This window comes from Dickeya undicola (assembly GCF_000784735.1).
Lineage (GTDB): Bacteria > Pseudomonadota > Gammaproteobacteria > Enterobacterales > Enterobacteriaceae > Dickeya > Dickeya undicola.
In genome coordinates, this window is sequence record NZ_JSYG01000022.1 from 57,009 (window position 1) to 114,679 (window position 57,671).

Here is a 57,671-nt window from a genome sequence, read left to right on the forward strand (position 1 = left end):
AGCGTGTAGTGCAACCCCCGGCTTTCTTTGCGCGCCAGTGCGCAGCGTACAATCAATTCGGCTACCTGAACCAGGTTGCGTAATTCCAGTAGATTATTGGAAAGGCGGAAGTGGGCATAATACTCACTGATTTCCTGCTGCAGCAGCATGATACGCCGTTGCGCGCGCTCCAGCCTTTTTGTCGTGCGCACGATACCGACGTAATCCCACATCAATAACCGCAGCTCGTGCCAGTTGTGTTGAATCACGACTCTTTCGTCCGAGTTTTCCACCTGGCTTTCGTCCCAATTGGGCAGCGACTCGACCAGCGTTTTCTCCGGCAAATGTTGCAGAATGTCTTCCGCGGCGGACCATCCGTACACCAGGCACTCCAACAGCGAGTTGGACGCCATACGATTAGCGCCATGCAGGCCGGTATAACTGACCTCGCCAATCGCATACAGACCGTCCAGGTCGGTGCGTCCTTGCTGGTCAACCACCACGCCGCCGCAAGTGTAGTGCGCGGCGGGGACGATGGGGATCGGCTCGCGGGTCAGATCAAGACCCAACGACAACAGTTTTTCATGGATAGTGGGGAAATGCTGCGTAATGAAATCTGCCGGTTTGTGGCTGATGTCCAGATACATGCAGTCCGCGCCCAGTCGCTTCATTTCGTGGTCTATCGCCCTGGCGACAATATCCCGTGGAGCGAGTTCTGCGCGTTTATCGAAGGCTGGCATAAAGCGACTGCCGTCCGGGCGTATCAGCCAGGCGCCCTCACCACGCAGTGCTTCGGTCAGCAAAAAATTTCGGGCCTGTGGATGGTACAAACAGGTGGGGTGAAACTGGTTGAATTCCATGTTCGCCACCCGGCAACCTGCACGCCAGGCCATGGCGATGCCGTCGCCGGAAGAAATATCGGGGTTGGTGGTGTACTGGTAAACCTTGGACGCACCACCGGTGGCGAGCACGACGGCTTTGGCGCGGCACGATTCAACATGCTCTTTTTCCCTGTTCCACAGGTAAGCGCCGACCACCCGTTTGTGGCCGGGCAGGCCGAGCTTGCTAGAGGTGATCAAGTCCACCGCATTACAACGCTCCAACAATACGATATTGGGATGCTGTCTCACCTGGCTGACCAGGGTGGTTTCCACAGCTTTACCGGTGGCGTCTGCGGCGTGCAGGATACGGCGATGGCTGTGACCTCCTTCGCGCGTCAGATGATAACGTGCTTCGCCGTGCGGCGCGGTTTCGGTATCGAACCGAACGCCCTGATCGATCAGCCATTGCACGCAATGACGGGCGTTACGGGCAATAAATGATACGGCTTCCCGGTCACACAAACCGTCGCCAGCAATCAACGTATCGTCGATGTGGGCATCGATGCTATCGGTTTCATCAAACACCGCGGCAATCCCGCCTTGTGCATAAAAGGTGGCGCTTTCGCTCAGTGGCCCTTTGCTGAGCACCATCACGCGAGCATGAGACGCCAAACGCAGCGCCAGTGATAACCCGGCGGCACCGCTGCCGATGATCAGCACATCACAATGGTAGTTTTGGGGAGACGACATCATCGCTTTTCGTTTAATTTACAAAACACTATTTTTGAATTTAGCACGATAATTAGCTTTTATGCATTTTTTTTGTTTTATAAATTAAACGAAGATGGTGTGAAACCGTAGAACGGGTGCCAGCAGCGGGCTTTTGACGTATGATTTTTGCGGTTGTACGGGGCAGCGATGAGAATAAAACCCCGGAGGGCGGCACGGTGGTATGCAACGGGTATCCGGCAAGATGCAAAAAATGCGTCATGCAACGGAACTTTATGATGTAGAAAGACTCCAACCCGATGCTTGCTCGATTTCAGATATATGGCTGGCAGTACGTGACTTAGGCGTGGTGACACGGTTTTGGGGAGACATGATCTCGGATGAGCGAGCAGTTAGCGGATCAGGTGCTGGTTGAGCGGGTCCAGAAAGGCGACAGAAAGGCGTTTAATTTACTGGTCGTCCGTTATCAGCATAAAGTGGCGAGCCTGGTATCGCGTTACGTTCCCGCTGGGGACGTGCCCGATGTGGCGCAGGAATCGTTTATTAAAGCCTATCGCGCGCTGGAATCGTTTCGTGGCGAGAGTGCCTTTTACACCTGGCTGTACCGTATTGCCGTCAACACGGCGAAGAATTATCTGGTGGCTCAGGGGCGGCGTCCGCCGTCCAGCGATGTGGATGCCAACGACGCGGAAAATTACGAAAATGCCAGCGCGTTGAAAGAAATATCGAACCCTGAGAACTTAATGTTGTCTGAGGAGTTACGACGGATCGTTTTCCATACTATCGAGTCATTGCCAGAGGATTTGCGTTTGGCAATTACGCTGCGTGAACTGGATGGGCTGAGCTATGAGGAAATTGCCGCCATCATGGATTGCCCGGTCGGTACTGTCCGCTCGCGTATATTCCGCGCACGGGAAGCAATTGATAATAAAGTGCAACCGCTTATTCAGCGTTAGCTTGTTCTTAACGTTACTCATGACGGGTTTGACAAGGTAAGGTGAAGTTATGCAGAAAGAAAAACTTTCCGCTTTAATGGATGGTGAGGCAGTGGATAATGCACTGCTGGGTGCCTTGTCGAAAGACGACAAGTTGCAGCAAAGCTGGCAGCGTTATCACCTGGTGCGTGACACTTTGCGAGGTGATGTCAGCGAAACCCTGATGAATGTCGATTTCGCTGCTCGGGTTGCCGCCGCCCTCGAACAAGAACCGGTGCAGTTTAATCCACAAGCCGTACCGGAATCTCAGCCTCATCCCCAGACCTGGCAGGCGTTGTCGTTCTGGCGCAAGGTTCGTCCTCTGGCTAGTCATCTGACGCAGATTGGCGTGGCGGCTTGTGTTTCGCTGGCGGTGATTGTCGGTGTGCAGCATTACCAGCAAAACAATGCAGTGAGCGACAATATGGCGGATACAGCACCGGCGCTCAGTACATTGCCTGTGATGGGTGGGTCGGCGTCTCCGGTCAGCCTGAGCGTACCGGCTGAAAACAGTGTAGCGCATACCGGGCAGCGTCAGATGCAGGCTCAGCATGAGCGCATCAATGCGCTGTTGCAGGACTATGAATTGCAACGCCGTGTGCATTCCGAACAACTGCAATCGCAGGGGAATCAACAGCAAGCCGCCGTACAGGTGCCTGGTACTCAGTCATTAGGAATTCAGCCGCAGTAATGAAGCGCTCCTGGTTTGCCGTATGCATATTGTTAGGCAGCCTGTCTTACTCCTCCCTCGCCCCGGCAAGTGATTCCGGGGCGTTGTTGCAGCAGATGAGCAGCGCCAGCCGATCACTGAACTACGAAATTTACTACATCAGCGTTTCCCGGCAGGGCATTGAGTCATTACGCTACCGTCATTCGGTGCAAAATGGCGAGACGCTGGCTGAGCTGATCCATCTGGACGGGCCCAAGCGAGAAGTGATTCAACGCGGTAGTGACATTAGCTATTTTGAAGCGGATGCCGAACCGTTCACCCTGTCAGGTGACCATATTGTTGACTCATTGCCTGCTCTGATTTTTGCCAATATGGAGCGGTTGTCCGCTTATTACGATTTCATTCCTACCGGCCGTATTCGTCTGGCGGATCGCCAGGGGGACGTGGTGAGAATCGTTTCCCGTGATGGCACCCGTTTCAGCTATATCGTCTGTCTTGATGCCGAGTCGCGTTTACCGTTGCGGGTAGATTTGCTCGATCAGAACGGTGATTTGCTCGAACAGTACCGGGCGATTTCCGTAACAGTGGATAAAAATGTGCAGCTTGCGATGAAGCAGATGGACAAAATCAGCCAGCCACCGCTGCTCAGTATTCCCACCACGTCCACCGCGAATTTCAACTGGGTGACGGAGTGGCTACCGGTTGGCGTAGAAGAAGTGTCACGTAGCCAGCGACCGCTGCCGGGGGTTACGGGTCTGGTGGAATCGCGTCTTTACAGCGATGGATTGTTCAGTTTCTCCGTCAATGTCAGCCCGGTTGGGGACAATCATCCTGACCAGAATGCCTCGCTGGGTCGTAGAACTATTCATACCGAAGTACGTGACAACCGGGAGATCACCGTGATTGGTGAACTGCCGCTGGCGACAGCCAAACGCGTCGCGGACAACGTGATATTCAAGGCGCAGCCATGATCAAAGAGTGGGCCACGGTGGTTTCATGGCAGGCTGGTACTGCTGTGCTGAATTGCGAACAGCATTCCGGCTGCCAGAGCTGTCAGTCTCGCTCCTCTTGCGGCACTGGTGTATTGAACCAGATTGGTGCCGCGGCAACCCATCAACTGACCGTCTCATACTCGCAGCCACTATTTCCTGGTCAGCGGGTGGAGATTGGCCTGGCGGAGTCAAGCCTGCTGCGCTCGGCGATGTTGGTCTATTTGTTGCCATTGTTGGGGCTAATGCTGGGCGCTGTCTTGATGCAGTACTGGCTGGGCAGTGAACTGGCGACGGTAGCAGGGGCCTTTGTTGGCGTGGCGGTGAGTTTCGCTGCTGTAAAGCGTTTATCGGCGAAAATTGGCAATAACCAACATTATCAGCCAGTGATTTTGCAGGTTGCCTTGCCGGAGAATCTATTACGTACCGATATGACATCGGGGCGCTGAAACCCAGGCGGCTTGCAGGTCGGTCGGCCTGTTTGCCCCCCCATATTTCGCTTTTAACGACTTTTTACCTCTGCTTTCATCTTCTCATTCGCAACCTTGTCATAATCAAGGAATTGATTCGGTACACCATGACTAGGTTTTCCACCGTCTGGCATGTAGAATGCTGCGATTCAGGTATATGACAGTGGCTATGGCTGTCATCACATTGCGCGTGCCGTTCGGCAAGAATTTCAGAAATACCAAGGTAGAAAAACTTTTATAATGAAGCATATACGAAATTTCTCCATTATTGCTCACATCGACCACGGTAAGTCGACGCTCTCTGACCGCATTATTCAAATTTGTGGTGGTTTGTCCGAACGTGAAATGGAGGCGCAAGTGCTGGACTCCATGGATCTGGAGCGCGAGCGCGGTATTACCATCAAGGCTCAGAGCGTGACGTTGGACTACAAAGCCTCTGACGGTGAAACCTATCAACTGAACTTTATCGATACCCCCGGCCACGTTGACTTTTCCTATGAAGTTTCCCGCTCTCTGGCTGCCTGCGAAGGGGCTCTGCTGGTGGTGGACGCCGGGCAGGGGGTTGAAGCACAGACGCTGGCCAACTGCTACACCGCGATCGAAATGGATCTGGAAGTGGTGCCAGTATTGAACAAGATTGACCTGCCAGCGGCGGATCCAGATCGCGTTAGTCAGGAAATCGAAGATATCGTGGGCATTGATGCCACCGACGCGGTGCGCTGTTCTGCCAAGACCGGCGTAGGCGTTCCGGATGTGCTGGAGCGTCTGGTGCGTGATATCCCGCAGCCGGAAGGCGATCCTGATGCGCCATTGCAGGCTCTGATCATCGATTCCTGGTTCGACAATTACCTGGGCGTAGTGTCGCTGATCCGTATCAAGAACGGTACGTTGCGCAAAGGCGATAAGGTCAAGGTGATGAGCACCGGTCAGGTGTACAACGCTGAGCGTCTCGGGATCTTTACACCCAAGCAGGTGGACCGCGACGCGCTGCAATGCGGCGAAGTAGGCTGGCTGGTGTGCGCCATCAAAGACATCCTGGGTGCGCCAGTGGGCGATACCCTGACGCTGGCGCGTAAACCAGCTGAAAAGCCGCTGCCGGGCTTTAAAAAGGTTAAACCGCAGGTGTACGCCGGTCTGTTCCCGGTCAGTTCCGACGACTATGAAGCCTTCCGTGATGCGCTGGGCAAACTCAGCCTGAATGATGCGTCGCTGTTTTACGAACCGGAAAGCTCCACCGCGCTGGGCTTTGGTTTCCGCTGCGGTTTCCTTGGTCTGCTGCACATGGAGATCATTCAGGAGCGTCTGGAGCGTGAATACGATCTCGACCTGATCACGACTGCACCGACGGTAGTGTACGAGGTGAAAACCACCGGCAACGACGTGATCTATGTCGACAGCCCGTCTAAGCTGCCGCCGGTCAATAATATCGAAGAACTGCGCGAGCCGATTGCCGAGTGTCACATGCTGTTGCCACAGGAGTATCTGGGCAATGTGATTACGCTGTGCGTGGAAAAACGCGGTGTGCAGACCAACATGGTCTATCACGGTAATCAAGTGGCGCTGACTTATGACATTCCGATGGCAGAAGTTGTGCTCGACTTCTTCGATCGCCTCAAGTCCACTTCTCGTGGTTATGCCTCGTTGGATTACGGTTTCAAACGCTTCCAGGCGTCTGACATGGTGCGCGTGGACGTGCTGATCAACAGCGAACGCGTGGATGCGCTGGCGCTGATCACCCACCGTGATAATTCGATGTATCGCGGCCGTGAGCTGGTAGAAAAAATGAAAGACCTGATCCCGCGTCAGCAATTCGATATCGCGATTCAGGCGGCGATCGGCAACCATATTATTGCTCGTTCCACCGTGAAGCAGCTGCGCAAGAACGTTCTGGCGAAGTGCTACGGCGGTGACGTCAGCCGTAAGAAAAAACTGTTGCAGAAACAGAAGGAAGGGAAGAAACGCATGAAGCAGGTAGGGAACGTCGAGCTGCCGCAGGAAGCGTTTTTGGCCATTCTGCATGTTGGAAAAGAAAGCAAGTAAACCCTGAGGAGTTGGCATGGCCAATATGTTTGCCCTGATTTTGGCATTGGCAACGCTGGTGACCGGCATTGTCTGGTGTCTGGAACGGTTCAAATGGGCGCCGGCGCGGCGTGCCAAGATTTCCGCGCTGAGTCAGCAGGTTAATGGGGCTGTTGACGAGAAAACGCTGGTTAACAGCATCAAACAGCCGGGATGGATCGAGACGTTTGCGTCGGTTTTCCCAGTGCTGGCGCTGGTGTTTGTGGTGCGTTCATTTATTTTCGAACCGTTTCAGATCCCTTCCGGTTCGATGATGCCGACGCTGTTGATCGGGGATTTCATTCTGGTCGAAAAATTTGCTTACGGCATCAAGGACCCGATAACGCAGACCACCTTGATTGAAACCGGGCACCCTAAACGCGGTGATATCGCGGTATTCAAATACCCGGAAAATCCGCGTCTGGACTACATTAAGCGTGTTGTCGGTTTGCCGGGAGATCGCGTCAGTTACGACCCTATCGCCAAGCAAGTCACCATTCAGCCGGGATGCGGCGACAAGCCGAGCTGTGGCAACGCTCTGCCGGTGACCTACAGCAATGTGGAACCCAGTGATTTCGTACAGACATTCAGCGGAACCGGGCGCGAGATGACCAGCGGTTTCTACCAGATTCCGGTTGGTCAGAAGAGTGAAGGCATTCGCATGGCGGTTCGCAAGGAAACGTTGGGCGAAGTTACTCATAATATTCTCACCGTGCCAGGTGCTCAGGATCAGCTTGGGCTGTATTACCAACAGGTGCGTCAGTCGCTGGGGTCCTGGGTGGTGCCTGCCGGTCACTACTTCATGATGGGTGATAACCGTGATAACAGCGCGGACAGCCGTTATTGGGGATTTGTACCGGAACGGAATCTGGTGGGTAAGGCGACAGCTATCTGGATGAGTTTTGAAAAACAAGAAGGTGAATGGCCTACTGGTGTACGTTTAAGCCGCATCGGTGGAATTCATTAATTGAATGTAAATAAACTCGCAGCATATTTGCGACTTCCGTTGTAGAATATTTCTGAATAATAAATGCTGGCTCCCGGGCGGGAGCCACTGCAAACGAAACAGTTTTGACTTTTTTAGTGGCAAGGCAGGGCTGTTCCGTATGCTGTTGTTTAAAAAGGCATTATAGATCTATTGGTAGCACATGAATCCCATCCTGATAAATCGTTTACAAAAAAAACTGGGCTATACTTTCCAACAATATGACCTTTTATTGCAGGCGCTGACTCACCGTAGTGCCAGCAGTAAACATAACGAACGGCTGGAATTCCTGGGGGATTCTATCCTGAGTTTCGTTATCGCCAATGCGCTGTACCACCGGTTTCCGCGTGTTGACGAAGGCGATATGAGCCGGATGCGCGCTACGCTGGTGCGCGGGAATACGCTGGCGGAGATTGCCCGAGAGTTTGAACTGGGCGAGTGCCTGCGTCTTGGTCCTGGCGAATTGAAAAGCGGCGGTTTTCGCCGTGAGTCAATTCTGGCGGATACCGTGGAAGCGTTGATTGGCGGTGTGTTTCTGGACAGCAATATCCAGACCGTCGAACGGCTGATTCTGCAATGGTATCAGACGCGTCTGGATGAGATTAGCCCAGGCGACAAGCAAAAAGATCCGAAAACCCGCTTGCAGGAATTCCTGCAGGGACGCCACCTGCCATTGCCGACCTATCTGGTGGTGCAGGTGCGTGGCGAGGCGCACGATCAGGAGTTCACCATTCATTGCCAGGTCAGCGGGTTTAGCGAGCCGGTAGTGGGTACCGGGTCAAGCCGTCGTAAAGCTGAACAGGCGGCGGCGGAACAGGCCCTGAAAAAGCTGGAGCTTGAATGAGCGAAGAACAAACCTACTGCGGCTTTGTCGCGATTGTTGGCCGGCCAAACGTCGGTAAATCCACCTTGCTGAACCAACTGCTGGGGCAGAAGATATCCATTACCTCTCGTAAGCCGCAGACGACGCGTCACCGCATTATGGGTATTCATACCGAAGGGCCGTATCAGGCTATCTATGTGGATACACCTGGGTTGCACATTGAAGAAAAGCGCGCCATCAATCGCCTGATGAACCGTGCAGCCAGCAGTTCGATCGGTGATGTGGAATTGATCATCTTTGTGGTGGAAGGCACCCACTGGACCGATGATGACGAAATGGTGGTAAACAAGCTGCGTGACCAAAAAGCGCCGGTGCTGTTGGCCATCAATAAAGTGGATAATGTGGCGGACAAAACCAAATTGCTGCCGCATATCCAGATGTTGAGCGAAAAGATGAATTTCCTCGATGTGGTGCCGATATCTGCGGAAAAGGGGACCAATGTCGATACCGTCGCCGCAATTGTTCGCAAACATCTGCCACAGGCTATTCATCATTTCCCGGAAGACTATATTACCGACCGCTCGCAGCGTTTCATGGCGTCGGAAATTATCCGCGAAAAGCTGATGCGTTTTCTGGGCGAAGAGCTGCCGTATTCGGTTACGGTGGAAATCGAGCGTTTTGTTGCCAATGAACGCGGTGGTTACGACATCAACGGCTTGATTCTGGTGGAGCGTGAAGGCCAGAAGAAGATGGTGATCGGTAACAAAGGTGCCAAGATCAAAACCATCGGCATCGAAGCGCGTCAGGATATGGAACAGATGTTTGAGGCCAAAGTGCACCTGGAACTGTGGGTGAAGGTTAAATCTGGCTGGGCAGACGATGAACGTGCGCTGCGTAGCCTGGGTTATATCGACGATCTGTAAGGTGTGCGCCGATGGAAGGCTGGCAGCGCGCATTTGTCTTGCATGGGCGACCTTATAGCGAAACCAGCCTGCTGCTGGATCTGTTTTCTGAAAATGAAGGCCGCGTGCGGGTGCTGGCGAAAGGTGCTCGGGCGCGGCGCTCTAGTCTCAAGGGCGCTCTCCAGCCTTTTACGCCGCTGCTGGTACGGTGGGGTGGGCGTGGCGAGGTCAAAACCCTGCGCAATGCCGAACCGGTTTCTCTGGCGTTACCACTGAGTGGTCCACTGTTATACAGCGGCTTGTACGTGAACGAGTTGCTGACGCGGGTGTTGGAACTGGAAACCGATTATTCCGCCCTGTTTTTCGATTATCTCCATTGCCTGCAACAGTTGGCCGCCGCCAACGGTTCGCCTGAGTCTGCCTTGCGCCGTTTCGAACTGGCACTGCTGGAACATCTCGGTTATGGCGTGGATTTCCTGCATTGTGCCGGTAGCGGTGAGCCGGTTGCTGATACCATGACCTACCGTTATCGGGCGGAAAAAGGCTTCATTGCCAGTTTGGTGGTAGATAACGTCAGTTTCACCGGGCGCGAGTTGCAGGCGTTGGCGTCAAGGGAGTTTCCTGATATCGACACCTTGCGCGCCGCCAAGCGTTTCACACGTATGGCTCTCAAACCCTACCTTGGCGGTAAGCCACTGAAAAGCCGTGAATTATTTCGACAATTTATTCCTAAACCCTATAAGGCATCGCCAGACGGCAACAACTAGTCACGTCAGGGTATCGTCATGCGCAGCCGGGGTGTACACTGCGGCGGTCATTTACTGTTGAAGGATGGATCATGGCTGAGTTGTTGTTGGGCGTAAATATTGACCATATCGCCACCCTGCGTAATGCGCGTGGCACGGCATATCCCGATCCGGTACAGGCGGCATTTGTCGCGGAACAGGCGGGAGCGGACGGTATTACCGTACACTTGCGTGAAGATCGACGTCATATTACCGATCGCGATGTGCGCCTGCTGCGCCAGACCATCCAGACCCGTATGAATCTGGAGATGGCGGTAACGGATGAAATGCTGGCGATAGCCTGCGAACTGAAGCCGCATTTTTGTTGCCTGGTGCCGGAAAAACGGCAGGAAGTGACGACGGAAGGCGGACTCGACGTGGCCGGTCAGCTCGGTCGTATTACCGCGGCAGTAACGCAATTACGCCAGGCTGGTATTCAAGTCTCACTGTTTATCGACGCTGATCACGGCCAGATTGACGCCGCGGTAGCCAGCGGTGCACCTTATATTGAAATCCATACCGGCGCTTATGCTGATGCGGAAAATGACGCCGCCCGACAGCAGGAATTTGAGCGTATCCGTGAGGCGGCGACCTATGCGGCGGGCCGGGGCATCAAGGTTAATGCTGGTCATGGTTTGACCTATCATAACGTCCAGCCGATTGCGGCGCTGCCTGAAATGCACGAGCTGAACATTGGTCACGCCATTATCGGGCGTGCGGTGATGAGTGGTTTGCCGTCGGCAGTAGCAGAAATGAAGACCCTGATGCGGGAAGCCCGTCGCTGATGGCGATTCTGGGACTGGGTACGGATATCGTCGAAATCGCCCGCATTGAAGCGATCACCGGTCGTTCCGGTGATCGTCTCGCTCGCCGCGTGCTCAGTGAACAGGAGTGGTTGCAGTATCAGGCCCATTCGCAGCCGGTTCGGTTTCTGGCTAAGCGTTTTGCGGTCAAAGAGGCTGCCGCCAAGGCATTTGGCACTGGCATTCGGGATGGCCTGGCATTTGCGCAGTTTGAAGTTGTGAATGATCCGCTGGGTAAACCGTGCCTACGGTTTCTGGCGCGGGCTGCCGAACTGGCCGAGGATATGGGGGTCCGACATGTGCATGTTTCGCTGGCCGATGAGCGCCACTATGCTTGTGCGACGGTGATTATTGAAAATTAACCTTGAGCGGCATTAGTGGTTTGGCTGACATAACAATACTCGACACAACTACAGTTGGTCGGCATGGTGCAGCAGGACAAATTTTTCCCACAGTTGATCGTGGTTTTCCTGGTAGTTCGTGTCTTTGAGAATGGTGTTGTCTATCGGGCAGACCTTCTGACAGGTTGGCGTATCATAGTGCCCGACGCATTCGGTGCAGCGTAATGGGTCAATTTCATAGATCTCATCCCCCATCGAGATTGCCTGATTGGGGCATTCCGGCTCACACATATCGCAGTTAATGCATTTCGCGGTAATCAGCAGCGCCATGTCTTCTTTCCTTTCATAAATCAGCCGCCGATTATACTCTTCTGTGAGCTAGTTACACAGCCTGGTTGCAGCATAAACGGTGCTGACGGAGAAGGGCTAAAAAAAACAGGTTATTCGTTTGATTGAGAGACTATACGACGAAGACATTAATCACTATTATGCGATCGTAATGCATAATTTTTCATAGCGTTTTGATATAAAAAAACAAATATTCCCGTGCAATGTGTCCGTCATATTCGCTTTGTACTGTAACTCGGATTACAGTTAACCTGGGCAAAGATTGTCAGGGCAAGGTCGATAAACTCATGTATGCATGTGGTATACTTTTATTCGTAAGCATATCCTTCAATGGCGGAACATATAGTGCAGCAAAATAGTCACTTTAATCAGCCCAGCTCTGAAGCCTCCACTACCGGGGAGCCACAGTTTGAAGACGCTGATTACTGGCACAGCTGCCACAGGCGGTACAGATTTCAACCCATTTACCGGACTTCCGGTCGTCTAATGGGAATTGAATTGCTGACTGCTGTTTTTCACCCGTCCATGCCGCACAAGTTTTTATCTCCTGAACTCTATTTTGCCCGCCTTAATGTCGAAGAACGCTTAAATATCGTTATTGAACAATTACAACTGCTGTGTCAGTGGGATAAACGTTTTGTTCAGGACGGGCTTCGTGCATCCGTCAACATTGATGGGCTGACGTTGCTGGCGTTGCAGGAAAACCGTCAGGCCAAGAAACTGCTGACGACCATGCCTTGGTTGCGTTTTGAACTGGTTGAAAGTCTGGCGGTTTTGCCTCATGACACACTGGCGACGTTGCCTGAAGCGGGGCAGCTCTGGCTGGATGACTTTGGCTGTGGTGTGGCGAATTTCTCTTCCCTTTCGCCAGCAAAATATGACTGCATCAAGATTGCCCGTGAGCTTTTCATTATGTTGCTCAAGAGTGAAGAAGGGCGACAGCTATTTCCGTCGCTGGTCACGCTGATTGCCACCTACTGTAATGATGTTGTCATTGAAGGGGTGGAAACTGAAGAGGAGTGGGAAATCGTCAAACAATCTAACGCCTCGGCAGCCCAGGGATACTTCTTATCCCGGCCTCAACCGTTTGAAAATTTGGAAGATCTTCGGTCAGAGTTGTAGTTATCCCTTCTTTTATACTCATTTTGTTCCTTCACCCAGATATGCAATGCATCCAGACTATCCGGAAACCTGCCGACGTTCTCATTTGAGGAAGAGGGAGGGAGGAAAGTCATACTCCATCAATATATAGTAGAAAATAAATGATTAGATTGCTATTTATAGACTTTTCATTTTTTATGCCTTGTTTTTTATACAAATATAGTGTTTTATGTGGTCAAGGTTCTTTTTGCTGAACAAGTAAGCTGTGGCAGTGGTCTAAAAAAACAGCAATCATAAGAGAAAGAACTGGTTGATTTTATTATCATAACAAATTGATTTATATAGATAAAAAAATAAATGTTTGCTACCAACGATCAAAAAACAGCTGATGATAGTTATTTTTGATTAAAATGGTGGGACTTATCGGTATAATTGATTTGCTTACGAAAAATTGATAGTCAAAATACTGCGCTACGAAATCGGTAAAGAGCCGTATAAAAATATTAGCCAGGCTTATGTCTATAACTATCATTAATATAACTGATTAAGCTTATTCTTTTGATTCTATTATTTAGGTCTGCACACGGCGATATAATGGAGGCTTTATGCTGTCATTTTTATGGTTATGAACCTGTCCTGCAGAGCTGGATAGTTTTTTCATTCATCCTTTCTACTCTCCGGAAATGTGCCAACCCTGAAAATCCATGCGAGGGGGGTTATTACCGGGATTTTTCGTCTTCAGTGATGCGATTTGTTCGATCAGGACCGTTCCGGGCCTGAGGAGAGTGTTATTGTGTATGAAATTATAATAACCCTATTAATAGTACTCTTAGGGATTTCTTCTGCAAGGAGCCGCAAATTCCAGGAAAAAGCCAACGCAGAACAAAAAAAGCAGGACTTCCTGAACATGGTGTTCTTTGCCGCCGAGTACAGCCCTTCATCCATTATGATCGCTAATGAAAGCTGTGAAATTGTGTATGTGAACCGGCAGTTCACTGCGATGTCGGGGTATGAAGCGGAAGAGGTGATTGGGCGAAAGACGAATATATTAAGCTCTGGCATGACCAATGCCAGTGTGTATGATGAACTGTGGTCCACCCTGAATAAAGGCGAGATTTGGAACGGCGAGTTTATTAATCGTAAGAAAAACGGACAGTTATATTGGGAAAAAGCCAGCATCGTCAAAATATATAATAAAGCCAGCGATGCGGTTCAGTATGTCAGCATAAAAATGGATATCACTGAGCGCAAGACTCAGGAACACCACGATAACTCCTATAACCGCGCACTGGAGTTGCTGTCGAGTGGCGCGCCGCTGAAGGATATTCTGGATGCGATCATTTTCAGCGTAGAGGAGAAAAACCCTGGAAGAACGGTCTGCTCTGTGCTGCTGGTCGACAAGGAGAAGAAGTGCCTGACCCTTGGCTCGGCTCCCAGCTTGCCCGGTTTTTATAAGAATGCTATCCACAATGTGAAAATTGCTGATGGTGCAGCCTCGTTTGGGTCGGCTGCTTACTCCGGCAAACGCGTGATTGCAGAAGATATTTCCACCCATCCCCACTGGGCGCTGTATAAAGGTCTGGCGCTGTACGCCGGTTTACGCTCCTGCTGGTCTGAGCCTATTTTCGGGCAGAATAAAGAAATTCTTGGCGTATTGAGCGTCTATCACCGCAAGGTTTACTCACCAACGGAGGATGAAATCGCCTCGATCGAGAAATCCGCGCAATTGGTGGCGGTAGCGATTGAGCGGTATCGGGCGATTGATATGTTGCGCCGCAGCGAAGAACACTATCGACAACTGGCGCATTACGATTCTCTGACTTCACTGGCTAATGGGCTGACTTTTGCCGAGCAAATGGAGCAGGCGATCCAGTTATCTCGCCAGACTCACCGCAAGATCGCGCTAATGTTCCTCGATTTGGATAAGTTCAAGCAAATTAATGATACTTTCGGCCATGCGACCGGGGATTTGCTGTTGAAGGAAGCCGCGGCGCGTATGCGGGGGGCGGTGCGTGAAACCGACACGGTGTATCGCCGCAGCGGCGATGAGTTCATCATCCTGTTGCAGGGAATAAAAGAAGTTGAAAATACACTGTATGTTGCGGACAAAATCCACCACGCCCTCAATGAACCTTTCTATATTGAGGGCAAGAAGCTAGATATTTCATGTAGCATCGGGATTGCGCTGTATCCGGAGCACGGTACGGATTCACTGACGCTGGCTATCAATGCGGATGCTGCGATGTATCAGGCGAAGGCATTGGGGCGCAGCCAGACCCAGATCTATCATGACTTGAATACCCACCAGTAAACACGGATTGGCATTATCTTTCCCGCAGCGCTTCCGCCTGAGCTTGACGAATCGGTTTTAACAGATAGCTGAGCAATGTTTTCCTGCCGGTAATGATATTCACATTGGCGACCATGCCGGGAAGGATCAGCAGTGGCTTGTCGATACTCCCCAGATAGTTTTTCTCCGTGCGCAACCGAACAAGGTAAAAGCTGTTACCGGCTTGATCGGTCACCATATCCTGACTAATTTGATCGATATAACCTTTTAGCCCGCCAAAGGTGGTGTCGTCATATGCGGTGAACGTCATCATGGCTTCCTGTCCTGGGCGCAAGAACGCCATATCCTGCAGTTTGACCCGCGCTTCGACCAACAACTTGTCATCCAGTGGCGTGATTTCTACCAGTGTCCGGCCGGGAGAAATCTGCCCGGTTGTGGCATCGACCAGAATGTATCTGATAATACCCCGCACCGGAGACACTACCAGAGATAACTTGTCCGTCTTGTTTTCACCGGTGTCAGAGGTGTTCGTGCTGGAAGAGTAGGTATGTTCCAGCCGCATCAGGGGTTCGCCGATGTTGACGATCTGACCTTCGCGGATATACATGTCACTGAGTTCACCAGCTTCTTGCGCCTGAACTCGATAGCGTTGTGACTGACTGATGGTTTTTCCTGTTGCGTGCACAACTTCATCAATCTCGGCAACCGCCGCCCAACCAGCCAGAAAGACCGTAAAAGCCAGCATGATCCAGATCGATAACCGGATAATACGCGGTGTATCTTCCTCCAACGCTTGACCCACTTCTGGCAAACCTTGAGGACCTTGCTGGGAATAGCTGGAGAAATATACGTTGATATGTTGTAGGAACTTAGCGAGACGCATTGATCTGCCCCTTCTTTAATGCATCCAGCACAATGGCTTTAGGACCATCGGCGATAATGCGTCCTTTGTCCACGATCACCAGCCGATCGACCAACGTCAACATGGAAACCCGGTGTGTCACCAACAGCAGCGTCTTGTTGGCGATGTAGGTTTGCAGCGCCTGCTTGAAGCGGTCTTCGCTGCTGTTGTCCATTGCACTGGTGGGTTCGTCCATCACCAGAATTGGCGGATCAAGCAGCAGTGCGCGCGCAATCGCTACTGCCTGTCGCTGACCGCCCGACAGTTGCATACCCCGTTCACCAACCTGCAGGTTATAACCGTCTGGGTGCAACCGGGCGAAATCATTCACACCCGCTATCTCCGCTACACGCAGCATGGCATCGTCTTCTACATAGCGAGCACCGCAAATCAGGTTGTCCCGCAGCGTGCCGCTGAACAGCTGAATATCCTGTGGTATATAGCCGATATGGTGACGAACATCGGCGATATCGAGTTGACGGGCATCCACGCCGTCGATAAGCAAGTTGCCGTTGGTCGGTTGATAAAGGTTGGCGATCAGCTTTTCCAGCGAACTTTTACCCGAGCCAGTACGACCGATGATGCCGACTTTTTCGCCGGGGCGAATCGACAGGTTGATATCAATTAGCGCACGACTTTTCTGCTCTGGATACCGAAAGGTGACATCGCGAAATTCGATGCTGCCCTGAATACTTTCCCGTTTTAAAGGGTAGGGCTGCTCGCCCCGCTCCTGCGGTAATTCCATCAGCCGCTGGGTTTCCTCCAGTGTCAATCGAGCCTGCTGATAACGGGTAAACAGCTCAGACAGTGGCCCCAGCGTCATCAGTGCCCGGCTATTGAGCAGGTAACAGGCGAGCAGCGTGCCCAGGGTGAGTTGGCTGTCCAGTAGTAGATATACCCCAGAGACAATCACGACGATGCCCGCCAGATGTTGACATGATTGCGTTAGATGGGTGGCGATGGCCGACAACGTTTTTACCCGTGAGTCCAGCCGGCTGATATCGCCGCTAATTTGTTCCCATTGGCGCTGACGCTCGCCTTCCGCGTTATTAATCTTGACGGTGTCCAGCCCGTTCAGTGTTTCGGTCAACAGTGCTTGTCGCTCGTCAGTCAGATGTCGTGATTGGGTTAGTGCCGCGGTGATTGGTTTTTGCAACAGCCCATTGAACAGCAGCACCAGAGGGAGTGTCAGCACCGGTATCCAGACCAGCGGTCCTCCCAGCATACCGAGCAAAATCAACATCAGTAGCGTGAACGGAAAGTCGATCAGTGTGCCTAACGTCAGCGACGATAGCGTATCGCGCAATGCCTGAAATTCCCGTACCCGGTGTGCCACTACACCGGTGCGTGCCGGAAAGGCCGACAGCATCATGCCGGTCAGGCGTTCAAATAACGTCGCGGAAAGGATCAGCTCGGTCTTTTTTCCGGCGATATCGACACAAATACTGCGTAATATCCGCAGGACTAGGTCAAAAAGCAACGCAATGCTGACGCCGGAAGCCAGTACCCACAAGGTGGTTGTGGTTTGATTGGGGATGACCCGATCGTAGACCTGCATGATGAACAGTGGCACAAACAACGCGATGATATTAATCAGCAGACTGGCGATTACAGCATCCAGATAAAGGCTGCGCGATAGCTTCAGCGTGTCTTTGAACCAGGCTTTGCTTCGTGGTAGTAACGCTGTTGGCGAGGCTTCAAAGCGGTGAGTCGACTGGGCGAACATCACCAGCCCCAGATAATTTTGCTGTAACGTATTGTGGTCGACCGTAATTTCACCGCCTTCCGTTTCCCCTGTCATCAGACGGGCGCGGCCGTCTGGCGTCCAACTCAACAGGATGGCGGCGCGACCTTCGCGCAGTAATAGCATGGCAGGTAGCGACATCGCTGGAATCGCGTTCAACGACCGTTTGAGTATTCGCGCTCGCAAACCGGCGCGAGCCGCGGCGCGTGGCAATAAACTGACGGGTAAACGCAGGTCTTCAAGCGGTAACCCCGCAGTCAGCGTGGCACGGCTGGTCGGTTTCCCTTGCAATCGACACAGGACCAACAGGCTATCAAGCAACGGGTCGTCATGGCGGATGCGGGGATCCTGATGTTGTGGGGAATGATGATAGTCCTCGCCGCCCGGCGGCTGCTCATGGTGTGTATTCATGTCGCTGCGGGTTCCTTAGCCATCGTGACCGCCTGCAGACAATGCGATCACAGATAAAAAATAGAAAAAAAGTAAGCAATATGGCCTGATTTTGTTGTTTTTTCAGGTTTCGACTGGCAAGCATTATTCATGGCGAACCTTGCAGGACGCAACCTTTCATTTTAAGGCCACCAGCCAGAATCATGTCAGGAGGGAAGCCATCCCATCGATCTTCCATGGCTGAAAATCATTTATGTTGGTCAATATAACTGACATTTTGATACGACATAATACGTTTGGTAATGAGTTGGTGGATAATGCTCTGCGCGCGATTTAACCTGCCGCAAAACGGGGATAACAGGCAGAGAATCACGTGGATAGCTTGCCCGGCGATGGTGAAAATGCCATGCTGGTGGGTGGCCTGACGTGGTGTGCTGATGAGGGATCGCAAGCTTGTTCAGGCTTCGTCGTGCGGTAGTGTGTCTATGCGGCAGCACTGATTCACCCGACAGGTGTCAGGTGGTGCCTGCGCGATCACATATGAAATCCTAATCAGGAGCAGAGGCCACCTTGCCAGGTGAGTTCTCTTTTGCAAATAAAAAAGGGCTTGGTATGTTTTATATTTTGCGTGACAGTAACGGCCATCTCATCAGGGTAGAGGAAGTGCCGTTTCCCGAAATGAACGGCGAACTGCCGGATGGTTCTGTTGAAGCCATCGCATGGATGAATAATCAGCAGGCTATTCTGGCTAATATTGAGCGGCTGCGTAGCAGTGATCTGGAAATGGTGCGTGTACTGGAAGATCTGATTCAGGTGTTGATCACCAAAGGTCAGATTAACATTACGGATTTCCCGGCAGCCGCACAGCTTAAACTCATCAACCGAGCACAGGCGCGTGAAGCGTTGGGTGATCTGGATTCGCTAATCCGCGAAGATGAGGACAAAATATTCTGATGTTAAGAAGTACTGACAAAACGGCTTGCCAGTGACCTTGCAAGCCGTTTTTTATTGGTTCGATAACCAGTTATCAATGAGCGCCGATTGACGGTGAGCGATACTGTGTGGATGAGCAAGGCGACTGGATGATGATAAAAGACGAAAAAAGTATAGATTTCGGTGCATTGGTGTCGGAAACACGGAATCCGGCGTCCATGAACCTGGATCAGCTGTCTACGCTGGAAATGGTGTCATTGTTCAATCAGGAAGATCACCGGGTGCCGGAGGCAATCCGTGAGGTTTTGCCAGCGATCGCTCAGGCCGTGGACGCCGCTGCCGCTAGCCTGAAGGCAGGCGGACGAATGATCTATCTGGGCGCTGGCACCAGTGGTCGTCTCGGGGTGTTGGATGCGTCAGAATGTCCGCCTACCTTTGGTGTACCGCATGGTTTGGTGGTGGGATTGATTGCTGGTGGCCCAGGTGCCTTGCTGAAGGCGGTTGAAGGCGCAGAAGATGACCCGGCGTTAGGCGAAACGGATTTGATGGCGCTGACGCTCACGGCTCAGGATATGGTCATTGGCCTTGCCGCATCGGGGAGAACGCCTTATGTCATGGGGGGATTGCGCTATGCCCGTGCTCTGGGCTGCCGTACCGCCGCTATTTCCTGTAACCCACTCTCGCCCATTACGCAGGCGGCGGAGATAGCGATTTCTCCGTTGGTCGGCCCGGAAGTGTTGACCGGTTCCACCCGGCTAAAGTCAGGTACAGCACAAAAATTGGTGCTGAACATGATTTCCACTGGCGCGATGGTACGTCTGGGCAAGGTGTACCAGAACCTGATGGTCGATGTAAAAGCCACCAACGTGAAGCTGGTGGATCGTGCCTGCCGCATCCTGATGGACGCCACCGGCATTGATCGGGATACAGCGCAGCGCTGTCTGGTGCAGACCGATTATGAGGTTAAACCGGCGATAGTAATGGTGGTGACCGGCTGCAACGCGCAGCAGGCCAGGCAACGACTGACCGAGAAAGCGGGCTATTTGCGCGATGCGTTGAGCGTGGAGAAGGCGTAATGCCATCACTGCTGTCTCGAATAACCGGAACGTGCCCATGTTGAACTCATCGCCGACGGCTAAGCGTGCAGTATTCTTTGATCTGGACGGCACATTGCATCGTCAAGATCTGTTCGGCCGCTTTCTGTGGTTCTTGATCCGCCATTTGCCGTTGAATTTATTGTTGGTTGTCCCTTTGTTGCCTTTGCTGGCGGCAGGGTTGGCACTCAATGGTCGTGCTGCCCGCTGGCCAGTTAGCTTGTTGTTGTGGGCGATCACCGTCGGGCGACGTGAAGCACGGTTGCAGCAACTAGAGCAGGCGTTTGTGGTCTGGTTCCGCCAGCGAGTCACACCTTTTCCTTTGGTGCACCAGCGTCTGGAACGCTATCTGGCTGACAAGCGGTCACAGGTCTGGCTGGTGACGGGTTCACCACAACGGCTGGTTGAACAGGTTTATTGCGACGCATCGTTTCTTCCACAGGTTGAGTTGATCGGTAGCCAAATGGCGAGATGCTGTGGCGGTTGGGTGCTTAGCCTGCGCTGTCTGGGGCACGAGAAAGTCGTGCAGATGGAGCGTCGGCTGGGAACACCGCTTGAACTTTACAGCGGTTACAGCGACAGCCAACAGGATAATCCGCTACTCGCTTTCTGTGCCCATCGTTGGCGCGTGACGTCTGCCGGTCATCTGCAGCAACTGGAATGACTCGCCGCTGCTGGCATGTATAATGCGCGCCGCACGTGATGAAGGCGTAAGCCAAGAGGAGTGAAGGGTAATCCAATGGATGATGAATTCTGGATGCGTCATGCACTGACGCTGGCGCAGCGGGCCTGGGATGAAGGTGAGGTGCCTGTCGGCGCAGTGCTGGTGCAGGGAGACAAGATTATCGGTGAGGGCTGGAATCGCCCGATCGGTCGCCATGACCCTACCGCCCATGCGGAGATCATGGCGTTACAGCAGGGCGGACAGGTGTTGCAAAATTACCGTCTGCTGGATACTACGCTGTACATCACACTGGAGCCCTGTGTGATGTGCGCTGGTGCCATGATTCATAGCCGCATCAATAGGCTGGTATATGGCGCGGCTGATGCCAAAACGGGGGCGGCAGGTTCTCTTGTTGATATTCTGCGCCATCCGGGTATGAATCATCATATCGCCATTACCGACGGGGTACTGGCAGATGCGTGTTCTGACCTACTGAGCCGTTTTTTCCGTATGCGTCGTCAGCAGCAGCGTGACGCGCGCTCTGCCGAACGAGGCTCGTCGGACTGAGTAACCGTGCGTCAGTGGGAAGGATTAGCGGTTAACTGTTCCGGCGGTACGGCGGGATAAGCGCTGGCGGCCAGTTGCTGCTGCAACATCCGGCTTTCTTTCTCTGAAAGATACCCGACCAGACTAACCATATAACGACGGATATTTTCCACGTAGTTGTATGCCTCCTGACCACGGGCGTAACCGTTGGCGGTTTGAGCGTAGTAGCGTTTCTGGCTCAACATTGGCAGGCGGACCTTGACGTCAGCCCAACTATCCGGGTTTCCTTTCTGTTTTTCTGTCAGTTTGCGGGCATCCATCATATGGGCGTACCCCATGTTATAAGCTGCCAGTGCGAACCAGATACGTTCGTCCGTCGGGATGGTTGCAGGCACCTGTTCCATCATTTGACTCAGGTATCTGGCTCCACCGCGGATACTTTCTTCCGGGTTGAGCCTGTCCACCACATCCAGGCTTTCTGCGGTATTGCGGGTCAGCATCATCAAGCCGCGCACCCCGGTTGGCGAGGTCGCCAGCGGATTCCAATGCGACTCCTGATACGAAATGGCCGCCAGCAGTTTCCAGTCGATCTCTTTGGCGTATTTTTCAAACAGCGGGCGCAGGCTTGGCAAGGTGTTGTCGATGGCGCTAAGGAAGGTGGTGGTATCCACATAGTCGAACTCACCGACATGCCCGAGGTACTTCTCTTCCAGGCGGGCGAGAGTGCCGTCTTCCATCATCTGGCTGAAGAAGTCGAGCAGTGCAGCGGAGAGACTATCGTCATGATTTTGCCGCATATACCAGGTGACCGGCTCTTCGTCGCTGAGATCGAACGACACCGCCAACTGTGGATGAATACGCTGCATCAAGCCAATGTTGATGGAATCGGCGATGGTGTAATCCAGCTTTCCTTCCGCTACCTGTTTTAACAGGTCCAGTTCGGACTGGTCGGTGGCAACCTCCCAGCTCAGTTGCGGGTATTTACCCGCTTTGAAATCACGCAGTGTGGCGGCGTGCGCCGAACCAGATAACACGGTCAACTTACCTTGCAATTTATCCAGTGCGCCGGGACGAGTCGTACCCATACGGTAGACCAGTTGCTGCGATACTGAATAATAGGAAGGACCTGCACGGAAGCGGCTCAGGCGCTCCCGGTTGTAAATCAGACCGGCAGCCAGCAGGTCGGCATTGTCGTTATCCAGGTCGCTGAATAAATCGTCGACGTTTTGGCGCACCGATACCACCAGCCGCACGCCAAGGTAGTCGGCGAATCGTTTGGCCAGTTCGTAGTCCAGTCCGGTGGGGGAACCGTTGCTGAGCATATAGGTCAGCGGAGAAGTCACGGTGCTGATGCGCAGCTCGCCACGTGAAAGAATTTGCCTTAGCTGAACATCCTGGTGACTGCGCCAGGGAATATTTGGCCACAGTGCCAGCGTCAACAGCAAAGCGATTACCCCGATGAAAACATAATTTATCGTTAAACGCTTCAATGAGTTGTCTCTCGGCGGCCGGTTGGCCTGTCTGTCTATAACGGCAGTTTCTTATACATCTGTCCCAGAGTCGGGGGCATTTTGCTTAACAAACCGCCAGTGTGCAACTTTTATTAGTTTGCCTACTGTTTGACCGCAAGGTGCTCTCAATGTTTAACAATCGCTACGCAAACGGTTTCGTCATGCGCCACTATTCTTTATAATAGCGCGCGTTTCCCCCCTGTAGCGCCCTGACGCACTGTCTCCGGTGCCTCGAAGACGAGAGAAATTTAGATGATGGAAATACTGCGTGGTTCACCCGCCTTATCGGCTTTTCGTATCAATAAACTGTTGGCCCGGTGCAAGGAGTATCATCTGCCCGTCAGCGACATTTATGCCGAATACGTCCACTTCGCCGATGTGAACGCTCCGCTAAACCATGAAGAACAGTCACGGCTGAGCCGACTGCTGAAATACGGCCCCTCTCTCACCGAGCACGAGCCTACCGGGCGGTTGATTCTGGTGACCCCGCGTCCTGGCACGATTTCTCCCTGGTCTTCCAAGGCGACCGACATTGCACACAACTGCGGCTTGCAGAAAATCCGTCGTCTGGAGCGTGGTCTGGCGTTTTACATCCACGCGCCGACGCTCAGCGATGCGCAGTGGCGGGAACTGGCCGCACTGCTCCATGACCGCATGATGGAAAGCGTGTTTGACGACCTGCAACAGGCTAATCTGCTGTTTTCTCAGCATCAGCCAGCTCCGCTGAAACGGGTGGAAATTTTGCTGCAGGGCCGCCCCGCGCTGGAAGAAGCCAACCTGCGTCTGGGGCTGGCGCTGGCCGATGACGAAATGGATTATTTGCTGGATGCATTTACCAAACTAGGACGCAATCCAACAGATATCGAACTCTATATGTTTGCACAGGCAAACTCTGAGCACTGTCGTCACAAAATTTTTAATGCCGATTGGATCATCAATGGTGAGACGCAGCCGAAGTCACTGTTCAAGATGATCAAAAACACCTTTGAGCATACGCCGGATTATGTTCTGTCTGCTTATAAGGATAACGCGGCGGTGATGGACGGATCGGCTGTCGGCCGTTTCTTCCCGGATCCGCAGGGCGCTTACGGCTACCATCAGGAGGACGCGCATATCCTGATGAAAGTGGAAACACACAACCACCCGACCGCCATTTCACCGTGGCCGGGCGCGGCGACGGGTTCCGGCGGCGAAATTCGTGATGAAGGCGCTACGGGACGAGGGGCAAAACCGAAAGCCGGTCTGGTGGGATTCTCGGTATCCAACCTGCGTATTCCTGACTTTATCCAGCCGTGGGAGCAGGATTTTGGCAAGCCGGATCGTATCGTCAGCGCGCTGGACATCATGACCGACGGCCCGCTGGGCGGCGCGGCGTTCAATAACGAATTCGGCCGTCCGGCGCTGACTGGGTATTTCCGTACCTATGAAGAAGCGGTGGATAGCCATAACGGTGTAGAAGTCCGTGGTTATCATAAGCCTGTCATGCTGGCGGGCGGTATCGGCAACATTCGTGCCGATCATGTGAAGAAAGGCGAAATCAGCATCGGTGCCAAGCTCATCGTGCTGGGCGGCCCGGCGATGAACATCGGTCTGGGCGGCGGAGCGGCCTCTTCTATGGCTTCCGGCCAGTCTGATGCGGATCTGGATTTCGCCTCGGTACAGCGCGATAACCCGGAAATGGAGCGTCGCTGTCAGGAAGTGATCGACCGCTGCTGGCAGCTCGGCGAACAAAACCCCATTCTGTTTATCCATGACGTCGGTGCTGGTGGCCTGTCCAACGCCATGCCGGAACTGGTCAGCGACGGCGGACGCGGTGGCCGTTTTGAGCTGCGCGATATCCTGAATGACGAACCGGGCATGAGCCCGCTGGAAGTCTGGTGTAACGAGTCGCAGGAGCGTTATGTGCTGGCGGTAGCGCCTGAGCAACTGGCGCAGTTCGATGAAATCTGCCGTCGTGAGCGCGCGCCTTATGCGGTCATTGGCGAAGCCACAGAAGAACAACATCTGACGCTCGGCGATCGCCACTTTAACAACAAGCCGATCGATATGCCGCTGGACGTGCTGCTGGGCAAAACGCCGAAGATGCTGCGTGATGTTGAGCGTAAAGAGGTGGAAGGCACGCCACTGAATCGCGAAGGTATTTATCTGGCGGAAGCGGTTGAACGTGTGTTGCACTTGCCAGCCGTGGCAGAGAAAACCTTCCTGATCACCATTGGCGACCGCACGGTAACCGGGATGGTGGCGCGCGACCAGATGGTTGGGCCATGGCAGGTGCCGGTAGCGGACTGTGCGGTGACTACCGCCAGCCTGGATAGCTATTACGGTGAAGCCATGTCCATCGGCGAGCGTGCGCCGGTGGCACTGCGTAACTTTGCCGCTTCGGCGCGGCTGGCTGTTGGTGAAGCGCTGACCAACATTGCGGCGACGCATATTGGCGACCTGAAACGCGTGAAACTGTCCGCCAACTGGATGGCGGCGGCAGGGCATCCAGGTGAGGACGCTGGCCTGTATGATGCCGTGAAGGCGGTGGGCGAAGAGCTGTGTCCGGCGTTGGGGCTGACCATTCCGGTGGGTAAAGACTCGATGTCGATGAAAACCCGCTGGCAGGAAAATGGCGAAGACAAATCGGTAACCGCACCACTGTCACTGGTCATTTCCGCTTTTGCCCGTGTGGAAGACGTGCGTCATACCGTCACACCGCAGTTGCGCACTGACAAAGATAACGTGTTGCTGATGATCGATCTGGGTGCTGGGCATCACGCACTGGCCGCTACGGCGTTGGCTCAGGTTTATCGCCAACTGGGTCGCAAAACCGCAGATGTGCGTAACCCAGCTCAACTAGCCGGTTTCTTCAACGCGATGCAGGTGCTGGTAGCGAATCAGGCGCTGCTGGCGTACCACGACCGTTCTGATGGCGGCCTGCTGGTTACGCTGGCGGAGATGGCGTTTGCTGGGCACTGCGGCGTTAAAGCCGACATCGGTTCCATGGGTGAAGATGCCTTGGCCGTGCTGTTCAACGAAGAGCTGGGTGCCGTTATCCAGATTGAGGCTTCCCGTCGTGCTGAAGTGGAACAGGTGCTGGCTGAGCATGGTCTGGCTGACTGCGTGCACTATCTGGGGCAGGCGGAGGTCGGCAATCATTTCATCATTCACAACGGCAACGATGTGGTGTACCACGAAAGCCGCACTACGCTGCGTAACTGGTGGGCTGAAACTACCTGGCAGATGCAGCGTCTGCGTGATAACCCGCAGTGCGCCGATCAGGAACACCACGCCAAATCCGATGACAACGATCCGGGGCTGAACGTGGCGTTGACCTTCGATCTGCGCGAGGATGTTGCTGCGCCGTTCATCAGCCGTCAGGTGCGCCCGAAGGTGGCGGTACTGCGCGAACAGGGGGTTAACTCTCATGTGGAAATGGCCGCGGCGTTCCATCGCGCCGGGTTTGACGCCATTGATATTCACATGAGTGACTTGCTGGCTGGTCGCCGTAACCTGCAGGACTTCCAGGCGCTGGTTGCCTGTGGTGGTTTCTCTTATGGCGATGTGCTGGGTGCCGGTGAAGGCTGGGCGAAATCAATCCTGTTTAATGATCGGGTACGTGATGAATTTGCCGCTTTCTTCCTGCGTCAGCAGACACTGGCGCTGGGTGTGTGTAACGGCTGTCAGATGATGTCCAATCTACGTGAGCTGATTCCAGGTGCGGAGCACTGGCCGCGTTTTGTGCGCAACAAGTCTGATCGTTTTGAGGCGCGCTTTAGCCTGGTGGAAGTGACCAACAGTTCATCGCTGTTCCTGCAGGATATGGCCGGTTCCCGTATGCCGATCGCTGTCTCTCATGGTGAAGGGCGCGTAGAACTGCGTGATGACAGCCATCTGGCTGCTCTGGAACAGCATCAGTTGGTGGCGCTGCGTTTTGTTAACAACTACGGTCAGGTTACGGAAGATTACCCGGTTAACCCGAACGGTTCGCCCAACGGTATTACTGCTGTCACCAGTGTCGGTGGCCGTGTTACGGTGATGATGCCGCATCCAGAGCGTGTGTTCCGTACCGTCAGCAACTCCTGGCATCCGGAAGAATGGGGTGAAGATAGCCCGTGGATGCGTATGTTCCGTAACGCACGCCGTCAATTGGGGTGATGCGATAAAGCAATGCATTGATTATAAAGGGACTTCGGTCCCTTTATTTTTTGTCTCAAATTGGCGACATCACCACTTTGGCGTGTCGCTAAAAGGAGACATTTATCTATTTGATTTATAATGGTTGTTCTCTGTGCTCACTAGAATGTCTTTTTTTGGCGACAAAAAGTTAAATTTCCGCCAGGTTAGTGTGCAGTCAGGAGCATAACGTCGATGATTTTTGATTGGGTTGTTTTATTTTTATTTTAATTTCAGTGTCTTAATTATTTTTATTGATAGTTGGCACGATGGGTGCATAATAGTGGCGCTGCTCATTCAACTGGTTATGATGGCATGATGAACATCTTTTTCATGCTCATAACACCCGGAATGATGCCAACAGATAAGGTGCCTATCGTCCAACTTCATTGATAACTGCCTTTGGGCTTTATCGCACATCGGGCGACACGTTGAGTGAGGCACCGCCTATTCAGAAACCCGGTCAGACAGTTACTGTGTGACCGGGTTTCGCTTTTTGGGGCCGCCGCCGTTGGTCTGTCCGACGCTATTTTGCGAGCCGACCCATACTTTGCAGCCGGGGTTTGCATTGCTGCACGGGATGATTGCGTGCGGTTTCCCGCGATCCTGACGGTCTGCTTTTGAGGTGATGCGGATAACGCGTACAATGACGCGTTATTGCGAGTGATGTATCAGGCGGATTGTTCTGGCAGGTAACGATATGATTTCGTTGAAACGTTGGCGTTTTTTTCCACGCTCTTTGCGGCAGTTGGTCATTATGGCATTCCTGCTGGTTTTGTTGCCGCTGTTAGTGCTGGCTTATCAAGCCTACGAAAGTCTGGATCACCTCAGTGAACAGGCTGCTGGAATCAATAACACCACACTGGCCGATGCCCGGCGCAGCGAAGCCATGACCAGCACTGCCGTTAGCATGGAGCGCAGCTACCGGCAGTTTTGCGTGCTGGGGGATCAAACCTTATCGCAGCTGTATCAAAACCAGCGAAAGCAATATTCCCAGATGCTCGATGCCCATGCCCCGATTTTGCCCGACCCGTCCTATTATCAAAATCTACGGCAATACCTGACACAACTGACGGATATCCGTTGCCAGAATAATGGCCCAGCGTCGGCATCCGCCACGGTACTGGATAGTTTCTCGCGCACGAATGCCCAGATGGTGCAGGCCACCCGCGAGGTGATTTTCTCGCGCGGGCAACAGTTGCAACAAGACATCGCTGAGCGAGGCCGTTTTTTCGGCTGGCAGGCGCTGGTGTTGTTTCTGGTCAGCGTGCTGCTGGTAATACTGTTTACCCGGATGATTATCGGGCCGGTGAAAGGTGTCGAGCGCATGATCAATCGCCTGGGAGAAGGCCGTTCGTTGGGTAAAATCGCCAGTTTCAGAGGGCCGACGGAGATTCGTTCTCTGGCACAACGGATCATTTGGCTGAGCGAACGTTTGTCCTGGCTGGAAGCACAACGTCACGAGTTTTTACGTCATTTGTCTCATGAGTTGAAAACGCCATTGGCGAGCCTGCGTGAAGGCGCGGCGTTGCTGGCGGACGAAGTGGTCGGCACGCTGACCGCTGACCAGAAAGAGGTGGTGGCGATTCTCGATAACAGTAGTCGCCATTTACAGCAATTGATTGAACAACTGCTCGACTATAACCGAAAACTGGCGGATGCACCGGCTGGCCTGGAGCCGGTAGATATTGACGATATTGTCGAGATGGTTGTCTCTGCTCACAGCCTACCAGCGCGAGGAAAGTTGATGCAAACGCATATTGAACTGGGTGCGACGTCGTGCCGGGCAGAAACCACGCTACTGATGCGGGTGATGGATAATCTCTATTCCAATGCGGTGCACTACGGGCAGGAATCCGGTAACATTTGGATCCGCAGCCGTCAGGCAGAGGGGCGGGTTCAGATTGATGTCGCCAACAGTGGCACTCCCATTTCTGAAGCGGATAAAAGCATGATATTTGAGCCTTTTTATCAGGGGGCTCACCAGCGTAAGGGCGCAGTAAAAGGGAGCGGCCTGGGGTTGAGCATTGCGCAGGATTGTATCCGCCGAATGCAAGGGGAGCTGAATCTGGTCACGGTGGATTACGCCGATGTCTGTTTCCGTATTGATTTACCATTGAACACTGAGAATTAACCATGATTGCACGGTTGTTAAGCCTCCTGTCGTTGCGAGGTCCGGTGAGGTTGTTGTCCGGCCCGGAGGCGGTTGCCGCGCTGAAAAAACGGTTGACCCTGGCATGGCTATTTTTACCGGTCGTTATACTGGCTGGCTGCGTGCAGGATAACGACAATGCCCCTGTCGAGCGACGAGGGTCTGAGATAGTCAGTCCGCCTAAAGAGCAGGTGGCTGATTACCGTATCCTATCCTGTGGGCGGTTGTGGCAACTTCATAACACCGATGCGATGAATAATGCATTGTACTGGTTACGCGTGATGGACTGCGCTGCACGTATGACGCCTGTGCAGGCCAGGCAGCAGACGTTGCTTGTGGGAGAGAATGACTGGAGCGGTTTGTTCCGTCAGGCCATCTTGCTGGATAATGCCGAGACTACCGAGCAGGAACGTCGACAGATTATTGAGCAACTGAATCGCCATCGGTTGAATGTGCCGTTGACGTTGTTGCCGTTGTTTCAGGTATGGCTGGATAAACAGAACCTGATATTGACTCTGGCTGATGAGCGTCAGCGTTTCCAGCGGGCACAGGAAAACAGCGATAAGCAACTGGAGGTCATGCATGAGCAGCAGAATCAGTTGCAATCTCAGTTGGAAACCACAACGCGTAAACTGGAAAATTTGACCGATATCGAACGCCAGCTCTCCTCGCGCAAGCCGGTTCAGGGCGATTTACCAGATGGCGAGGGGCGTCGGGCAGTAAAAGGTGGTGAAAACGAAATACCGCCCGCCGTGGTGAAAAAAGGAATGAAAAGCGAATGACCACCCGAAAATCCGCCAGTTTGCTATTAGTGGATGATGACCCCAGCCTGTTGAAATTGCTGGGAATGCGGCTGACCAGCGAAGGGTTTACCGTGACCACGGCAGCCAGCGGCCAGGATGCGTTGCGGTTATTGCTGCGGGAAAAAATCGATCTGGTGATCAGTGACTTGCGTATGGATGAAATGGATGGGTTGGCCTTGTTTGCCGAAATCCAGAAAAATCAGCCGGGAATGCCGGTGATTATCCTGACTGCACACGGTTCTATCCCTGAAGCGGTGGCGGCAACGCAGCAAGGTGTCTTCAGCTTCTTGACCAAGCCGGTTGATCGCGATGCATTATACAAAGCGATTGATGATGCGCTTAAGCTGTCGCCGCCAGCGAGTGATGAAAGCTGGCGCGCAGCGGTGGTAACGCGCAGTCCGATTATGCAGCGTTTGCTTGAGCAGGCCAAAATGGTGGCGCAGTCGGACGTCAGTGTGTTGATTAACGGCCAGAGCGGCACCGGGAAAGAGGTGCTGGCACAGGCGATCCACGCGGCCAGTCCTCGGGCGGGAAGGCCGTTCGTCGCTATCAACTGCGGCGCATTGCCAGAGCCTTTGCTGGAGTCAGAGTTGTTCGGCCATGCCCGCGGGGCTTTTACCGGTGCCGTCAGCCAGCGCGAGGGGCTATTTCAGGCGGCGGAAGGCGGCACGCTGTTTCTGGATGAAATTGGTGATATGCCGCTTGCGTTACAGGTGAAACTGTTGCGCGTATTGCAGGAACGGAAGATCAGGCCGCTGGGCAGTAATCGGGATATAGACATCAATGTGCGGATTATTTCCGCCACCCATCGTGATTTACCCAAAGCGATGGAGAAAGGGGAGTTTCGTGAGGATCTTTACTATCGCCTCAATGTGGTGAATCTCAAACTGCCTGCATTGAATGAGCGCGCTGAAGATATTCCGCTGTTAGCCAACCATTTGCTGCGCGAAGCAGCAGCTCGGCACAAACCCTTTGTCCGCAGTTTTTCGACGGACGCCATGAAACGCCTGATGACAGCCAGCTGGCCAGGCAACGTGCGGCAACTGGTCAATGTGATTGAGCAATGCGTCGCGCTGACCAGTGCCCCGGTCATCGGCGATGGGTTGGTGGAACAGGCACTGCAAGGCGAAAATACAGCGCTACCTACGTTTGTCGAAGCACGTAACCAGTTTGAGCTTAATTACCTGCGCAAATTACTGCAGATTGCCAAAGGTAATGTGACGCAGGCAGCACGTATGGCGGGGCGAAACCGTACGGAATTTTATAAATTGCTGGCACGGCACGAACTGGACGCCAACGATTTTAAAGAATAGTGTTAAGTTATTGTGAATTGCATGGCCGATCATGATTTCGCCGTGCTGGCTCTGGCCGCTACATAGTGATGATTAGGATTTCACCATGAAAAAAATTGATGCGATTATTAAACCATTCAAACTGGATGATGTACGCGAAGCGTTAGCCGAGGTTGGCATCACCGGGATGACGGTCACGGAAGTTAAAGGATTCGGACGCCAGAAAGGTCATACCGAGCTGTATCGCGGCGCGGAATACATGGTGGATTTTCTGCCGAAAGTGAAAATTGAGATCGTAGTGTCCGACGATATCGTCGATACCTGTGTGGAAACGATCATGACTACCGCACAGACCGGCAAGATTGGCGACGGCAAGATCTTTGTCTTTGATGTGGCGCGTGTCATCCGTATCCGTACCGGAGAAGAGGACGAAGCCGCTATCTGACAGTGGTCAAGCTTGTCGTATTTCGAAAAGACAAACAGCCAGCCGTTATCAGCTGGCTGTTTTGTTGTCAGCCCTAATCCCCCTCCTCAGAAGGGGGATTGTTGTATCAGAATGGTCATCCGTCAGGGGAGCGTCGGCGTCCAGTCGCCCAGTATTTTGCTCTGGGTGTACTCTTTCGCTTGTGTGTCGGTCAGTTGTCGACGGTCTTTGCTCACTGCGGCTCCCGCACCATAGGACTTGTATTCGAAGAAACGGGAATCCTCCGGATAGAACCAGATGGTGTTGCCGTCCTTATCCTTACCGGACATCTTGTCCCAACCATAAATATGGTTATCCATGCTGGTGTTCAGGAAAACGGTTTGACCAATGGCGTTTGGATCCGCGTAGCGACCATCCGAGAAGGTCGTTGTCGGATGCCAGGGGCGTCCCAGTCCATAGCTCTTGGCCGGAACGGAGTCACTTTCCCGAGTAACGCGGCTGTTGGTGATCACCAGACCATACTTCTGGTTGATGTTGGTACTGGGAGCTGTCAGATAACCAGAGACGTTGCCACTCTTCACGTCGGCGCGGTAGCGGGATACCAGGTCGCAATTGTCGAACAGCGCGGTGCCGTCACCAAAGATAAAGTCAACGGTGCCGCTGATTCGGCAATCGGAGAAGAAGCTACGGCCACCGGAAACATACAACGTATCCTGATAGCTGATCAGGCTGACATCTTTGAAGTAGGCGCGGTCGCCGCTTTTGTTGACGTAAAGCGCTACCGCCTGCGTGTCCTTGGTTTTACTGCTATCGCTGTCGCTTTTAGCCTGATTGGCCGGGAAATCAAAGTCATTGCGAATGGTCAGTGACTGGGCACTGAAATCCTTGGCACCGATAGTGACGGTACTGCTGCCTGCTGTACCCCACTTGCTACCGTCTGATTTCAGGGTGCCCGCAGCGGTGGCAACGGCAATGATCGTACCATTACGGCTTTCACCTTTCAGGTGCAGGTTATTGCGGGTAATCGTCAGGCGTTCGTTATAGACGCCGTTCTTGATCAAAATAACGAATGGCGTGCTGCCCGCCGGAGCGCTGGCAATCGCGTCGGCAATAGTTTTAAACGTTTTACCGTCGCTGGCGGATTTTGAAACCACCGCGTTGTAGGTTGTCGCGGCCTGTGCCTGATGTACGCTGGCGGCGATAATCAGCGACAGCGCAAGGGTTCCAGAGATCGTTTTTAACATACACATATTCCTTTAGTGGTGAGTGACAGAAGTCCAGGTGCTTCATGCACGAGTAACGTCCTATAAAACCTATTTCACAGCATTACCGACCAGACGGTTGCAGCTTGGCCGCCAGTTCCCGTAGCGAAGGTGTCGCGCTGATCTGATCGGCGACGATCGCCGCGACGGCCTGCGCCCCTTTCTGCTGGAAGTGCGTGGTATCAGGCTGAGTCAGACTGCCCGCCTGATTACGGTAATAAGGGTAGCGGTCTGGGTCGACGGCCAGCCAGTATTGTTGCCATTGCTGCCCATCACCCTGGTTGGCCAGCGCCAGCGTCGCGGTTTCCACATCCAGCAGCGGCACCTTGTTCTTGCTGGCCGTATCGCGGATGGTCTGCGTGTAATCGCCGATAAAGGCATAGCCACCGGCTTTGTTCTGTTTTGTCAGGTGGCTGTGGACCGCCGGTGTGCCATTCTTTCCTTCCGCGTTTTTGACACGTGCTGTTGGGGTTAGCAATACCGGTATCATCTGATGCGCTCGTGCATAACGAATGTAGCGTTCCAGTGAGATCTGGAATGACATATCCGGCTTGCCCTGTGGGTATTGCGGCCTGCCGTCGGCGCTATTGGGGTAAGTACAGAGGTTGGCGACATCCGCCGCGCCGCGAACCGCTTTCTGGCTATCGCAGTTCTGATCGTTATGCCCCATACCAATAAACAAATAATCGCCCGGCCGCATAAACGGCTCCATCTGGCGGAACCAGCCTTCATAGTAGAAATCACGCGAACTACGTCCGGAGCGGGCACCGTTCACGACGGCTATCTGGCTACCGGGGCGGAACTGCTGTTCAAAGACCTGTCCCCATCCCATTCGGGGGAAGCGCGCTGTCTCATAGGTTGCGGCGGTCGAGTCGCTGACGATGAAAATTCGGGTACGTGCGTGCTCAAGCGCTTTGTGCTGTTGGCGGGCGCGGGCAAAATCCAATGGCTCGTAACTGCCGGAAGCATTCAGCCCGATAATCGGACGAAACGCGATGTCAGTCAGTACGGTGTGACCGGCCTGGCCGCTGTCATTGTGGTAATTGCGGGCATGGTTGATGACCTGCAAAACCTGGGTAAAAGCTGGGGTCTGCGTATCCGGATAGGTTAACGGGTCGAACTGGGCGGGAACGGCGATACCTGCCTGTTTCAGCGCATCGTCAAAACCAGCATGAAATTCGCGGTAGGCGGTTTCCCAGGATGCGGCTGACAATGCCGGTAACACGGTGTCATCGATCAGTTGCTGCGGGCCAATATAACCCGCCGACGCAGCGACATCAGACAGGATGCGATCAGTCAGTGGATTGATATTAACGTGATTTTCATGACCATCACGCAATTGCGGAACCAGTGCGCTCAGGCAAACGGCGCGAAGCTGATTACTGACAAGACAGTTTTGCCCGCCAGCTTCAATAGCAGACAGCCGCAGAGGCGCAACCAGCGAAGACACGTCGGCATGAAACCGTCCCTGAATATCGGTTTTGACTTTGTGCTCTACGCCACGTTGGTCTTTGATAAGCAACGTCGCGGGAAATCGGATATCTCGATAGGCCACTCTACCACTAATCAGGGTATTGGGTGCCAGGGTCACGACATTGAGTATCGGCTGTGAAGGCGTAACCGAGGTTTCCGGAGCCGTGCTCTCAGCCTGCGCAAACGAAATGGGCAGACAAAGCAGTGAACTGAGAAAAAGGGTACGTTTCCAGGTAATGAGTAGCATGATGATGACCTCTTCTCCCTGCGATTGATGCAAAAAACGGCCACTCTTTCAAGTGGCCGCTGTTGATGGCAGGGAAATTACAGTTTGCCGTAGCCTGCGTTGCTGTTGATGCTGCTAGCCAGGCTGCTCGTCATAGTCTGAGCGGAATATTTGTACGGCAGAGTCGGTTTGTAGGCTGTCAGGCCGCAGGTGTCCAGGTTCGTGGTTGATGAACCGTTGACCAGTGAGCCTTTATCGGAGAACACCTTGCTGTTGAATTGCTTCACGATGCTACATTCTGGGTTTTTACCATCAACGCTCTTCAGGTTGGAGAGCGTGAAGGAGTTGGATTCAGACAGAATGCTACCGCTGGTGCCCAGGCCGAAGCTGTACAGATACGGGTAGACGCTGTTCTTCACATCGCCCAGGTACACGTTGTTGTACGCGTGGATGCTACCAAAGCGCACACGTGGGGTACGTTCGGTTACACGGTCAAACACGTTATTGTGGAAGGTCACGCGCAGTTTACCGGAGTCCTGTGAGCCGTTGCTGTCGCTGTGACCAATCAGGATGGTTTTATCGTGCAGTTCGAAGCGGCTGTTGGAAATGGTGACGTAGTCAGACCCTTTCTTGATATCCAGTGCGCCGTCGTGCTGGACGTATTTTTCACCATTTTTGGTGGTGTATTTGTCGTCGGTGAAGCTGCCATCGCTGATGGTGACATGGTCAACCCAAACGCGGGTGGAGTTGTCGATAACGGCGGCATCCCACTCGGCGTTCCAGCCATCCCCATCTTCGTAATGCGGCGCTACGTCCACCGGCGTTTCGATATACAGGTTACGCAGAACAACGTTGCTGACGCCTTTGATTACCAGAGAACCGTTGGTGAATTTACCGTTGCTACCAATACCGATGATGGTGGTGTTGGAAGGCACGCTGATTTGGCTGCGGGCTTTCTGATCGTCAAAGCTGGTGTAGGCTTTGCCGCCACTGATATCAATAGCACCGGTGATCTGAATGATTTTCGGATCGGAATCGGTGCCATTCAGCGCGGCTTTGAATTCGCTGATGCTTTTTACTGCATAGATTTTGGCTGAAGCTGCTTTAGCACCGCCGGTGGTGCCGCCGCCCTGCGTTGCCCAACCGGTTGACGCTGCTTCTGTCGCCTTGGTGGTTTGCAGCGTAGCTGCGTTAACTGACCAAGCCATCATGGAGGTGGCGATGACGGCTGCCAGCAAACTTTTAGTACCTACTGAAGACACACGAGTGTTGTTCATAGACTGGTTCCTTGCGCTGTAAGCGCTAATCCAATTGTGGTGATTGAAAAATGATTATGAAAAAAATGAAACGCCATTTTGTCCTTCGGCAAGGCGGATTTTTAAGCGTTTTCGATTGTTTGTTTCGTGACCAAAATCGCGTTTTTTTTATGAGGGGAATTAATTTTATCTAAAGTGTGATCGTGACCAGTAACTTTTTATAATGAATCTTGAATTAAATTTTCTTTTAAATTCAGCTGTATGACGTAGTGTTTTTATCTAAAATAACGAGAATAGTTAACAATTGATTCGATTTTTATTAAATAAAATTTTATGAACCAGCAGTTCTTATGAGTGCTGATTTATCCCTGTTTTTTATAAGGTAATCGTTAATTTGTTGGGGGGCGTACCGAAAAAAAAACGGGTTAGCCAGCACAGCATTGAGAAAACGGTATGGGGAAACGAGAGAAATAACAGCGGAACGATACGAGTGATGTGGTGAAAGTAAAAGGCCACTTTGGCAAGTGGCCTTTGCGGTTAAGTAGAGAATTACAGTTTGCCGTAACCAGCGTTGCTGCTGATGCTATTTGCCAGACTGGTGGTAATGGTTTGGGCTGAGTATTTGTACGGGATCTTGGCGGTATATGAACTGAAGCCAAAGCCGCAACCGTTCAGATTGTACGAAGCACCGTTGATGATCGAACCCTTATCAGAGAAGATTTTGCCGTTAAACGCTTTGACAACACTGCATTCCTTGTCGCGACCGCTGATCTTCTTAAGGTTATCAATGGTAAACGCGTTGGACTCAGACAGCAGGCTACCGCTGGTGCCGATACCGAAGCTGTACTGATAGCGGTAGGCTTTGTGGTTGACGTCGCCAACGTAAACGTTGTTGTAAGCATGAACGCTACCAAAACGTACACGCGGAGTACGTTCGCCGACGCGGTCAAACAGGTTGTTGTGGAAGGTCACGCGCAGTTTGCCGGAATCCTGTGAGCCATTATTGTCGCTGTGGCCGATCAGGATGGTCTTGTCGTGCAGTTCAAAGCGGCTGTTGGAAATGGTGACATAGTCAGACCCTTTCTTGATATCCAGTGCACCGTCGTGCTGGACGTATTTTTCGCCGTTTTTAGTGGTGTATTTGTCATCGGTAAAGCTGCCGTCGCTGATGGTGACATGGTCAACCCAGACGTGGTCTGTACTGTCAACCACCACCGCATCCCATTCTGCGTTCCAGCCATCCCCATCTTCGTAATGCGGCGCTACGTCTACCGGTGTTTCGATATACAGGTTGCGTAGAATAACGTTGCTGACGCCTTTCACCACCAAAGAGCCGTTGGTGAATTTGCCTTTGTTACCAATACCGATGATGGTGGTGTTGGAAGGAATACTGATTTGGCTGCGAGCTTTCTGGTCGTCAAAGCTGGTGTAGGCTTTGCCGCCGCTGATATCAATGGCTCCCGTTACCTGAATGATTTTAGGTGACGAGTCAGTGCCATTCAGCGCCGCTTTGAATTCACTGATGCTTTTTACCGCATAGATTTTGGATGATGAGGCTTTCGCTCCGCCAGTCGTGCCGCCGCTCTGTGTTGCCCAGCCGGTTGAGGCCGCTTCTGTCGCTTTGGTCGTTTGCAGACTGGCGGCGGAAGCCACGGAAACCATCATGGTCGTGGCAATAATCACTGCCAGTGCACTTTTGGTTCCCAGAGTTGAGCGTTCTGATTTTTTCTGTTTTAAAATTAAAGACATACGTGTTTTGCTCATGACAATTTCCTTTTCCTTGTGTGCTCAAAGAGCGATCCAATGGTGTCTATTTGTTACTCGTGCGTCTAAAAACGAAATACCATTTCATCTTTCGTCTTGGCGAATGTTTATGCGCTTTTAGTGTTTATTTTGTGCACTGCGTCACGATGGTGGGAATGGCTTTTTATAATCAAAGATAATGTATTGACTGTAATTGTAAGTTTGTGTTACGAGGGTTTTGTTTTATTTTTTATTAAAATCAATTAATTATTTTTATTCCTCAATTGGTGATGTTCTTTATTGTTGATTTTTTGTGTTGATTTGGTTGTGGTGGTCATGCAGGGAAGGGCGGACATGTGGATGAAACCGGGGAGACAAATAAAAAACGGCCGCCAGGGTGGGCGGCCGTTGGGAGCAAGCGTTAGGGATTACAGCTTGCCTGAACCTGCGTTGTCCGTAATGGACTGCGCCAGTTCGCTGGTCATCGGCTGAACGGTGTAAACGTAAGGAATCGCGCTGGTATAAGCACTGAAACCGCAGCCAGACAAATCGACCGCGTTACCGTTAAAGGTAGAGCCATTGTCGGAGAAAATGGAACCGTTGAATTTCTTCACCACTTTGCACGCTTTGCTGGCATTCAGGTTGGCGATAGTGAAGCTATTACCTTCGGACAGTACACTGCCGCTGGTGCCGATACCAAAGCTATACAGGTAACGATATGTTGGGTCTTTCACGTCGCCGGTGAAGACGTTGTTGAAGCTGTGAATGCTGCCATAACGAACGCGAGGCGCACGTTCGGTTACGCGATTGAACACGTTGTTAAACAGCGTGACGTGCAGCTTGCCTTTATCCTGAGCTGAGTTGGTGTCGCTGTGACCAATCAACATGGTTTTGTCGTGCTGATCGAACAGGCTGTTGGAGATAGTAACGTAGTCGGAACCCCGTTTGATATCCAGTGCACCATCGTGTTGGACGTAAGTTTCGCCGTCCTTGGTGGTGTACATGTCATCGGTAAAGCTGCCGTCACTGATGGTAACGTGGTCGACCCACACATGGTGAGCGCCGTTGGTGATGTTCATGCCATCCCATTCGGCATTCCAGCCATCGCCTTTTTCGTAATGTGGCTCTACGTCAATGGGCGTCTGGATGTAGACGTTACGGATGATGACGTTATTGGTGCCGTCAGTACCGTCGATAATCAAAGAGCCATTGATGAATTTAGCGTCGGTGCCAAGCCCGATCACGGTAGTGTTAGCCGGAATGTAGATCTGGCTGCGGGCTTTCTGGTCAGCGAAATCTTTGTAGGGTGTACCACCGCTGATATCGACGGTGCCTTTGATCTGGATAATTTTTGCGACGGCACCAGCACTGAGTGCATTGGTGAACTCGCTAATCGTGCTAACGACGTAGATATTCTCGCTGGTTGCTGCGGCACCGCCGGTGGTGGAGCCGTTTTGTGATGCCCAGCCAGCAGCAGGCGCTGACTCCAGTGCTTTACTGTTAACCAGTTCAGCAGCGGAAACGCCAGAGGTCATGGCACCAGCGATCAGAGCAGCCAGCAAACAGGTTGAGGAGCGGGCAAAAGAACGTCCTAATACTTTGTTCATCGTATTTTCCTTACTAGAATCCTGTGTTGATTGTTGAAAATAATTTCCATATACATCGATGGGTTATTTTTTATTTGTCACCCCTAATAACCGCCAGCTATACATTCATCACATATTAATAATAATTTATTATCAATATTGATGTGTTGGCGATGCGGTTACTTAAAGGCCGCCAATGAATACGATCTATTTATTTGTTTTTCAATATCCATGAATAATGAAACGGTGTTTTAAGTGTAACATTGTGTTTTTTGTTTCTTATTTGTGAAGGTTGTCTTAACTATTTTTTGTTTGGGAATAAAAAGCGAACAGCGGTGCAGAAGCGCTGTTTTTATTGGTTGGTTTTTTATTTGTCAGCATGGGCGATGGTAAATGAAACGATTACGAAACAGCAGCGGTTAACCCGTCAGGTTATTTTTTCCACGGCATTTATTTTTGGGAAATAAATGGAAAATAAAACAGGCCGAATTACCGGCCTGCTGGGGTGAATGAATATAACCTTTTACCGGTTATATCACCTTGTGCGGACCAAAGCATTCGTAATGAATCTGCGATTCGGGAATGCCCAACTCCAGTAACTGCCGAGCAGTCAATTGCATAAAGGCGACCGGACCGCATAAATAACAGTGCAGGTTTGCCACCGACAGTGGCTCCGGAAGATCTTTCAATGTCATCAATCCGTGAAAAACCTGCGCGGAACGTGCAGTCACCGATGATGCTTCCCGATACCAGACATAGGATTGCAACGATGGTAGCGCTGCGGCAATGTCGGCGACTTCATCGGTGAAAGCATGTACTTCGGTATTTTCAGCCGCGTGCAACCAGAAGATACCCGCCTGTTATTGTCTATAAGTTGCATTTAAAGAGAGTCTTATAAAAAAAGAACATCGACTGTAAATCCTTTACGGAGGCTTGCATTGGGCTGGGAGAGCGAGCAACAGCCAATTCGCATGAAAAAAATGCAGGTTGAGGATGAGAAAAAGTCAGCCTCAATGGCTAATCACCAAAAGACGTAAAGCCTTGCGTAGCCTGTAGCTAATCGTTTGCGTAAAAACCTCTGTCAAGCCCTATCATCGCCAGTCAAAAACGGTTTACACTATGTGCCCACGGCCCTTTGGGTAATTTTAATAAAGAAGCAAGTTAGCTGAGTCAGGAGATGCGGATGTTAAAGCGTGAAATGAACATTGCCGATTACGATGCCGAGCTATGGCAAGCAATGCAGCAAGAAGTGGTGCGTCAGGAAGAGCACATTGAACTGATTGCGTCAGAAAACTATACCAGTCCACGCGTCATGCAGGCCCAGGGGTCGCAGCTGACCAACAAATACGCCGAAGGGTATCCGGGCAAACGCTACTACGGCGGTTGCGAATACGTTGACGTGGTTGAGCAACTGGCTATCGATCGCGCCAAGGAACTGTTTGGTGCCGATTACGCTAACGTACAGCCGCACTCCGGCTCTCAGGCTAACTTCGCTGTCTACACCGCGCTGTTGCAGCCGGGCGATACCATTCTGGGTATGAATCTGGCACACGGCGGCCACCTGACTCACGGCTCTCCGGTCAACCTGTCTGGTAAACTGTATAAGGTCGTGCCTTACGGTATCGATGACAGCGGCAAGATCAACTATGACGAAATGGCCGAACTGGCCCGCACCCACAAGCCGAAAATGATCGTGGGCGGCTTCTCTGCGTATTCTGGCGTTGTTGACTGGGCGAAAATGCGTGAAATCGCCGACAGCATCGGCGCTTATCTGTTCGTCGACATGGCGCACGTCGCTGGTCTGGTCGCAGCAGGCGTTTATCCGAACCCGGTTCCGCACGCTCACATCGTGACCACCACCACCCACAAAACCCTGGCTGGCCCGCGTGGCGGCCTGATCCTGGCGAAGGGCGGTGACGAAGACCTGTACAAAAAACTGAACTCTGCCGTATTCCCTGGCGGCCAGGGTGGCCCGCTGATGCACGTCATCGCCGGTAAAGCTGTGGCGCTGAAAGAAGCGATGGAGCCGGAGTTCAAAACCTATCAGCAGCAGGTAGCGAAAAACGCCAAAGCGATGGTAGAAGTGTTCCTGTCTCGCGGGTTCAACGTGGTGTCCGGCGGTACAGATAACCACCTGTTCCTGCTGGATCTGGTCAGCAAAAACCTGACCGGTAAAGACGCTGACGCTGCGCTGGGCCGTGCCAACATCACCGTGAACAAAAACAGCGTACCGAACGATCCTAAGAGCCCGTTTGTGACCTCCGGTATCCGTATCGGTACACCGGCGGCAACTCGTCGCGGTTTCAAAGAAGCGGAAGTGCGCGAGCTGGCTGGTTGGATCTGCGATGTGCTGGACAACATCAACGACGAAGCCGTTATTGAGCGCGTGAAACAGAAAGTGCTGGATATCTGCGCCCGTTTCCCGGTTTACGCCTGATAGCTTGCCTGATGCGTCCGCGTTGCTCGGGCGCTCTGCCAACGCCAGCCTTCGGGCTGGCGTTTGTTTTTCTACTCCCCGTTGCTTCCGCCCCGGCTCTCTGACAGAGTAACCGACCGTAGAGGAGAGGCAATATGGTTCTGCAATCAACGTACTGGCTGGCGCTTGGCTATTTCACCTATTTCTTCAGCTATGGCATTTTTCTGCCATTCTGGGGCGGCTGGCTCAAAGGCGAAGGATTATCCGCCGAGGCGATCGGCATCTTGCTTGGTGCCGGGCTGGTGGCGCGGTTTGCGGGTAGCCTGTTTATTACCCCACTGGTAAAAGACCCGGCCCGGTTGATCACCGTACTGCGGTTGCTGGCGTTATTATCGGTATTGACCTCCATCGGATTCTGGCTGGGCAGCGCCTGGTTGTGGCTGATGTTAGTGATGATCGGCTTCAACCTGTTCTTCGCGCCATTGATTCCGCTTACCGATGCACTGGCGGCAACCTGGCAAAAACAGATCCCGTTGGATTACGGCCGGGTGCGGGTGTGGGGCTCGGTTGCATTTGTGATTGGCTCCGCCGTGACAGGACAACTGGTGGCGGTCTGGGGGCATCAGGCGATTTTAGCGACACTGGCGGTGGGGCTACTGTCAATGCTGCTGGGGATGGCGTTGACGCCGCATGTGATGCCTGCTTCTGTCAAACGACACCAGACGCAGACCGCCGCTACGCCGTGGCTCGTCTTGCTGCGTGAACCGGCAGTCTGGCGTTTTCTGCTAAGCGTGTCCTTGTTGCAGGGCGCTCACGCTGCCTACTACGGTTTTAGTGTCATTTACTGGCAGCAGGCGGGGTATTCAGCGGCGGTTATCGGTTATTTGTGGTCGCTGGGCGTGGTGGCGGAAATTGTCATTTTTGCATTGAGCAAGCGTCTGTTCGGGCACTGGAGCGCATCTGGGTTACTGATGTTGTCCGCGCTGTGTGGCGTGGTGCGTTGGAGCCTGATGGGGGCGACGGTGTCGCTGCCATGGCTTATCGTGATACAGCTTTTACATTGTGGCACCTTTACGGTTTGCCACCTGGCCGCCATGCGGTTTATTTCTTCACGCCACGATGCCGACGTGCTGCGCTTGCAGGCGGCGTATTCGGCGCTGGGCACCGGGGGTGCCGTTGCCGTGATGACGGTAGTGTCTGGCTTTCTGTTTGAGTACCTTCAGGGAGGAACCTTCTGGGTGATGGCATTGCTGGTGTTACCGGCATTCATGTTACGCCCACAGGTAAGCACTCGCTTGCGCTGAATAAGACAGCGTATCAGTGACAGACGAAAACGGTCAGGATAGAAAATGTTACACTATAACAATTTAGGCTTTTCATTCCGTTGGGTAAGCTGCCTGCTGTTGACCATGGTGGCGGTATCCGGCCCGGCGCTGGCCCATCCGCACAGTTTTATCGATATGAAAACCACCGTGGAAGGGAAAGACGATCAGATAACCGGGCTGCGCATGAACTGGACTATGGATCCCATTACTTCCGCCGATCTGTTATACGACGCTGGCAATGCGTCCAAAGGCTCGGAGGTGTGGAAAAAACTGGCCGCCGAGGTAATGGCGAATGTGCTGGGGCAGCACTACTTCACGGATATTTACCGTGACGGGAAACCAGTGAAATACCAGCCGTTACCAACGGAGTATCATCTCTCCCGCGCAGGCAACAAAGCGGTGCTGGAGTTTGTGTTGCCGCTGGCTCACCCGCAACCGCTGGCGGGCGCGCCGTTACTGATTTCCACTTATGATCCCTCCTATTTCGTTGATATGTCGTATAAAGATGACAAAGCGATTCAGATTAATGCTGCGCTGGCTGCACGCTGTAAAACCACGCTGATGACGCCGAAACCTGATACGTCGCTCCAGTCTTATGCGCTGTCGCTGGACAAAAATGCCACGCCAGCCAAAGACATGGACCTGGGAAAACAGTTTGCTCAACAGGTCACGCTGCAATGCCAGTAAATCATGCCCACGTGACCCGACATTACCTGCGCTGGTGGCCGCTGGTGCTGTTTTTACTGCTGATAGGCGTGGCCGCATGGCAGGCCATGATCTGGTGGCCGTCGATTCTGATGCAAAGCATTGAATGGCAGAGGTCGCTGCATCAGCAGATGTCGGATTTGATGGAGCAGGTGCGGGCACAACCTCATCAGGCTGGCTGGACGCTGGTGATGTTTAGCCTGGTGTATGGTGTGCTACATGCGGTTGGCCCCGGCCACGGCAAAGTGGTGATCGCCACCTATCTGGCGACCCATCCATCGCGGTTGAAAAGCAGTTTGCAGCTGACCTTTGCCTCCGCCTTGTTACAAGGGATGGTCGCGATCGTACTGGTGACGCTGGTGCTGGCGGTGTTGAAGCTTTCCAGCCGGGCTTTGCACATCGGCAGTTTTTGGGTGGAGAAAAGCAGCTTTGTGCTGGTGGCTGGGCTCGGCGGCTGGCTGTGCCTGCGCGCATTCAGACGTCTGTGGGTATTACTGTTTTCCCGCGCCAAACCGCGTATTCGCTTGTTAACACCGCTTGATGCGTCGGCGTCCGGCGTTCGGCTGGCACCAGTCGTAGGCCATCAACACGATGAGCACTGTGGTTGTGGTCATCAGCATGTACCGTCGGCAGAAGCGCTCAGCCACGGTGATGGCTGGCGTACCCGCCTGATGGTGGTGTTGGCGATGGGGTTGCGCCCGTGCTCCGGCGCGATAATGGTGTTGCTGTTTGCCAAGGTGCTGGGCGTGTTTGTCTGGGGCGTAATCTCGGCCCTGACCATGGCGCTAGGGACCGCGCTTACCGTCTCACTGCTGGGCGTGGCGGTGCTGTTCTGTCGCCAGCAATTGGAACGCCTAAGCCGCGCCGGTGCTTCTTCCTCTCCACGCTGGCAAGCGCTGGTCTGGTCAGCGTTATCGCTGGCAGGCGGTATGGCGCTAACCTTTGTCGGTGTTGTGCTTTATCTCTCCACGCAACCGGATGTGATGGGCGGGATTCGGCCGCTGATGGGGTAATGCCCTATTGCAAATCACGCGTATGTCGTTGCTCTGCTACGACGGTGCTTCCTCCGGTCGATCCCCATCACGTATCGATAAATATCCTGTTTTTTCATGTAAAAAAGATTGCCCGAATGTAACCGTAACTTTATTATTTACATTGAATGATAACGAATCTCATTATCCGTAAAGCGGGCAGGGAATAACAGAATGAAAAAGTGGTTGTGTGCCGTTGGCATGGCGTTAGGGCTGGTTTCGGCTGTTCGGGCGGCCCCGATTGTGGTGGAAGACGTTAGTGGCAGAAAAGTTGAGATCAAGTCTGAAGTAAAGCGCGTGATTCTGGGGGAGGGGCGGCAGATTTATCTGCTGGCAGCGTTTGATACCGATGCACCGTTCCAGCGCGTGGTCGGCTGGCGTGACGACTTGCCGAAAGCCGACTATGACGGCTATCTGGCTTATGAACATAAATACCCGCAGATTAAACAATTGCCGACCTTCGGTGGTGCCAAAGACGGCACCTTCAACGTTGAGCAGGCGGTGAAGCTGAAGCCGGATTTGGTGCTGATGAATCTGGAAGCGAAAGCCGCTACCGATGAAGCCAAACTGATTGAAAAGCTCAGTGGTCTGGGCATTCCGGTGGTGTTTATCGATTTCCGTGAAAAGCCGTTTGAAAACGCCGAGAAAAGCATTCGTATCATGGGCCAACTGCTGGGCAAACCGGCACGTGCTGAAGAGATCGTTCAGTTCCGCCGTCAGCAGATTGATATCGTGACCGAGCGCCTGAAGAACTATCAGGGGCCGCGTCCGAAGGTGATGATCGACCGCGCCGGTGGCTATGACGAAGAGTGCTGCATGTCATTCGGCAATGAAAACTTTGGGAAAATGGTGGAAGCTGCGGGCGGCATCAATATCGCCAAGGGCATTATTCCTGGCACTTTCGGCACCCTGAACCCGGAGCAGATCATCAGTGCACGTCCGGATGTGGTTATCGTCACCGGTGCCAACTGGAAGAACTACAACACCGCTAACGGCTGGGTTGGTGTCGGGCCAGGGGCTGACCAGCAACAGGCGTTGCAGCGCTTGCAGAAGCTGATGGAACGCTCTGCATTTAAAACGCTGCCGGTTGCCACCAACGGTAATGCACATGCCATCTGGCATCAGTTCTATGACAGCCCGTATCAGTTTGTAGCGATTCAGGTGATGGCGAAGTGGCTGCACCCGGACTTGTTTAAAGATATCGATCCGGATGCCACTTTCCGTACCTTCCATGAGAAATTCCTGCCGTTACCGTACCAGCCGGGTTACTGGGTGACGTTGCCAGCGAAATCCTGAGCTGTGATGCCGCCGCCTTCATCGGGCGGATGATGGCGACAGAACGGCAATCAGTCAATGTGAAGAAAGAACGTAAATAACAAAACGCCCCGATCATCTGCATGGTCGGGGCGTTTTTCGTGTGTTGCGTGGTTTACAGCGTCGGTTCAGCAACCAGTCCGTCAATCATCACCTGCGGAATACCGCGGGAACAGCGCTCGATACGGCCACGAACCCCGTACACCTGCGCCAGGCTCTCTTCACTGATTACTTCGGCCGGTTCACCGTCAGCAATCAGCTTGCCGTCTTTGAGCATCAGCACGTGATCGCCATGACGCAACGCGATATTGATGTCATGTACCACCACTACTGTCACGATATTGCGCTTGCGGGTTTCCTGACGAACCAGATCCATCACGTGGAACTGGTAGTTGAGGTCGAGCGCGCTGAGCGGTTCATCCAGCAATAGTAGCGAAGGCTGGCGGATAAGCGATTGTGCCAACCCGACCAGCTGTTTCTGACCGCCGGAAAGCTGGTCCAGATAGCTCATCGCCAGATGCGAAATGCCTAACTGCCTGAGCAGTGTCAACACCTCGTCTTCGCTGCTGCTGTGGTACAACCCACCGGATGCGCGCTGGGCGACAATAATCGACTCCAGTACATGTAGATGCACGCCAGCAGGCAGTGATTGCGGCAGATACACCACTTTTTCCGCCCGTTTGGTGAACGGTAACTGCATCAGGTTGACATCGTCCAGCAGCAAGTCACCTTGTGCTTGCCCCAGCCCGGCCAGTGCGCGTAACAGCGTCGATTTGCCGCTGCCATTCGGCCCCAACAGCACGGTGATTCTGCCACGTGGTAGCAGGGGAACCGACAAATCGTTAATGATGGTCCGTTTGGGGTAGCCTGCTGAAAAATGAGAAATCGCCAGCCCGTTGTGACTCATACGTTCCCCCGGTTACGCAGAATGATGCTGAGGAAGAAAGGAACCCCGACCAGTGAAGTGACAATCCCTACCGGAATGATGACGCCTGGCAGCAGGTTTTTAGAGACAACAGAAGCCAGCGACAGCACCAGTGCGCCGGTCAGGGCGCTGGCTGGCAGATAGAAGCGGTGATCTTCACCAAAAGTCATGCGAGCAATATGCGGTGCTACCAGACCGATAAAACCAATCGGCCCAACGAACGCGACCGACAGTGCCGACAGAAAGCTGATGCGCAGCAGCGTGGCCAGCCGCAGGCGGCGCACGTTGATGCCGAAACTGATGGCGCGATCTTCTCCCAAACGCAATGCGGTCAGCTTCCATGAACTCATCATGGATAGCGGCATTACGATGACAAGCACCGTCAGCAGAATAGCGAGTTTTTCCCAGGATGAACGCGCCAGGCTACCCATGGTCCAGAACACCAGCCCCTGTAACGTGTCTTCATTGGCGACAAATTGCAGGATAGACACCAGTGCGTTAAAGGTGAACACCAGCGCGATCCCGAACAATACCACGCCGGATGTTGCCACCTTGGTCCAGCGGGTAATACCGTCGAGCAGCAGCGCTGCCAGCAGGGCGAACAAGAAGGCATTGGCGGAAATGAACCACTGCGCTGGAATGCCCGGAATACCGATCCCCAATACGATCGCCAACGCTGCGCCGAATGCTGCTGCGGAAGACACGCCCAGAGTGAACGGACTCGCCAGCGGGTTGTTCAGGATGGTTTGCATCTCTGCCCCTGCCAGCCCCAACGCCAGGCCTACCACCACCGCCATCAGCGCATACGGCAGGCGAATGTCCCAGACGATGACACGACTACCGGCGTCTGCGCTGGCAGGGTCGGTTAGCGTTTGCCACAGTACATCCAACGGCAGACCGGATGGGCCGAGCATAAAGTCCAGCAACAAGGAGGCGACAATCGCTACGGCCAGTACGGTCATCAGCATCAACCGGTGACGGATAATATGCCGATAATGGGTTATCGCACTGTTTTCAGCCGTGCTGGCACGGCTGATAGGAGATTCGGTAGTTACACTCATGAATTACTCGGCCAGTTTACGGGCGAACACAAAATCGTTGTCAGGCAGGGTGGTGAAATGGCGAACGATATAGTGATAGGTATCGTCCGGGTTCAGCGAGCTGAACTGTTTCGGGTACACCGCTTTTGCCAGATATTCCATGCCGACGATGTTATACGGATGGTTATAGAAGTGGTGGTATACCCCATAAACCTGACCGGCTTTAATCGCAGGAACCTGGTCAATACCCGCGCGGCTCAACAGTGCTTTGGCTTTGTTCTGAATATCGCTGTCGTTAGCACCATAACCGAACGGCAGGATCTTGCTGGTGCCATTACCGCGTTTGGAGCCGGTCATGATGTAAGTATCCGGTTTTTCGCTGATCACTTTTTCCAGTGAGACAAAACCAGAGGCTCCCGGCAACAGCCCAGAACCGATGTTCTTCGCGCCGATGGCTTCCAGCAGCCCGCCCCAACCGTTGTGCGCATGGGTGAAGCAGCAGGCATCGGTGTTACCGGCGATAGGTTCAATAAAGACGGTCGGTTTGGTGGTAATGCCTGCGATCACCTTCTGGAGGCCATCAAAATGCTGGCGATAAAAATCGGTGTAGGCTTTGGCGTTGTCTTCACGGTTCAACACTTTGCCAAGTAAATCGACGCTGGGCGCGGTGTTTTTGGCCGGATTGAGCTCATAATCCACAAACACCAGCGGAATGTGCAGCGCGTTCAGCTTGCTAATCACGCCATTTTCCATCAACGCCGGTTTGGCGCGCAGTTGGGCAATCATCAGGTCTGGTTTTTTGGCTAGAATACTTTCCAGCTCTACGTCGCCTTTGTCGCTAAAACCCATGTCGAGAATGCTTTCAGACTGTGGCCATTTTCCTTTCAACAAGTCCCAGGTCGCGGTGTCCTGTTTTTTCGGCAAATTGTTCCAGGCGACCAGACGGTTAAATGGATTGTCGCGGTCCAGCAATGCCATCGCCAGAATATCGCGGCCGTCCTGTAGCACAATGCGCTGGGGTTCCTGCTTGATGGTAACGCTTTGTCCATCAATGTCAGTCACGGTGAGGGGATACTGGGTAGCAAAACTGGTAAAGGAGGTGGTCAGCGTGGTAGCCAACAAAAGGTGACGCCATGATTTCTTTAACATGATTCTTCCTGTCATGAACTACTGCCCGTCAGGGATAATCCCTGATGTAAATGAATGAGTTTAATAATTATTATCATATAAGATTAAACTTTTACTCAACAGGGCTGAGTTGTAAAGAAAAATAATAGCGGGGCATGTCTGGCGACATGCCCACAGGAAGGATTAGCGCTTCAGTGCGTCGCTCAGTTGCTCACGGATGGTCGACAGCAGGGATTTCACTACACGCGGGTTACCAGCAACGATATTACCGGAAGCGAAGTGGTTGTGGCCGCCGATGAAGTCGGTAATGATGCCGCCTGCTTCACGTACCAGCAATTCGCCACCCGCGAAGTCCCACGGCTTCAGGCCGATTTCAAAGAACCCGTCCACACGACCGGCCGCGACATAAGCCAGATCGAGCGCCGCAGAGCCGGTACGGCGGAAGTCGGCACACTGGCCGAACAGTGCTTCCAGTACGCGCAGGTAGCTGGCGCTGTGCTGTTTGTGTTTGAACGGGAAACCGGTCGCAAGAATCGTGCCGTCCAGATCGCGGGCGTTACTGCCACGCAGACGGTAACCGTTTAACTGAGCGCCCTGACCGCGGGTGGCGGTGAACAGCTCGTTACGCATCGGATCGTAAACCACGGCCACTTCGGTGCGGCCTTTGACACGAACAGCGATGGAAACAGCAAAATGGGGGAGACGTTTGATAAAGTTGGTGGTGCCATCCAGGGGATCGATAATCCATTGCACATCCTGATCTTCACCAACCAGTTCACCACATTCTTCACCAATGATGGTGTGCTGCGGATAGGCTTTGCGGATAACCTCAATAATCAGGCGTTCTGCATCACGGTCAACGTTGGTGACAAAATCGTTACTGCCTTTCTGGCTAGCCTCAACGGCGTCAGGCGTTTCATAGTTTTTAGCTATCAGGTTGCCGCCTTTGCGCGCTGCGCGCACGGCGATGTTAAGCATCGGATGCATGGTATCGTCCACAAGAATGTTAAAGAACAGAAAACGGCGCGAAGTATAGCAGATAGCAGGAGAAAGAGAAAACAGAGAAGTTTGTGTTAACATACGCCTGTTTTCGTTTCATATGACAGAGTCCGCATGTTACAGAATATACGCATTGTGCTGGTGGAAACTTCACATACCGGCAATATGGGGTCAACGGCCAGGGCGATGAAAACCATGGGCTTGACCAATCTCTGGCTGGTCAATCCACTCGTCAAGCCTGACTCACAGGCCATTTCGTTGTCTGCTGGTGCCAGTGATGTCATCGGCAACGCTACCATTGTTGATTCTCTCGATCAGGCGCTGGAAGGCTGTGGCCTGGTGGTAGGCACCAGCGCCCGTTCCCGTACCTTGCCCTGGCCAATGCTGGAGCCGCGTGAATGCGGTGTGCGCAGTGTTCAGGAAGCGCAGCGCGCGCCGGTGGCGATAGTGTTTGGTCGCGAGCGGGTGGGGCTGACGAATGAGGAATTGCAAAAATGCCACTACCATGTGGCGATCCCCGCTAATCCGGAGTACAGCTCGCTCAATCTGGCGATGGCGGTACAGATTTTATCCTATGAAGTTCGTGTCGCCTGGTTGGATCGACAACAACAGGGCGAGCCGACGCATGAAGAGAGTCCATACCCGCTGGCGGATGATTTGGAGCGTTTTTACCAGCATCTGGAAGAAACATTGCTGCACACCGGTTTCATTCGCCAGGCGCATCAGGGGCAGGTAATGAACAAACTACGCCGGTTGTTTACCCGAGCCCGTCCGGAAAATCAGGAACTCAATATTCTGCGTGGCATCCTGAGTGCGATCACCAAGACCGCCTCGTCGACGGACAAGCCGCAAGACAATAGTTGAGGTAGTAAGACAATAGTTGAGTTATTTACTCGGTTAAATAGTTGACTGAAACACTCGGGAATGTCAGACTCATGACTGTGCTATGTATGATTGACTCATAATACCTGTCTTAATAATACATGTTTATCTTACGGATACCATTAACATGAGACTGACATCTAAAGGCCGCTACGCCGTTACCGCCATGCTTGATGTGGCGCTGCATTCAAAAGAAGGCCCGGTTCCACTGGCTGACATCTCTGAACGTCAGGGAATTTCACTTTCTTATCTGGAACAGCTGTTTTCTCGCCTGCGTAAACATGGGCTGGTTGCCAGCGTGCGTGGTCCGGGCGGCGGCTATTTGTTAGGTAAAGATGCCGCTGAAATCGCTGTCGGTTCGGTCATCTCCGCCGTGGATGAATCCGTGGATGCTACCCGCTGCCAGGGGAAAGAAGGGTGTCAGGGCGGCGATCGCTGTCTGACCCATACGCTGTGGCGCGATCTGAGCGACCGCATCAGCGAGTTTCTCAACAACATCACCCTGGATGAGCTGGTTAATAACAAAGAGATTCTGGACGTCGCGGATCGTCAGGATGCTGACGTGCGTCGTACCGCCAACGGACGCATACAAGAAACCATTAACGTCAACTTGCGTGCCTGAAAAAAAGAACAAAACGCCTTGAACGTTTTGAAGTGATGTACGGAGTTTAAGAGCAATGAAGTTACCGATTTATCTGGATTATTCCGCCACGACGCCGGTCGACCCGCGCGTGGCTGAAAAAATGATGCAGTTTCTGACCCTGGACGGCACGTTCGGCAACCCGGCCTCCCGCTCCCACCGTTTTGGTTGGCAGGCGGAAGAGGCAGTGGATATCGCACGTAACCAGATTGCCGAACTGGTCGGCGCGGATCCGCGTGAGATCGTTTTTACTTCCGGTGCCACCGAGTCCGATAACCTGGCTATCAAGGGTGCAGCGAACTTCTACCAGAAGAAAGGCAAGCACATCATCACCAGCAAAACGGAACACAAAGCCGTGCTGGATACCTGCCGTCAGTTGGAGCGCGAAGGGTTTGAAGTGACTTACCTGGCGCCGCAGCGTAACGGCATCATCGACCTGAAAGAGCTGGAAGCCGCCATGCGCGATGACACCATTGTGGTGTCCATTATGCATGTGAACAACGAAATCGGCGTGGTGCAGGATATCGCGGCCATCGGCGAAATGTGCCGTAGCCGTGGCATCATTTTCCATGTCGATGCGACCCAGAGCGTAGGCAAACTGCCGATTGACCTCAGCCAGCTGAAAGTTGACCTGATGTCCTTCTCCGGCCACAAGATTTACGGTCCGAAAGGGATTGGTGCGCTGTATGTGCGCCGCAAGCCGCGTGTGCGCATCGAAGCGCAGATGCATGGCGGTGGTCATGAGCGTGGTATGCGTTCTGGCACCCTGCCGGTGCACCAGATCGTGGGCATGGGCGAAGCCTACCGTATCGCCAAAGAAGAAATGGCGGAAGAAGCAGCACGTCTGCGCAGCCTGCGTGATCGCCTGTGGAACGGTATCAACGATATCGAAGAAGTGTACCTGAACGGTGACCTGGAACAGGGCGCGCCGAATATCCTGAACGTCAGCTTCAACTATGTGGAAGGCGAGTCGCTGATCATGGCGTTGAAAGATCTGGCGGTATCTTCTGGTTCGGCCTGTACGTCGGCCAGCCTGGAGCCTTCTTATGTGCTGCGCGCGCTGGGAATGAACGATGAGCTGGCACACAGTTCCATTCGTTTCTCACTGGGTCGCTTCACTACCGAAGAAGAAATTGACTACACCATCGATCTGGTTCGTAAATCCATCGGCCGCCTGCGCGACTTGTCCCCACTGTGGGAAATGTTCAAGCAGGGCGTGGATATCGGCAGCATCGAATGGGCGCATCATTAATTCGCAGGAATCAGGACGCATATTATGGCTTACAGCGAAAAAGTAATTGATCACTATGAAAACCCGCGCAACGTCGGCTCGTTTGATTCGTCGGATCCGAGCATCGGCAGCGGTATGGTTGGCGCACCGGCCTGCGGCGACGTAATGAAGCTGCAGATCAAGGTTAACGAACAGGGAATCATCGAAGATGCCCGTTTCAAAACCTACGGTTGCGGTTCTGCTATCGCCTCCAGTTCGCTGGTGACCGAGTGGGTAAAGGGCAAGAGCCTGACCGAAGCCGAATCCATTAAAAACACCCAGATTGCCGAAGAACTGGAACTGCCACCGGTGAAAATCCACTGCTCAATTTTGGCTGAAGACGCCATCAAGGCCGCCATCGCCGATTACAAGAGCAAACGCAGCGACAAATAACGGCCAGATGAATTAGAGGTTTTGCTATGTCGATTTCCCTGAGCGACAGTGCTGCGCAACGTGTCAATGCCTTTATGGTTAATCGCGGCAAAGGCATCGGCCTGCGTCTGGGTGTGAGAACATCCGGTTGTTCCGGTATGGCGTATGTGCTGGAATTTGTTGATGAATTGAACACCGATGATGTGGTGTTTGAAGACAAGGGCGTGAAGGTCATTATTGATGGTAAAAGCCTGGTCTACCTTGACGGCACCGAACTGGATTTCGTCAAGGAAGGGCTGAATGAAGGCTTCAAATTCAATAACCCTAACGTTTCCAGCGAGTGCGGTTGCGGCGAAAGCTTTAACGTCTGACCGCCGGTCGGTCTGTTGGCCGACTCCCGCCGCTTTGTGTGCTCCGGCATGTAAAGCGGCGGGTGCGCATTGATTGTCTGCGAACTCAGAGCACACTATGGATTACTTTACTTTATTCGGGCTGCCGATTCGCTATAACGTGGATGGCAGCCTGCTTGCTTCCCGGTATCAGGATCTGCAACGCCAGTTTCATCCCGACCGCTTCGCCGCCAGCCCTGAACGTGAACGCATGATGGCGTTACAACAGGCTGCAACCATCAATAATGCCTATCAGGCACTGAAACATCCGCTGAAACGCGCGGAGTATATGTTATCTTTGCACGGTTTTGATTTAAGCAATGAGCAGCATACGCTTCATGACACCGCATTCCTGATGGAACAGATGGAACTGCGCGAAGAGCTGGACGAGATTGAACGTCGTCCGGATGCGGAAACCGTGTTGGCGGCATTTTCACAGCGTCTGAAAGGGATGACCCGTCAGCGCAGCGAGCAAATGCAGCGCGAGCTGGATGAGGAATCCTGGCAGGATGCGGCGGATACGGTACGTAAACTGCGCTTTTTTGATCGGCTCCAGCAGCAGGTTGAACAACTCGAAGAACAATTGCTGGAACGATAAGTAAAATTCAATCCGGCGGAACCGCTGTATGGCCGTATGGCTGTATCGTCGCCCGCCCGCCAATTGATGGAAGCTCAATATGGCCTTATTACAAATCAGTGAGCCGGGGCTGAGTGCAGCGCCACATCAGCGTCGTCTGGCTATTGGTATTGATCTGGGAACCACCCATTCCCTGGTCGCCACCGTCCGTAGCGGCGAGACGCAAACACTGCCCGATCATAACGGGCGTGACCTGTTGCCGTCAGTCGTCCACTATCATGCCGACGGGCTAACCGTTGGTTGGGAAGCGCGCCAGCAGGCGGCGGTCGATCCGGTAAACACCATCAGTTCCGTCAAGCGGTTGATGGGGCGCTCGCTCTCCGATGTCCGTCAGCGTTACCCCCACTTGCCTTATCGGTTTGAAGCCAGTGAAAACGGCCTGCCGGTGTTGCAGACTGCCGCCGGTTCGCGTAATCCGATTCAGGTGTCGGCTGATATCCTGACGGCGCTGACCCAGCGTGCGGAAGAGGCGCTGAATGGATTGCCTGATGGGGTGGTGATCACCGTTCCGGCCTATTTTGACGACGCTCAGCGGCAGGGCACCAAAGACGCGGCTCGACTGGCCGGTCTGCATGTGCTGCGCTTGCTGAACGAACCTACCGCAGCGGCGATTGCCTACGGGCTGGACTCTGGTCAGGAAGGGGTTATTGCCGTATATGACTTGGGCGGTGGCACCTTCGATATCTCTATTCTGCGTCTGAGTCGCGGCGTGTTTGAAGTGCTGGCTACCGGTGGCGATTCCGCGCTGGGCGGCGATGATTTCGACCACTTGCTGGTTGAGTGGATTCGCGAGCAAGCCGGGATCACGGTCCGAGACGATCATCAATTGCAGCAGGTGCTGCTCAATACCGCCATACAGGCCAAGATTGCCCTGAGTGAGGTGCAAACCGTACCCGTATCGGTGGCGGGCTGGCAGGGTGACATCACCCGCGAGCAGTTCAACACACTGATTGCACCGCTGGTTAAACGCACACTGTTGTCCTGCCGTCGCACGTTAAAAGACGCGGGCGTTGACGCGGATGAGGTGAAAGAAGTGGTGATGGTCGGCGGCTCTACCCGTGTGCCGCTAGTGCGTGAGCAGGTTGGTGAGTTCTTCGGCCGCACGCCACTGACGTCTATCGACCCGGATAAAGTGGTGGCTATCGGTGCCGCGATTCAGGCAGATATTCTGGTGGGTAACAAACCTGACAGCGAAATGCTGCTGCTGGACGTGATTCCGCTATCGCTGGGGCTAGAAACCATGGGCGGGCTGGTCGAGAAAGTGATTCCGCGTAACACCACCATCCCGGTGGCGCGCGCGCAGGAATTCACCACCTTCAAGGACGGCCAGACTGCAATGATGATCCACGTGTTGCAGGGCGAACGTGAGCTGGTGCAGGATTGCCGTTCGCTGGGGCGTTTCACACTGCGTGGCATCCCGCCGATGCCTGCCGGTGGCGCGCACATTCGGGTGACGTTCCAGGTGGATGCTGACGGGCTGCTGAGTGTGACCGCGATGGAAAAATCCACCGGGGTGGAAGCGTCTATCCAGGTGAAACCGTCCTACGGTCTGAGCGACGACGAGATCGCCGCTATGATTACCGATTCCATGCAGAACGCGCAGAACGATATCGGCGCGCGTATGCTGGCCGAGCAGCGCGTGGAAGCCGCGCGTGTGCTGGAAAGCCTCAACAGCGCGCTGGCATCGGATGCCGCGTTGTTGCATGAAGAAGAGCGAGCCGCGATTGACGCTGCCAGCCTGCAATTGCAGCAGGCTGCACAGGGGACTGACGTCTCTGCCATCGAGGCCGCGATTAAAACATTAGACCAACAAACCCAGGAATTCGCTGCCCGCCGAATGGATGAGTCCATCCGCCGTGCGTTGGCGGGGCATTCCGTGGACGAGGTATAACATGCCCAAGATTGTTTTTCTGCCGCATCAGGACTTATGTCCGCAAGGGGCAGTTCTGGAAGCGAACCGTGGTGAAACCATTCTGGATGTGGCGCTGCGCAACGGCATTGAAATTGAGCACGCCTGTGAAAAGTCCTGCGCTTGCACCACCTGTCATTGTGTTGTCCGCGAGGGGTTTGATTCGTTGCCAGAAAGCACCGAAGATGAAGACGACATGTTAGACAAAGCCTGGGGACTGGAGCCGGAAAGCCGATTGGGTTGTCAGGCACGCATCACCGATGAGGATCTGGTGGTGGAGATTCCGCGTTATACCATTAACCACGCACGCGAGCATTGATAGGAGGAATCATGGGACTGAAGTGGACTGATAGCCGTGAAATCGGCGAAGCACTGTACGATCTCTATCCTGATACCGATCCGAAGACCGTGCGTTTCACCGATTTGCACCGCTGGATTTGCGAACTGGATGAGTTTGACGACGAGCCAGAAGCCTCTAACGAAAAAATCCTGGAAGCGATCCTGCTGGTGTGGCTGGACGAAGCTGAATAACCGAACTGGTCAACGGGCCGCCTTGAGGTGGCCCGTTTTCTCTTTTTTATCATGGCGATAATGGGCTGATGATAATCAGGCCCAACCTGGAGTAGATGTATGACAACTGAAGCGATGCTGATTACGCTTTCCCATCAGCCAGCGGATGCCCGCTGGGGCGAGAAAGCCTCGTTAACCGCCAATGAGCAGGGATTTACTATTCATCTGTCCGGCGACAAACCGCTGGCTGTCATCCAGCGCGCAGCCCGCAAAATTGATGGGCAAGGTATTAAACACGTCAAACTCGCCGGTGAAGGCTGGGATCTGGAAAGCAGCTGGGCGTTCTGGCAGGGATACCGCGGTCCGAAAGGCAAGCGCACGGTGGAGTGGGCAACACTGGCGGACGCGCAGCAACTGGAGCTGGAACGTCGTCTGAAGATCGTTGATTGGGTACGTGACACCATCAACCTACCGGCGGAGGACCTGGGGCCAGAACAGTTGGCGACCCGTGCTATCGACCTGCTGTGCAGCGTAGCGGGCGAAGCGATTTCTTACCGCATCACCAAAGGTGAAGATCTGCGTGAACAGAACTACGCTGGCCTGCATACAGTCGGGCGCGGTTCCGAACGTTCGCCGGTATTGCTGGCGCTGGATTATAACCCGAGCGGCAAGGCGGACGCGCCGGTGCTGGCCTGTCTGGTCGGTAAAGGCATCACCTTTGATACCGGCGGCTACAGCCTGAAGGGCAGCAGTTTCATGGATTCCATGAAGTCTGACATGGGCGGTGCCGCGACGGTGACCGGTGCGCTGGCGCTGGCGGCGGCTCGTGGCTTGCAGCAGCGTGTGAAACTGTACCTGTGCTGCGCCGACAACATGGTGAGCGGCAATGCGTTCCGTCTGGGCGATATCATCCGCTATCGCAACGGTAAAACCGTCGAAGTGATGAATACGGA

Annotated in this window: 52 protein-coding genes (2 of these 52 cut by a window edge); 37 read left to right on the forward strand and 15 right to left on the reverse strand. The window is 53.3% G+C overall.

Translation table 11 applies throughout. The features are described 5' to 3' along the window. Positions 1-1,553: the 5' portion of an L-aspartate oxidase gene (gene nadB / locus OB87_RS11350; protein ID WP_123250179.1), read on the reverse strand. 52 nt of this gene lie to the left of the window's left edge; the window shows 1,553 of its 1,605 coding nt (coding positions 1-1,553); its start codon is at positions 1,551-1,553; its stop codon lies off the left edge, out of view. Between the two features lie 356 nt (positions 1,554-1,909). Here nadB and rpoE point away from each other — a divergent pair, with 356 nt between their 5' ends. From rpoE to acpS, 11 genes are all read left to right on the forward strand, one after another. Beyond that, positions 1,910-2,485, forward strand: coding sequence for an RNA polymerase sigma factor RpoE (rpoE, locus tag OB87_RS11355; RefSeq protein WP_013319014.1), 576 nt, complete (start codon positions 1,910-1,912; stop codon positions 2,483-2,485). A 49-nt stretch (positions 2,486-2,534) separates the two neighbouring features. After that, positions 2,535-3,194 (forward strand): anti-sigma-E factor RseA, encoded by a 660-nt coding sequence (gene rseA / locus OB87_RS11360; RefSeq protein WP_033569547.1) that lies wholly within the window; start codon positions 2,535-2,537, stop codon positions 3,192-3,194. Beyond that, on the forward strand, positions 3,194-4,144 hold the full coding sequence (gene rseB / locus OB87_RS11365; protein ID WP_033569548.1) for a sigma-E factor regulatory protein RseB: 951 nt from the start codon (positions 3,194-3,196) through the stop codon (positions 4,142-4,144). Before rseA ends, rseB begins: the two co-directional genes overlap by 1 nt. Then, entirely contained in the window at positions 4,141-4,611 is a 471-nt protein-coding gene (gene rseC / locus OB87_RS11370; protein WP_033569549.1) for a SoxR-reducing system protein RseC, read from the forward strand. Before rseB ends, rseC begins: the two co-directional genes overlap by 4 nt. 261 nt (positions 4,612-4,872) lie before the next feature. Then, positions 4,873-6,672, forward strand: a complete 1,800-nt coding sequence (gene lepA / locus OB87_RS11375) for a translation elongation factor 4 (protein WP_033569550.1) — start codon at positions 4,873-4,875, stop codon at positions 6,670-6,672. Positions 6,673-6,688: 16 nt separating this feature from the next. Further along, positions 6,689-7,657 (forward strand): signal peptidase I, encoded by a 969-nt coding sequence (lepB, locus tag OB87_RS11380; RefSeq protein ID WP_033569551.1) that lies wholly within the window; start codon positions 6,689-6,691, stop codon positions 7,655-7,657. 181 nt (positions 7,658-7,838) lie between these two features. Then, positions 7,839-8,519 (forward strand): ribonuclease III, encoded by a 681-nt coding sequence (gene rnc / locus OB87_RS11385; protein WP_013319008.1) that lies wholly within the window; start codon positions 7,839-7,841, stop codon positions 8,517-8,519. Beyond that, positions 8,516-9,421, forward strand: a complete 906-nt coding sequence (gene era, locus OB87_RS11390) for a GTPase Era (RefSeq protein ID WP_033569552.1) — start codon at positions 8,516-8,518, stop codon at positions 9,419-9,421. Before rnc ends, era begins: the two co-directional genes overlap by 4 nt. 11 nt (positions 9,422-9,432) lie before the next feature. Next, on the forward strand, positions 9,433-10,167 hold the full coding sequence (gene recO, locus OB87_RS11395) for a DNA repair protein RecO (RefSeq protein ID WP_033569553.1): 735 nt from the start codon (positions 9,433-9,435) through the stop codon (positions 10,165-10,167). A 71-nt stretch (positions 10,168-10,238) separates the two neighbouring features. Further along, the gene (pdxJ, locus tag OB87_RS11400) at positions 10,239-10,970 is read left to right on the forward strand and encodes a pyridoxine 5'-phosphate synthase (RefSeq protein WP_033569554.1); all 732 of its coding nucleotides are present in this window, start codon (positions 10,239-10,241) and stop codon (positions 10,968-10,970) included. Continuing rightward, a complete protein-coding gene (gene acpS, locus OB87_RS11405; protein ID WP_033569555.1) occupies positions 10,970-11,350 on the forward strand; it encodes a holo-ACP synthase in 381 nt (126 codons plus the stop codon). The genes pdxJ and acpS overlap by 1 nt, the downstream gene beginning before the upstream one ends. 48 nt (positions 11,351-11,398) lie before the next feature. Here acpS and OB87_RS11410 read toward each other — a convergent pair whose 3' ends face one another. Beyond that, positions 11,399-11,659: a YfhL family 4Fe-4S dicluster ferredoxin gene (locus tag OB87_RS11410; protein WP_033569556.1), complete on the reverse strand. Its 261-nt coding sequence runs from the start codon at positions 11,657-11,659 to the stop codon at positions 11,399-11,401. 348 nt (positions 11,660-12,007) lie between these two features. Here OB87_RS11410 and pdeH point away from each other — a divergent pair, with 348 nt between their 5' ends. Beyond that, a complete protein-coding gene (pdeH, locus tag OB87_RS11415; protein WP_072025463.1) occupies positions 12,008-12,799 on the forward strand; it encodes a cyclic-guanylate-specific phosphodiesterase in 792 nt (263 codons plus the stop codon). Between the two features lie 772 nt (positions 12,800-13,571). Beyond that, positions 13,572-15,089, forward strand: coding sequence for a sensor domain-containing protein (locus OB87_RS11420; protein WP_033569558.1), 1,518 nt, complete (start codon positions 13,572-13,574; stop codon positions 15,087-15,089). A 13-nt stretch (positions 15,090-15,102) separates the two neighbouring features. Here OB87_RS11420 and OB87_RS11425 read toward each other — a convergent pair whose 3' ends face one another. Next, positions 15,103-15,951: an HlyD family efflux transporter periplasmic adaptor subunit gene (locus OB87_RS11425; RefSeq protein WP_033569559.1), complete on the reverse strand. Its 849-nt coding sequence runs from the start codon at positions 15,949-15,951 to the stop codon at positions 15,103-15,105. Beyond that, complete coding sequence (locus OB87_RS11430; protein ID WP_033569560.1) at positions 15,938-18,124, reverse strand: type I secretion system permease/ATPase; 2,187 nt, start codon at positions 18,122-18,124, stop codon at positions 15,938-15,940. Before OB87_RS11430 ends, OB87_RS11425 begins: the two co-directional genes overlap by 14 nt. A 591-nt stretch (positions 18,125-18,715) precedes the next feature. Between OB87_RS11430 and OB87_RS11435 the strand changes: the two genes are divergently transcribed. The 4 genes from OB87_RS11435 (at position 18,716) to tadA (ending at position 21,361) form a co-directional block, all read left to right on the forward strand. Further along, positions 18,716-19,057 (forward strand): tryptophan synthase subunit beta, encoded by a 342-nt coding sequence (locus OB87_RS11435; RefSeq protein WP_033569561.1) that lies wholly within the window; start codon positions 18,716-18,718, stop codon positions 19,055-19,057. Positions 19,058-19,188: 131 nt separating this feature from the next. Beyond that, complete coding sequence (gene murQ / locus OB87_RS11440) at positions 19,189-20,112, forward strand: N-acetylmuramic acid 6-phosphate etherase (RefSeq protein WP_200884289.1); 924 nt, start codon at positions 19,189-19,191, stop codon at positions 20,110-20,112. A gap of 37 nt (positions 20,113-20,149) precedes the next feature. Further along, positions 20,150-20,794 carry a phosphatidylglycerophosphatase C gene (gene yfhb, locus OB87_RS11445; protein ID WP_033569562.1) on the forward strand — a complete coding sequence of 215 codons (645 nt, stop codon included), beginning with the start codon at positions 20,150-20,152 and terminating at the stop codon, positions 20,792-20,794. Between the two features lie 75 nt (positions 20,795-20,869). Then, complete coding sequence (gene tadA / locus OB87_RS11450) at positions 20,870-21,361, forward strand: tRNA adenosine(34) deaminase TadA (RefSeq protein ID WP_033569563.1); 492 nt, start codon at positions 20,870-20,872, stop codon at positions 21,359-21,361. Positions 21,362-21,372: 11 nt separating this feature from the next. Here tadA and mltF read toward each other — a convergent pair whose 3' ends face one another. Further along, positions 21,373-22,830 (reverse strand): membrane-bound lytic murein transglycosylase MltF, encoded by a 1,458-nt coding sequence (mltF, locus tag OB87_RS11455; RefSeq protein WP_033569564.1) that lies wholly within the window; start codon positions 22,828-22,830, stop codon positions 21,373-21,375. A gap of 276 nt (positions 22,831-23,106) precedes the next feature. Here mltF and purL point away from each other — a divergent pair, with 276 nt between their 5' ends. The 5 genes from purL to glnB all read left to right on the forward strand — a co-directional run bounded on the left by purL (position 23,107) and on the right by glnB (position 31,701). After that, complete coding sequence (purL, locus tag OB87_RS11460; RefSeq protein ID WP_033569666.1) at positions 23,107-26,991, forward strand: phosphoribosylformylglycinamidine synthase; 3,885 nt, start codon at positions 23,107-23,109, stop codon at positions 26,989-26,991. 718 nt (positions 26,992-27,709) lie between these two features. After that, positions 27,710-29,143 carry a sensor histidine kinase gene (locus tag OB87_RS11465; RefSeq protein WP_033569565.1) on the forward strand — a complete coding sequence of 478 codons (1,434 nt, stop codon included), beginning with the start codon at positions 27,710-27,712 and terminating at the stop codon, positions 29,141-29,143. A gap of 2 nt (positions 29,144-29,145) precedes the next feature. Further along, positions 29,146-29,943 (forward strand): two-component system QseEF-associated lipoprotein QseG, encoded by a 798-nt coding sequence (gene qseG, locus OB87_RS11470; RefSeq protein ID WP_033569566.1) that lies wholly within the window; start codon positions 29,146-29,148, stop codon positions 29,941-29,943. After that, complete coding sequence (glrR, locus tag OB87_RS11475) at positions 29,940-31,277, forward strand: two-component system response regulator GlrR (RefSeq protein WP_033569567.1); 1,338 nt, start codon at positions 29,940-29,942, stop codon at positions 31,275-31,277. Before qseG ends, glrR begins: the two co-directional genes overlap by 4 nt. Before the next feature lie 85 nt (positions 31,278-31,362). After that, positions 31,363-31,701: a nitrogen regulatory protein P-II gene (gene glnB, locus OB87_RS11480; protein WP_033569568.1), complete on the forward strand. Its 339-nt coding sequence runs from the start codon at positions 31,363-31,365 to the stop codon at positions 31,699-31,701. Between the two features lie 122 nt (positions 31,702-31,823). Here glnB and pemA read toward each other — a convergent pair whose 3' ends face one another. The 6 genes from pemA to OB87_RS11510 form a co-directional block, all read right to left on the reverse strand. Next, positions 31,824-32,924, reverse strand: a complete 1,101-nt coding sequence (gene pemA, locus OB87_RS11485; RefSeq protein ID WP_033569569.1) for a pectinesterase PemA — start codon at positions 32,922-32,924, stop codon at positions 31,824-31,826. An 82-nt stretch (positions 32,925-33,006) separates the two neighbouring features. Then, a complete protein-coding gene (gene paeY / locus OB87_RS11490) occupies positions 33,007-34,662 on the reverse strand; it encodes a pectin acetylesterase PaeY (RefSeq protein WP_033569570.1) in 1,656 nt (551 codons plus the stop codon). A gap of 77 nt (positions 34,663-34,739) precedes the next feature. Continuing rightward, a complete protein-coding gene (gene pelD / locus OB87_RS11495) occupies positions 34,740-35,918 on the reverse strand; it encodes a pectate lyase PelD (RefSeq protein ID WP_033569571.1) in 1,179 nt (392 codons plus the stop codon). A gap of 528 nt (positions 35,919-36,446) precedes the next feature. Next, complete coding sequence (pelE2, locus tag OB87_RS11500; RefSeq protein WP_033569572.1) at positions 36,447-37,661, reverse strand: pectate lyase PelE2; 1,215 nt, start codon at positions 37,659-37,661, stop codon at positions 36,447-36,449. 407 nt (positions 37,662-38,068) lie between these two features. After that, positions 38,069-39,247, reverse strand: a complete 1,179-nt coding sequence (gene pelA, locus OB87_RS11505; protein ID WP_033569573.1) for a pectate lyase PelA — start codon at positions 39,245-39,247, stop codon at positions 38,069-38,071. 509 nt (positions 39,248-39,756) lie between these two features. Further along, positions 39,757-40,068, reverse strand: a complete 312-nt coding sequence (locus tag OB87_RS11510) for an NO-inducible flavohemoprotein (protein WP_033569574.1) — start codon at positions 40,066-40,068, stop codon at positions 39,757-39,759. A gap of 341 nt (positions 40,069-40,409) precedes the next feature. Here OB87_RS11510 and glyA point away from each other — a divergent pair, with 341 nt between their 5' ends. The 5 genes from glyA (at position 40,410) to OB87_RS11535 (ending at position 45,999) form a co-directional block, all read left to right on the forward strand. Beyond that, positions 40,410-41,663, forward strand: a complete 1,254-nt coding sequence (glyA, locus tag OB87_RS11515; RefSeq protein WP_033569575.1) for a serine hydroxymethyltransferase — start codon at positions 40,410-40,412, stop codon at positions 41,661-41,663. A gap of 134 nt (positions 41,664-41,797) precedes the next feature. Then, positions 41,798-42,946, forward strand: coding sequence for a 3-phenylpropionate MFS transporter (locus OB87_RS11520; RefSeq protein WP_033569576.1), 1,149 nt, complete (start codon positions 41,798-41,800; stop codon positions 42,944-42,946). Positions 42,947-42,991: 45 nt separating this feature from the next. Beyond that, positions 42,992-43,654 carry a DUF1007 family protein gene (locus OB87_RS11525; RefSeq protein WP_033569577.1) on the forward strand — a complete coding sequence of 221 codons (663 nt, stop codon included), beginning with the start codon at positions 42,992-42,994 and terminating at the stop codon, positions 43,652-43,654. Beyond that, positions 43,645-44,685: a nickel/cobalt transporter gene (locus OB87_RS11530; protein ID WP_033569578.1), complete on the forward strand. Its 1,041-nt coding sequence runs from the start codon at positions 43,645-43,647 to the stop codon at positions 44,683-44,685. Before OB87_RS11525 ends, OB87_RS11530 begins: the two co-directional genes overlap by 10 nt. Before the next feature lie 192 nt (positions 44,686-44,877). Continuing rightward, entirely contained in the window at positions 44,878-45,999 is a 1,122-nt protein-coding gene (locus OB87_RS11535; RefSeq protein WP_033569579.1) for an ABC transporter substrate-binding protein, read from the forward strand. Between the two features lie 133 nt (positions 46,000-46,132). On the opposite strand, the gene OB87_RS11540 is transcribed toward OB87_RS11535, so the two are convergent. The 4 genes from OB87_RS11540 to suhB form a co-directional block, all read right to left on the reverse strand. Next, on the reverse strand, positions 46,133-46,924 hold the full coding sequence (locus OB87_RS11540; RefSeq protein ID WP_033569580.1) for an ABC transporter ATP-binding protein: 792 nt from the start codon (positions 46,922-46,924) through the stop codon (positions 46,133-46,135). Next, on the reverse strand, positions 46,921-47,910 hold the full coding sequence (locus OB87_RS11545; RefSeq protein ID WP_395856821.1) for a FecCD family ABC transporter permease: 990 nt from the start codon (positions 47,908-47,910) through the stop codon (positions 46,921-46,923). Before OB87_RS11545 ends, OB87_RS11540 begins: the two co-directional genes overlap by 4 nt. Positions 47,911-48,006: 96 nt before the next feature. Then, positions 48,007-49,131 (reverse strand): ABC transporter substrate-binding protein, encoded by a 1,125-nt coding sequence (locus OB87_RS11550; protein WP_033569582.1) that lies wholly within the window; start codon positions 49,129-49,131, stop codon positions 48,007-48,009. A 162-nt stretch (positions 49,132-49,293) separates the two neighbouring features. Then, entirely contained in the window at positions 49,294-50,097 is an 804-nt protein-coding gene (suhB, locus tag OB87_RS11555) for an inositol-1-monophosphatase (protein ID WP_033569583.1), read from the reverse strand. 126 nt (positions 50,098-50,223) lie between these two features. Between suhB and trmJ the strand changes: the two genes are divergently transcribed. The 10 genes from trmJ to pepB form a co-directional block, all read left to right on the forward strand. Continuing rightward, positions 50,224-50,973, forward strand: a complete 750-nt coding sequence (trmJ, locus tag OB87_RS11560; protein ID WP_033569584.1) for a tRNA (cytosine(32)/uridine(32)-2'-O)-methyltransferase TrmJ — start codon at positions 50,224-50,226, stop codon at positions 50,971-50,973. A gap of 145 nt (positions 50,974-51,118) precedes the next feature. Further along, on the forward strand, positions 51,119-51,613 hold the full coding sequence (iscR, locus tag OB87_RS11565; protein WP_013318968.1) for a Fe-S cluster assembly transcriptional regulator IscR: 495 nt from the start codon (positions 51,119-51,121) through the stop codon (positions 51,611-51,613). A 55-nt stretch (positions 51,614-51,668) separates the two neighbouring features. After that, entirely contained in the window at positions 51,669-52,883 is a 1,215-nt protein-coding gene (iscS, locus tag OB87_RS11570; RefSeq protein ID WP_033569585.1) for a cysteine desulfurase, read from the forward strand. A 24-nt stretch (positions 52,884-52,907) separates the two neighbouring features. Next, positions 52,908-53,294 (forward strand): Fe-S cluster assembly scaffold IscU, encoded by a 387-nt coding sequence (iscU, locus tag OB87_RS11575; RefSeq protein WP_012885713.1) that lies wholly within the window; start codon positions 52,908-52,910, stop codon positions 53,292-53,294. A gap of 26 nt (positions 53,295-53,320) precedes the next feature. Beyond that, entirely contained in the window at positions 53,321-53,644 is a 324-nt protein-coding gene (gene iscA, locus OB87_RS11580) for an iron-sulfur cluster assembly protein IscA (RefSeq protein WP_033569586.1), read from the forward strand. 97 nt (positions 53,645-53,741) lie between these two features. Further along, positions 53,742-54,260 carry a co-chaperone HscB gene (gene hscB, locus OB87_RS11585; protein WP_033569587.1) on the forward strand — a complete coding sequence of 173 codons (519 nt, stop codon included), beginning with the start codon at positions 53,742-53,744 and terminating at the stop codon, positions 54,258-54,260. 79 nt (positions 54,261-54,339) lie between these two features. Further along, on the forward strand, positions 54,340-56,190 hold the full coding sequence (gene hscA / locus OB87_RS11590; protein WP_033569588.1) for a Fe-S protein assembly chaperone HscA: 1,851 nt from the start codon (positions 54,340-54,342) through the stop codon (positions 56,188-56,190). 1 nt (position 56,191) lies between these two features. Further along, positions 56,192-56,527, forward strand: coding sequence for an ISC system 2Fe-2S type ferredoxin (gene fdx, locus OB87_RS11595; RefSeq protein ID WP_033569589.1), 336 nt, complete (start codon positions 56,192-56,194; stop codon positions 56,525-56,527). An 11-nt stretch (positions 56,528-56,538) separates the two neighbouring features. After that, positions 56,539-56,739 (forward strand): Fe-S cluster assembly protein IscX, encoded by a 201-nt coding sequence (iscX, locus tag OB87_RS11600; protein ID WP_012768860.1) that lies wholly within the window; start codon positions 56,539-56,541, stop codon positions 56,737-56,739. Positions 56,740-56,838: 99 nt separating this feature from the next. Continuing rightward, positions 56,839-57,671, forward strand: partial view of an aminopeptidase PepB gene (gene pepB, locus OB87_RS11605; protein ID WP_033569590.1) — the 5' portion only. The gene runs 463 nt beyond the window's last position; 833 of the gene's 1,296 nt are visible here — the first part of the coding sequence; its start codon is at positions 56,839-56,841; its stop codon lies beyond the right edge, outside the window.

Excerpts from the sequence above, each read along its gene's own strand:
- rpoE (WP_013319014.1), top strand. The coding sequence starts at position 1,910 with ATGAGCGAGCAGTTAGCGGATCAGGTGCTGGTTGAGCGGGTCCAGAAA.
- rseA (WP_033569547.1), top strand. The coding sequence starts at position 2,535 with ATGCAGAAAGAAAAACTTTCCGCTTTAATGGATGGTGAGGCAGTGGAT.
- rseB (WP_033569548.1), top strand. The coding sequence starts at position 3,194 with ATGAAGCGCTCCTGGTTTGCCGTATGCATATTGTTAGGCAGCCTGTCT.
- rseC (WP_033569549.1), top strand. The coding sequence starts at position 4,141 with ATGATCAAAGAGTGGGCCACGGTGGTTTCATGGCAGGCTGGTACTGCT.
- lepA (WP_033569550.1), top strand. The coding sequence starts at position 4,873 with ATGAAGCATATACGAAATTTCTCCATTATTGCTCACATCGACCACGGT.
- lepB (WP_033569551.1), top strand. The coding sequence starts at position 6,689 with ATGGCCAATATGTTTGCCCTGATTTTGGCATTGGCAACGCTGGTGACC.
- rnc (WP_013319008.1), top strand. The coding sequence starts at position 7,839 with ATGAATCCCATCCTGATAAATCGTTTACAAAAAAAACTGGGCTATACT.
- era (WP_033569552.1), top strand. The coding sequence starts at position 8,516 with ATGAGCGAAGAACAAACCTACTGCGGCTTTGTCGCGATTGTTGGCCGG.
- recO (WP_033569553.1), top strand. The coding sequence starts at position 9,433 with ATGGAAGGCTGGCAGCGCGCATTTGTCTTGCATGGGCGACCTTATAGC.
- pdxJ (WP_033569554.1), top strand. The coding sequence starts at position 10,239 with ATGGCTGAGTTGTTGTTGGGCGTAAATATTGACCATATCGCCACCCTG.
- acpS (WP_033569555.1), top strand. The coding sequence starts at position 10,970 with ATGGCGATTCTGGGACTGGGTACGGATATCGTCGAAATCGCCCGCATT.
- OB87_RS11410 (WP_033569556.1), bottom strand. The coding sequence starts at position 11,659 with ATGGCGCTGCTGATTACCGCGAAATGCATTAACTGCGATATGTGTGAG.
- pdeH (WP_072025463.1), top strand. The coding sequence starts at position 12,008 with ATGGCGGAACATATAGTGCAGCAAAATAGTCACTTTAATCAGCCCAGC.
- OB87_RS11425 (WP_033569559.1), bottom strand. The coding sequence starts at position 15,951 with ATGCGTCTCGCTAAGTTCCTACAACATATCAACGTATATTTCTCCAGC.
- OB87_RS11430 (WP_033569560.1), bottom strand. The coding sequence starts at position 18,124 with ATGAATACACACCATGAGCAGCCGCCGGGCGGCGAGGACTATCATCAT.
- OB87_RS11435 (WP_033569561.1), top strand. The coding sequence starts at position 18,716 with ATGTTTTATATTTTGCGTGACAGTAACGGCCATCTCATCAGGGTAGAG.
- murQ (WP_200884289.1), top strand. The coding sequence starts at position 19,189 with ATGATAAAAGACGAAAAAAGTATAGATTTCGGTGCATTGGTGTCGGAA.
- yfhb (WP_033569562.1), top strand. The coding sequence starts at position 20,150 with ATGTTGAACTCATCGCCGACGGCTAAGCGTGCAGTATTCTTTGATCTG.
- tadA (WP_033569563.1), top strand. The coding sequence starts at position 20,870 with ATGGATGATGAATTCTGGATGCGTCATGCACTGACGCTGGCGCAGCGG.
- purL (WP_033569666.1), top strand. The coding sequence starts at position 23,107 with ATGGAAATACTGCGTGGTTCACCCGCCTTATCGGCTTTTCGTATCAAT.
- OB87_RS11465 (WP_033569565.1), top strand. The coding sequence starts at position 27,710 with ATGATTTCGTTGAAACGTTGGCGTTTTTTTCCACGCTCTTTGCGGCAG.
- qseG (WP_033569566.1), top strand. The coding sequence starts at position 29,146 with ATGATTGCACGGTTGTTAAGCCTCCTGTCGTTGCGAGGTCCGGTGAGG.
- glrR (WP_033569567.1), top strand. The coding sequence starts at position 29,940 with ATGACCACCCGAAAATCCGCCAGTTTGCTATTAGTGGATGATGACCCC.
- glnB (WP_033569568.1), top strand. The coding sequence starts at position 31,363 with ATGAAAAAAATTGATGCGATTATTAAACCATTCAAACTGGATGATGTA.
- pemA (WP_033569569.1), bottom strand. The coding sequence starts at position 32,924 with ATGTTAAAAACGATCTCTGGAACCCTTGCGCTGTCGCTGATTATCGCC.
- paeY (WP_033569570.1), bottom strand. The coding sequence starts at position 34,662 with ATGCTACTCATTACCTGGAAACGTACCCTTTTTCTCAGTTCACTGCTT.
- pelD (WP_033569571.1), bottom strand. The coding sequence starts at position 35,918 with ATGAACAACACTCGTGTGTCTTCAGTAGGTACTAAAAGTTTGCTGGCA.
- pelE2 (WP_033569572.1), bottom strand. The coding sequence starts at position 37,661 with ATGAGCAAAACACGTATGTCTTTAATTTTAAAACAGAAAAAATCAGAA.
- pelA (WP_033569573.1), bottom strand. The coding sequence starts at position 39,247 with ATGAACAAAGTATTAGGACGTTCTTTTGCCCGCTCCTCAACCTGTTTG.
- glyA (WP_033569575.1), top strand. The coding sequence starts at position 40,410 with ATGTTAAAGCGTGAAATGAACATTGCCGATTACGATGCCGAGCTATGG.
- OB87_RS11520 (WP_033569576.1), top strand. The coding sequence starts at position 41,798 with ATGGTTCTGCAATCAACGTACTGGCTGGCGCTTGGCTATTTCACCTAT.
- OB87_RS11525 (WP_033569577.1), top strand. The coding sequence starts at position 42,992 with ATGTTACACTATAACAATTTAGGCTTTTCATTCCGTTGGGTAAGCTGC.
- OB87_RS11530 (WP_033569578.1), top strand. The coding sequence starts at position 43,645 with ATGCCAGTAAATCATGCCCACGTGACCCGACATTACCTGCGCTGGTGG.
- OB87_RS11535 (WP_033569579.1), top strand. The coding sequence starts at position 44,878 with ATGAAAAAGTGGTTGTGTGCCGTTGGCATGGCGTTAGGGCTGGTTTCG.
- OB87_RS11540 (WP_033569580.1), bottom strand. The coding sequence starts at position 46,924 with ATGAGTCACAACGGGCTGGCGATTTCTCATTTTTCAGCAGGCTACCCC.
- OB87_RS11545 (WP_395856821.1), bottom strand. The coding sequence starts at position 47,910 with ATGCTGATGACCGTACTGGCCGTAGCGATTGTCGCCTCCTTGTTGCTG.
- OB87_RS11550 (WP_033569582.1), bottom strand. The coding sequence starts at position 49,131 with ATGTTAAAGAAATCATGGCGTCACCTTTTGTTGGCTACCACGCTGACC.
- suhB (WP_033569583.1), bottom strand. The coding sequence starts at position 50,097 with ATGCATCCGATGCTTAACATCGCCGTGCGCGCAGCGCGCAAAGGCGGC.
- trmJ (WP_033569584.1), top strand. The coding sequence starts at position 50,224 with ATGTTACAGAATATACGCATTGTGCTGGTGGAAACTTCACATACCGGC.
- iscR (WP_013318968.1), top strand. The coding sequence starts at position 51,119 with ATGAGACTGACATCTAAAGGCCGCTACGCCGTTACCGCCATGCTTGAT.
- iscS (WP_033569585.1), top strand. The coding sequence starts at position 51,669 with ATGAAGTTACCGATTTATCTGGATTATTCCGCCACGACGCCGGTCGAC.
- iscU (WP_012885713.1), top strand. The coding sequence starts at position 52,908 with ATGGCTTACAGCGAAAAAGTAATTGATCACTATGAAAACCCGCGCAAC.
- iscA (WP_033569586.1), top strand. The coding sequence starts at position 53,321 with ATGTCGATTTCCCTGAGCGACAGTGCTGCGCAACGTGTCAATGCCTTT.
- hscB (WP_033569587.1), top strand. The coding sequence starts at position 53,742 with ATGGATTACTTTACTTTATTCGGGCTGCCGATTCGCTATAACGTGGAT.
- hscA (WP_033569588.1), top strand. The coding sequence starts at position 54,340 with ATGGCCTTATTACAAATCAGTGAGCCGGGGCTGAGTGCAGCGCCACAT.
- fdx (WP_033569589.1), top strand. The coding sequence starts at position 56,192 with ATGCCCAAGATTGTTTTTCTGCCGCATCAGGACTTATGTCCGCAAGGG.
- iscX (WP_012768860.1), top strand. The coding sequence starts at position 56,539 with ATGGGACTGAAGTGGACTGATAGCCGTGAAATCGGCGAAGCACTGTAC.